Here is a 57,528-nt window from a genome sequence, read left to right on the forward strand (position 1 = left end):
AAAGCGACCGGAACCGTATACGGTTCCGGTCGCTTTCTGTTTATTCCTCGAACTCAACACTGAGAAGCGCCGCATCGGCATCCGGAGCGGAAGCTGCAGGCAAACGGGGCGGAGGGCTTTCCATGACTACGACAAAAAGACGATGACGCGGCCCGCGAAGAACAGAAAGCCCAATAACAGCACTTCGCCGCCGCGAATCCGGCCGACAAGCCTGCCAGCCGAGAAATCGGCCTGCTCCACACGCAGGTCGCAGAGCAAATCGAGCTCTTTGCGCCCGGCATATTTATAAAGGGTCTCCTTGGCGCTCCACACCACGGCAGGCCACCGCGGGTCGTCAGAGAGCGCCTGCTCCGCGGGGGTCATATAGCGGGATGCGATGCGGCCGAAATTCCGGTCCAGCGATTCGATGTCCACCGCACACGGAGCGTCGGACAGCCCCACGGCGACGCTTCCCCGGCAATGCGAAACCGCCGCATGCACCGCCGCCCCCTCGACGACGGGAGCCCCCGTCTCGTTGTAAGCGATTGCGATTTCAGCCGGACGGCACCCGAATTCGCGGCACACTTCCCGCCGCACGATTGCCCGCCACGAAAGCCACTCCGCCTGCCGTGCTGGCGGAAAAGCCGCCGCCGACGCAAGTTCGTCCGGCGTCGCCCATGGGGCGGCATCGGAAGCGGACATGGGCCGTTCGACAAAGAGGCGGAACATCGACCGAATGAAAAATGAAAAATTAAGAATTATAAATAGGGCCGCACTCCGACCGACCGCACAGAACATTGTCACCCATTGGGTTCAAGCCCGGTTTTCGTCCGACGCGGCAAGACGGAAACTATTTTTCAACACGCGCAACTATTTCAGATCCACGCGGATTTTGTCAATGCGGTGGGCATCCATCTCCTTGACCGTGAAACGGATGTCGTGCGAAGTGAAGACATCGCCCTTGCGCGGGAAGTCGCGCTTGAGTTCGAGCATCAGCCCCGCCAGCGTCTCAGCGTCGCCCCGCACGTCGGAGAAAGTCTCCTCGTCGAGCGAGAGAATGCGCTCGAAATCGCCGATATGGGTCTTGCCGTCGAACAGGTAGCTCTTGGCATTGAGCCGCGTGTAGAAGCTCTCGTCGTTGTCGCTCTCGTCGGAAATCTCGCCGACGATCTCTTCGATGATGTCTTCCAGCGACACCAGGCCGAGCGTCGAACCGTATTCGTCGACGACGATGGCCATGTGGACCTTGTTGGTCTGGAAATCGCCCAGCAGGTCGTTGATTTTCTTGTGCTCGGGCACGAAATAGGGCTTGCGTATGAGCTGCTGCCACCCGAATTCGTTGCCGTGGTTGATATAGGGCAGCAGGTCCTTGACGTAGAGCGTGCCGCGAATGTTGTCGATGTCCTCCTCGAAGACGGGAATACGCGAAAAGCCCGACGCAATAATGGTGCGCTTGACCTTTTCGTAGTCGTCGGTGAGCTCCAGCGCCGTGATGTCGACGCGCGGCTTCATGATTTCCTGCACTTCGGTATTGACGAAGTTGACGATTCCCGACAGCATGACATGTTCTTCGGGGTTGGAAGCCTGCGTCATGTCGACGGCATCGGCCAGCTCGTCGAGCGAAATTTCGCTCTTGTGGGCCGCCTTTTCGCTGATGCGGCTGCTGGTCCGCACAAGGATGAACGACAGCGGATAGAGCACCCACCGCAGGACGATAAGCGGCTGGGCGACGAACTGCGCAAAGCGCATGGGCGTGGTCTGCGCCAGCACCTTGGGCAGCACCTCGCCGAAAAGCAGCAGCAGGAACGTAACGACGACGGTCTTGAAAAGGAACTCCAGGTGGGAGAACGTGAAGGCCGCATCGACGATGCTTGCCGTAAGAATCGTAATGCAGATATTGACCAGGTTGTTGGCTACCAGAATCGTTGCCAGCAACATGTCGACATCGCCCAACAGTCTCAGCACAGCGGCGGCCGAAGCGCTCGAACGCTGCTTGAGCCGCTGCACGTCGTTGTGCGAGAGCGAGAAAAACGAGGTTTCGGCACCCGACACCAAGGCCGAAATGCACAGCAGCACCAGCGTCACCGCACAGAGCACAGCGATATGGGCCGAAAAACCGTTGAAATGAATCCAGGGGGTCTCTTCCAAACCGAGAGCGTGTTAGTTAGTCGAAAAGCGAACCGCTGTCCGGCTCCTCCTTGGGCGCCTGGTTCTCGGCCGTCTTGTCGCGCAGCACCTCTTTGCGGCCGCCGGAAACGCGCTCCACGAACTTCGAGTTGCGCGACTGGTAGGCGGGTTTGGAAAGCAGCGCGTCGATATTGCTGTAGCGGGTCGACTTGGCGCCCAGCACCACCTGTTCGCCGGGCCGCGGCTGTGCCGGCTTGGCCGGAGCCAGCGGTTTGATAGGCTCCAGCACCGGAGCCCCCGGCTCCGCAGCTCCGACAGGCTGAACGGTCCGCGCAGGCGGAATGATCTGCTTCATCGCCTCGGGCACCTCCTCGCTCCGGAATCCGGTGGCGACTACCACCAGCTCAATGGCGTTGCCCAGCTGCGGCTTTTCGCTCGTGCCCCAGATAATATTGGCGTCGTGGACCACACCGTTCTCGTCCTGCACGCTGGCATGGGCCTGGATGTATTCGAGGATGCGCGTGACTTCCTCGTACATCAGTTCGTCGGCGTTCGACACGGAAATGTTGAGCAAGATATTCTTGGCCCCGGAAATAAGGTTGTGGTCCAGCAGCGGCGAGCGCAGCGACGCTTCGGCCACCGATTCGGCGCGTCCGTTGCCCTCGGCCGTCGCAACGGCCATGTGGGCGCGGCCCGAATTGCGCATGACCTTGGAGACATCGGCGAAGTCGACGTTGACCAGGTCGCTCTCCACGGTGATGATTTCGGCAATGCCCTTGGCGGCCGACGCCAATATGTCGTCGGCCTTGCCGAACGCCTGCTTGAGCGACAGACGCCCGTAGATTTCGAGAATGTTCTCGTTGTTGATAATCAGCAGCGAATCGACGTTCTGCCGCAATTCCTCAATACCGCGGAACGCCTGCTCATAGCGGATTTTGCCCTCGACGGCCAGCGGCGAAGTGACGATAGCCACGGTCAGCAGCCCCATTTCGCGGGCCAGCTTGGCGATGACGGGCGAAGCGCCCGTACCCGTGCCGCCGCCCATTCCGGCCGTGATGAAGAGCATCCGCGTGCCCGCTTCCTCGAAGTGCTGCCGGATTTCGGGCAGGGTCTCCACGGCGGCACGGCGTCCGTTCTCGGGGTCGTTGCCCGCCCCGAGCCCTTCGGCGCCGAGACGGATTTTGGTCTCCACCGGGCTCTTGTCGAGCGCCTGCTGGTCCGTGTTGCAGACCATGAACGACACGCCGCGGATGCCGAGACTCCACATGTGGTTGACGGCATTGCCGCCCGCACCGCCGATTCCCACCACCGTGATAATCGACCGCGTGCCGCGCGGCGCTCTGATTTCCGACATCAATTCGTCTGTCATAAGTCGTTGAAAGGCAGATTATGCAATCGCTGTTCGATTCTCTGTTGCGTAATTCGTGAGCGCTCCCCCGGCGTCAGATTTCCTCGTCTTCGGCGGCCGTGAAACTTTGGTTCACCTTGTCGAACGCTTTCTGGAATATGGAGCTCCAGTCGCGTTTGCGCCGCGAATCTATCACCACGGGGCGTTCCTCCTCGGGTTCCGGCTGCGCGGCCAGCGGTTGGCGGGGTTCGATTCTCGGGGGTTCCTGCTGGGGCGCGGGCTGCCGGGCCGGAATGCGGGCGACAGGCTGAGCCGTCGGTGCCGGAGCTTCGGGCTGGGGCTGCACAGGGCGCGGCTGAGCCGCCCGGGGCTGTGCGGGCCGGGGCGCAGGAGCAGGTTGGGGAGCGGGTTGTGCCGCAGGCTGAGCGGCGGGCGGTACGAAACCGCGACGGGGCTCCGAAGCGGCCGGACGAGGTTGGGCCGGAGCCGGACGCGCAGGCGCCGCAGGCTGGGCCGCCGGTGCCGACGCAGCGGGAGCGGACGCGGCCGGAGCCACGAACTCGACCACGGCGCAGGCACCTTGTGCCGCACCCTTGAGCAGAATGCCGACCGCCGTCGCATAAGCCGGATTGGCCGCTAACTCGCCCGATTCTTCGGCAATGCCCACATCGGGCACCGCCACACGCACGTCCGTTTCGGTCACGCGGCGGAACAGCTCGTCGAGGTCTTTCAGTTGGGCCGAACCGCCCGTAAGCACGATGCCGTAGGCGAGTTTCGACGCGTAGCCCGAATCCTTGATTTCCTGTTGCACGAACTCTGCGATGTCGGTCGCGCGCGCTTCGATGACCGTTGCGAGGTTGCGCAGCAAAATATCTTTGGCTTCGCGGGCCGTGCGGCCGTTGACACGTATGAGCTTGTCCTCGGGCGCCAGCTCGGCGACCGCCGAACCATAGCGGCGCTTGAGGCTTTCGACATGTTTTTCGGGAACCCCCATCGTGCGGATGTCGCGGTTGATGGCCGAAGCGCCCATCGGGATGGAGACCGTATAGCGCACTACGTTGCGATAGTAGACCGTGACGTCGGTGACCCCTGCCCCCAAATCGACTACGGCGACACCCTCCTCCTTTTCTTCGGGCAGCAGCACCGCCTCAGGAGTGGCCAGCGCGTCGGAGAATACACCCAGCATCTTGATACTGAGCCGCTTCAGCGCCATATCGAGCCGCTGGATGGGGGTTTTGTGGCACAGGATGAAATTGAACGTCGACGAGAGTTTCTTGCCGAACGACCCGACGGGGTTCTTCACCTCCTGGCTGTCGTCGACCATGTAGTTCTGCGGGATACGCTCCATGATGGTCTCGTCGTCGGGCGCCTGCACATTGCGCATGCGGTCGAACAGCGCGTCGACATCGCGCTGGCTGACCCCCGTTTCGGGATCGAAGACATAGACATGGTCCGTATGGCGCGCGCACCGCACGAAATCGCCCGAAATGCCGGCGTAAGCCTCCGTGATGCGGATGCCCAGTTGGGCTTCGACCTCCGAAACGGCTTCCCGGATGGCCCGGCTCACCAGCTCGATGTTGTCGATCCGCCCGGCGTTGACCCCCTCCACGGGCTTCGAGACCACGGCCGCGACGTGCATCCGGCCGTCGTCGCGCGTCTCCCCGACGGCGACCACGACGGACGACGAACCCAAATCGACCGCAACGGTATAGTTTTTTGTTTCCACGGCTGAATCTTTTATTTCCTGCAAACCACCTGCTCGTTATATCTGATGTCTATGGTCCGGTAGCGGTCCCATCCGATGCGCGAAAGGCCCCCTTCGTAGAAGCGCATCAGCTTGCCGAACTTGCGGTCGGCCTGCTCCAGACGCCCGAAACGGACGACATGGCGGCCGCTGCGCGGCACCAGATCGACCTCCAAGGCTCCGCCGGGGGTCGTGCGGGCAATTATCTGCACGATTTCCGACCTCCAGAACGCATCGCTGCGGACACTTTCCACAAAGGTAAGGAGTTTCGCGAAATCTTCGTAGTTTTCGACCAATTTTTTTTGCCGTTCGCGCTCCTCCTCCTGCCGGCGGCCCAGCCGGTCGATGCGTTCCTGCACCTGGGCGGCTTCGTAGCGGAACTTGCGGCGCAGGACGGTCTTCTCCTCCCTGAGTTCGGCGACCCGGCGCTCGAAGTCGGTCGCCCGCTCGAAAAAGCCCTGCCGGATTCGGCGGCGGCGCACCTCCTTCATGCGGCGTTCGATTTCGATTTCCTGCCGGAAAAAGGGGTATTTTTCTTTTTCGAGGGCGGCAATCCGCGCTTCCGACTTGGCCAGTTCGGCCTGCATGTAGGCGTGCACGCTGCCCACATAGTCCTTGGGGAACGGCAGGCGGTAGTCGCCCGTGACAACCGGAACATAGAGCGACGAGGCCTTGGGCGCCGCGAACACGTAGCCGTCGGCCGTCACATAGCTGTTCGTCCCGTCGGTCAGCAGCCGCAGCAGCGGTTCGCGCTGGCTGATCGAAACACGCAGCGTGCCCGAATAGTCCACCGATGCAATCGCTTCCTTCACAAAACCGTTGCGGGCTATCAGCCGTTCGATGCCCCGCAGGTCCACCGCATCAACTGCCGTGCCGATCGTGGGAATTCCGCTGCGGCCTATCCATTCGCGCGCGCGCATCGTCGAGACCAGACAGCCCCGCGAGGTGCTGTCGACCACTTCGATTTCGACCCGCGAGACCGTCCGTTTCGCACGGCCGCGCACGGCCACAGCTCCCGCAAAGCACAGGTAGCCCGCCACCGCGCTCCACAGCAGCGCCAGCAAAACGTATCGCAGCGAACGGTTCATAGGCATTCGGTATCAGCTTTTCGGACGGAGTTTTTCGGCGATGGCTTCGCAGCAGGCGTCGATGTTGCCTGCGCCGAAGCTCACCACAACGTCGGTATCCATGGCGGCCACTTCGTCGGCCAGTTGTTCGCGCCCGACGATGCGGCAGGGAACGGTCACCCGCTCGGCGATGATTTCGGAGGTCACGCCCGGAATCGGTTCCTCGCGGGCCGGGTAAATCGGCAGCACCACCGCCTCGTCGGCATGCGAAAGCGCTTCGGCGAATCCGGCGTAGAAGTCCCGCGTGCGGGTGTAGAGGTGGGGTTGGAACAGCGCCGTGATGCGCCGCCCGGGGAACATCTTGCGCACCGACGTGAGCGTCGCGGCCAGTTCGCGCGGATGGTGGGCGTAGTCGTCCATGTAGACTTGCCTGGGCGTGTTCACGTAGAACTCGAAACGCCGCTTGACGCCCGAGAACGACGCCAGCGCCGCCCGGAGCCGCTCAGCATCGAACGCCGCTCCCTCGGCCTGCGCGGCGCACCATACGGCCGCCACGGCCGCCACGGCATTCTCGATGTTGACCCACCCGGGAATCCCCAGCGTGCAGTCTTCGACCGCCCCGCCCGGCGTCACAAGGTCGAACAGATAGTGCCCGCCCTCCTGTAGCCGCACGTTGCGGGCATAGAAGTCGCACGGCGTATCGTAGGCATAGCGGTAGACCCGGATTGCCGGATTGTCAAGCACGATGTCGACTCCCTGCTTGATAACGAGGAAGCCGCCCGGGCGGATTTGCCGCACGAACTGCGAAAAAGCCTCCTTCACCGCTTCGTGCGTACCGTAGATGTCCAGATGGTCGGCATCGGCCGAGGTGACCACCGCCACATCGGGGAAAAGCCGCAGGAACGAACGGTCGAATTCGTCGGCTTCGACCGCCAGCCGGGGTCCGTCGCCCAGCACCAGGTTGCCGCCGAAGTTCTTCGATATGCCGCCCAAGAAAGCCGAACCGCCGCCCGTCAGCGCCCGGTTGAGCCACGCCACGAGCGTCGACGTGGTCGTCTTGCCGTGCGTGCCCGCCACGGCCATCACGTACTTGCCCTCGGCCAGATGACCCAGCATCTGCGAGCGCTTCTCGACCGTGAATCTGTTCTCGCAGAAATAGCGGTATTCGCTGTGGTCCTGCGGCACAGCAGGCGTATAGACCACCATCGTGTCGCGCGGGTCGAGAAACGCCGCCGGAATGGCCTGCACATCGTCGTCGTAATGCACTTCGGCCCCTTCGGCCTCCAGCTCGGCGGTCAGCCGCGACGGCGTGCGGTCGTAGCCCGCCACCCGCTTGCCCTCGTGGAGGAAGTAGCGCGCCAGGGCGCTCATGCCGATGCCCCCGATTCCCAGGAAATAGACTTTCGAGAACTCCATACTATGCCAGCAATTGAATGATTTCGTCCACGATTTCTTCGGCGGCCCGCGGTCGGGCCAGCTTTTCGAGGTTTTCGCTCATGCGGCGCAGCGCCTGCCCGTCGGCAAGCAGTTCCAGCGCCCGCGGCATCGCATCGGTGCGGCATGCGGCATCGGTCACGATAGCCGCCGCCCCGTGCTGTTCCAGCGCCCGGGCGTTCTTGGTCTGGTGGTCCTCCGCCACGTTGGGCGAGGGTACGAACAGCACAGGCTTGGCCACCAGGCACAGCTCCGACACCGTCCCCGCGCCGCTGCGCGACACCACCAGGTCGGCCGCCGCATAGGCGCGGTCCATCCGCTCGATGAACGCCCCCTGCCAGATGCCCGGCGTCGGATGGGCCGCCAGGAATTCGCGCATTTCGCGTTCGTAATATTTGCCCGTCTGCCAGATGACCTGCACGGGAGCTTCAGCTCCACCGAGCGAGCAAATCCAGTGTTTCATCATTTCGTTGAGCGACCGGGTGCCGAGCGATCCCCCGACCACCAGCACCACTTGCTTGTCGGGCGTGAAGCCGTAGTGCCGCAGCGCTTCGGCCCGGTCGGCCCCCTCCTTGGAGAAGCGTCCCCGCAGCGGGTTGCCCGTGAGCCGGATTTTGCCGGCCGGGAAAAACCGTTCCATCCCCTCGTAGGCCGTGCAGATGCGCCGGGTGCCTTTCGCAAGAATCTTGTTGGTCACCCCGGCATAGGAATTCTGCTCTTGAATCAGGGTCGGCACTCCCATGCGCTGGGCCGCCCACAGCACCGGAGCGCTGGCATAGCCCCCGAAGCCCACAACGGCATCGGCGCCGAATTCACGGATGGTCTTGCGGGCCAGCCGGATGCTGCGCCACACCTTCAGCGGCACCAGCAGGTTGCGCCATTCCAGACGCCGCTGCAATCCGGCGATGGGCAGCCCCACGATGCGATAGCCCAGGGCAGGGACCTTTTCCATCTCCATCTTGCCCTCGGCGCCCACGAACAGCAGTTCCACACCGTCGCCCAAACGGCGCTGCAAGGCTTCGGCAACCGCCACGGCCGGATAGATATGGCCGCCCGTGCCGCCGCCCGAAAGAATGATATGTTTCTTCGTCTTCATCGTATCGGTCAATTTCGATCCGCCTGTTCTGTCGTTCCGAGCGAAGCGAGGAATCTTCCGCCCGCTTCGTCGCCGCCCCGAACGGCGAACCGGATAATTTTCAATTCTTAATTTTCATCGTCCCCAGCTCTCGCGGTCGAGCGAACGGTAGTTGATCGCTTCGGCCACGTCGGCCGCATCGATCCGTTCGCGTCCCGCCAGGTCGGCAATCGTGCGCGCCACTTTCAGAATCCGGTCGTAGGCCCGGGCCGAGAGCGACAGCCGTTGCATGGCCTGTTCCAGCAGCGCCGACGACGCGGTGTCCAGCCGGCAGTATTCGCGCAGCATCGCCGCGTTCATCATGGCGTTGGTATGCACCCCCGCACAATCGCGGAAGCGTTCGCGCTGCACCTCCCGCGCCCGGCACACCCGTTCGCGAATGGCGGCGCTCGGTTCGCCCGGCGCGGCGTCGGCCAGTTCGGACGCTTCGACGGGCGTCACCTCGACGTGCATGTCGATGCGGTCCATCAGCGGGCCCGACACCCGCCCCATGTATCGCTGCACCGCGCCCGAAGAGCAGCTGCACTCTTTCGAGGGGTGGTTGTAGTAGCCGCACGGACACGGGTTCATGGCAGCGACCAGCGTGAAGTTGGCCGGGTAGAGCACCCGGTAGCGCGCCCGGGCCACCGTAATCCGTTTCTCCTCCAGCGGTTGGCGCAGCACTTCCAGCGCACTGCGGCCGAACTCGGGCAGTTCGTCCAAAAACAGCACTCCGTTGTGGGCCAGCGACACTTCGCCCGGGTGGGGCGACTGCCCGCCGCCGATAAGCGCCACCTGCGACACAGTGTGGTGCGGCGAGCGGAACGGACGCCGCGACAGCAGCCCCTCGCTGCCGGCCAGTCCGGCCACGGAGTGGATTTTGGTCGTCTCCAGCGCCTCCTCGGACGAAAGCGGCGGCAGAATCGTAGGCATCCGGCGCGCCAGCATCGTCTTGCCCGAACCCGGCGAACCGATCATCAGTACGTTGTGGCCCCCGGCGGCGGCGATTTCCAACGCGCGCTTGACATGGGCCTGCCCCTTGACGTCGGCGAAATCCTCGTCGTAGCGGCCCGCTTCCGCAACCGCTGTTTTGTCCGCAGCCGCCACAGCCGGAGCAATCTCCGCTTCGCCATTGAGAAAGGCGGCCACCTCTTTCAGGCTGCCCGCCCCGAACACTTCGACGCCCTCGACGACCGCCGCTTCGGCCGCATTGGCCGCGGGTACTACCAGCCGTTTCACACCGTCGTGCCGAGCCTGGATGGCTACGGGCAGGATGCCCCGCACGGGTTTGACCGAGCCGTCGAGCGACAGTTCGCCCGCAAACAGCGTATCGGCCAGCGCACCGGTCTCTATCCGCCCCATGGCCGCCAGAATCCCCACGGCAATCGGCAGGTCGAACGCGGCGCCCTCCTTGCGCAGGTCGGCCGGGGCCAGGTTGACCACCACTTTCTTGCCCGACATGTGTTCGCCGGAGTTCTCGAACGCCGCTCGGATGCGCTGCTCGCTCTCTTTCACGGCGTTGTCGGGAAGCCCCACCAAGTAGAGCCCCAGCCCGCCGCCCGCGATGTTGACCTCGACGGTCACCGTCACGGCGTCGATACCGACGACTGCCCCTGCGAATGTCTTGACGAACACGGTGCGTAGTGCGGATTAAAACGGAGCCTCATCGCCCAGCGACGGAGGCGTTATGTCGAATTCGCCGCCGCCCGCAGCGGCTCCCAGACCGCCCATGCCGCCCGGTGCCGGACCGCCGTTCGAGCCGCTGGCATAATCATCGTAAGCCTGCTGGCTTTCATAGGCCTGCGAGGGGGGCAGCATCGAATCGTCCAGGTCGGCGAACCGCGCCTGCTCCTTGAGGAAGCGCAGATTGACATCGCACACGGCGCCGTTACGGTGCTTGGCGATGATGATTTCCGCCATTCCGGCCGTCGGCATGCCGTTCTCGTCCTGGTTGATGCCGTAGTACTCCGGGCGGTGGATGAACGCCACGATGTCGGCGTCCTGCTCGATGGCGCCCGATTCGCGCAGGTCCGAGAGCTGCGGACGCTTCGAGCCGCCGCGCATCTCGGTGGCGCGGCTCAACTGCGACAGGGCGATAATCGGCACGTTCAGTTCCTTGGCGATGGCCTTGAGCGTGCGCGAAATGAACGCCACCTCCTGCTCGCGGTTGCCCTTGGAGTCCTGGTTGCCCGTCATGAGCTGGAGGTAGTCGATGATGATGATTTTGATGTCGTTGTGAATCTTGAGCCGCCGGGCCTTGGAGCGGAACTCGAAGACCGAAAGGGCCGGGGTGTCGTCGATGAACAAAGGCGCGGCGCCCAGCGGCTTGGTGGCCGATTCGAGGTGGCGCCACTGCTCGGGCGACAGGCGGCCCGACTTGACGTCATTGCCGCTCAGCCCCGTCTCGGCGATGATAAGACGCATCATCAGCTGCACCGACGACATTTCGAGCGAGAAGAACGCCACGCCCGCTTCGTGGTCGACGGCCATGTTGCGGGCCATCGAAAGCACGAACGCCGTTTTACCCATCGACGGACGGGCCGCGATGATAATCAGGTCCGAGAGCTGCCAGCCCAGCGTCACCCGGTCGATGGCCATGAAGCCCGACGGCACGCCGTTGAAAGCGCTGGTGTTCTTCGAGGCCTCCTCGATCTGCATCAGCGCCCGGGCCAGAATATCCTTGGACGACTGCACCGAACGCTTGACATGCCCCTCCGAAACCTTGAAGATTTCGCCCTCGGCAAACCCGATCAGCTCCGTCACGTCGGTCGATTCGTCGTAGGAGCGTTTCTGGATTTCGGTCGCCGAGCGTATCAGCTCGCGCTGCACGTACTTCTGGGCAATGATTTTGGCGTGGAACTCCACGTTGGCCGCCGACCCGACTTTCTGCGTCAGCTGGGCCAGATACGACGCCCCGCCGACTTTCTTCAGCTCTTTCTTCACCTTGAGCCGTTCGGTCACGGTGTAGAGGTCGATGGGCTTCAGTTCCATCGACAGTTCTTCGATCGCCTTGTATATGAGCCGGTGTTCCTCGGTGTAGAACGATTCGGGGGTCACGAATTCCTGCACCGCGATGATGCTGTCCTTTTCGAGCATCAGCGCGCCCAGTACCGCTTCCTCCAGTTCGACCGCCTGCGGGGATACGCTGCCGAGCGTGTCGGTCAGCGCTTCGTAGGCTTCGCCGTTGCGCCGGGAAGGGATAAAATCCTTAGCCATTTCGTAGGGTTTCTTTCAGCCTTCAAAAGTAGCGATTCGGGCGGACATATCAAAAAACAGCGCAAAAAAAATGGAACGATGCGGCCGTGTCGCTGTTTTTTTGTATCTTGACAGCAAACCTCACCGCCATGAAGAAATCCATCCGAACCCTGCTTGCCGCAATGACGGCCACTGCGCTGCTTACGGGCTGCGCGACACAAAAAAACTCTTCTGCTCGGCAGTCCTCCTCCATTGTGGCAATCGCAGCCCTCGATGCAGGTTATTATGTCATTGACATCGACGAAGTGTACGCTCCTAACGGTCAACGCACAGACGTAACCAGCAGTTATTTCTCCGTAGAAGGCAATCAAGGATTGCTCAATTTATCATCAGTACTTTTCCGAAACGAACCGTTTCGACGATTGAGCGATTTACGAGCATCTTATGACGTACAGGTTGAAGCAAATTCAGTTACTGAAAAGGGAGACCGAATATTTCAATTGAAAATTGCGAATAAAAAGAACCTAAAAGCAATTTACGAAATGTACATCACGCTCTATGCGGGCAGCGACCAATGCGCCGTCCGGATGGGACACGCCCGGGGGCAGAACCACCTCTGCACCTTCCGCGGACGCATCCGCCCGGCTTAGCGCCCCGCTCGACACAACAAAAAACCGGCCCTTTGCAAGGCCGGTTTTTCATTTTGCGGGAGGAGAGGTCACTCTTTCAGCCCCAACTCGCGGCGAGAAACAGCAAGGACGGCGATACTGATGCGGCAGTCGGGAACCGCCTGCACGATAGCTTGGGCGCAGGAGGCCAAGGTGCTGCCCGTTGTCATCACGTCGTCGACCAGCAGGATATGCCTGCCCGCCAGCCGTTCGGGATGCCGCACCGCAAAGGCTCCCTCCACGTTTCCGGCCCGTTCGCGGTGCGGTTTGAGCGCCTGCGATGCCGTATAGCGGCTGCGGCGCACGCTGCGGCGGTCGACCGCCACCCCCAACGCCGCGGCGATTCCCTCGGCAAGGTATTCCGACTGGTTGTATCCGCGCCAAATCCGCTTGACGGGATGAAGCGGCAGCGGAACCACCGCATCCACACCGCCGTACAGCCCGCTTTCGGCCAAGCATTCGCCGTACCACTCGCCCATGGTCCGGGCCGCGAGCCACGCTCCGCGGTATTTGAATCCGTGAATCATCCGCCGCCACCCGCTGTCCCGGACGTAATACAGAAAAGCCGACGCCCGCACGACGGGCACCAGCCCCCAGAATTTGCGCAGCACCGGATTGTCGGCTTCGCCGCAGTAGCCCGTCAGCGGCGCCGTCAGGCGGCACAGCGTGCAGAGCCCCCGTTCGCCCGGCATCAGCCGCGTGCCGCAGACCGGGCAGACCGGAGGAAGCACAAGCGCGGCCGCATCGCGCAGCAGCTCACTGAGGGTCGACATTGGGGATGACGGCAATATGGCGGAATTCGGGGTGTTGCGCGAAAGCCTGCAATTCGGCGCCCAGCAGTTCGCGGGCGCGGGCCGACGATGCGCCGCTTTCGATTTTGAGCAGCAGCCCCAGCAGGTATTCGCCGCGGATGCGGTCGACAGGCGGGGCCATCGGGCCCAATAGTCGGCGGCCGAAGCGTCGGCGCAGCCCGGCAGCCAGATGGACGGCTCCGCGCCGCAGCAGCTGCAAATCGCGGTGACGCAGCGTGAGGGTCGTCAGCCGGGCGTAGGGCGGATAGAAAAAGGCTTCGCGGTCGGCCAGCTGCATCCGGGCCATCGCCCCGAAATCGCCCTCGACCACCTGCCGGACGACCGGATGGCCCGGTTCGGCGGTCTGGATGACCACCTCGCCCCCCTGCGCCCGGCGGCCTGCCCGGCCCGCCACCTGCATCATCAGTTGGAAGGCCCGTTCCCCGGCCCGGAAATCGGGATTGTTAAGCATGTTGTCGGCGTTGAGAATCCCCACCAGCGCGACCCCCTCGAAGTCGAACCCCTTGGTTATCATCTGCGTGCCTACCAGGATGTCGGTTTCGCGGCGCGCGAACGCCGCCACAATGGCGCTGAACGCCCTTTCGGAAGTCACCGTATCGCGGTCGAGCCGCGCCACCCGCGCCTCGGGGAAGATGCGGGCTATCTCCTCTTCGATTTTCTCGGTGCCGAATCCCATCGGCACCACATCGGTGACCTTGCACGACGGGCATTTGGCAGGCACGGGTTCGCTGTGGCCGCAGTAGTGGCAGACCAGCCTGCCGCCCGCCTTGTGATAGGTCAGTGTCACGTTGCAGTCGGGACAGCGGGCCGTCCAGCCGCACTCCGTGCATTCCACATAGGGCGAAAAACCGCGGCGGTTCTGAAACAGCATGACCTGTTCGCCCCGGCCGAGCGTCTCGCCGATTTTGTCCAGCAGCAGTTTGTTGAAATGAGCGTGCCGTTCGCCGCGCCGCGCCGCCCGCAGCGTGTCCGACACGATGATTTCGGGCATCCGGGCATCGCCGTAGCGTTCGCTCAGCGTCGCCCGGCCGTACTTCCCGCCCGAGGCGTGGAGCCACGTTTCGAGCGAGGGGGTGGCGCTCCCCAGCAGGGTCCGGCCCCCGAAAATCCGCGCCATCATCACAGCGCAGTCGCGCGCATGGTAGCGGGGCGCAGGTTCGGCCTGCTTGTAGCTGGCGTCGTGTTCCTCGTCGACAATAATGAGTTGCAGGCGCGCCAGCGGCAGGAATATCGACGACCGCACCCCCACCACGAATTCGCCCCCCTCGGAGCGGTTGAGCCGCAGGTAGGTTTCCGAGCGTTGGCGGTCCGTCAGCCGCGAATGGTAGGGGGTCACCCGGCTGCCGAAGATGCGTTCCATGCGTTCGATCAGCTGGGCCGTCAGCGCGATTTCAGGCACCAGCAGCAGCACGTCGCCGCCCCGCGCCAGCACTTCGGCAATCAGATGGATGTAGATTTCGGTCTTGCCCGACGAAGTGACCCCATGCAGCAGAGCCGTCGCCTTGCCGTCGGCAAACTGGCGCCGCAGTTCGTCGAGCGCCGCCTGCTGGTGGGGCGTCAACTGCGGCAGCCGGAAAACGGCTTCGCCGCGCTCGGCGGTGCGTTCGTGTTCGGCAGCCCGGACAAAGCCCTTGCGCTCCAGCGCATGCAGCACAGCCCGGTCGGCCTGCAACAGCCGCCGCGGCACCTCGCCCTCGGGCAGTCCGCCGCCGTCGCCGGCCGAGACCAGTTCAAGCAGCGCTTCGTATTGCTTCGGCGCCCGGCGCTCCAGCTTCTCGAACACCTCGTGGAGCCGTTCTTCGTCCCGAAGTTCCGGCGCCAGCGACAGATAGCACTCCGTGCGGGGGCGGAATTCCTCGTCGGCGAAACGCTCGCGGCTGTCGGCCGAGGGCTTCATCAGCGACGGCAGCGCCGCGCGCATCACCTCGCCCAGCGAACACATGTAATAGGAAGCGACCCACTCCCACAGCTTCATCTGCGCCGCGGTGAGCAGGGGTCGGTCGTACAGCGGACGCTGCACGGGTTTGATACGTTTGAAATCGGGCCTGCGCTCATGCACGCGCCACACGATTCCCGTATGGAATTTGCGGGGGCCGAACTGCACCTCCACAGCACAGCCCGCCGCCAGCTCCATCCCCTCCGGGACGGCAAAGGTATAGGCCGGCTGCGCCAGCGGCAGCACGACATCGGCGAAGCGCTCCATCTACATCTTGGGCAGGGACTGGAAACCCTGGCCGTAGACGCCCGCCACGGAACCTATCGACATGAAAGCCGTCGGGTCGACCGATTTGACGACCTTCAGCACGTCGGACGTCTCGCGCTTGCGGCACACGACGACCACAACCTTCATCTCCTCGCGCGTATAGCCGCCCATGCCGTCGAGCAGCGTCACACCGCGGTGGGCGACTTCCAGAATGGCCTTGGTGATTTCGTCGTACTTGCGGCTCATGATGAAAATCTGGTTCGACTGCTGGTTCCCCGACATGATCATGTCGACCGTATAGCCGAAGACCGCCGTGAGAATATAGCCGTAGACCACCGTCGTGAGGGTCTTGCCGACCAGCAGCGACGAGCCGATGATGATGAAGTCCGAGCACATGACGATGTTGCCGTAGCGCACCGTGCGGTATTTGTTGATAATCATCGCCACGATGTCCACACCACCCGTCGAACCGCCCTGCATGAAGCAGATGGCCACGCCCGAACCGGCCAGAATACCGCCCAGGATAACCTGGAGGATGTTCTCCAGGCCCGAGAAGAGGCCTTCGGGCGGCAGTACGCTCTCCCAGAAGTTCATCGCCACGGAAATCATGATGATCGAGAAGACGGTCTTGACGCCGAACTTCCACCCCACGATGAATCCCGCCACGAGCAGCAGCAGCGCATTGATCATGAAAACCATCGTGCCGATGCTCACCTGCCACCCGAAAAGGTGTTCGACGAACATGCACAGCACCAGCGACAAACCCGCCGCGCCGCCGCCCATGCCGTCGGCAGGCAGGATGCAGCCTATCCAGCCGAACGCGTAGAGGAACATGCCCACGGTCATCAGGAAATACTCCTTGATGCCTGCGAAGAACCGATTGGTCGAGAAACCGTCCATAATGGCGAAATATTAGCTTGTTGCAAAGATAATAAAAAATCGCTACGGTAGATTCTTTTCTTTCCCGGCCAATATCCGGCCCTCGGCAGCATATGGCAGCACTCGTTGCTAAAACGTTTTAGCAGCAAAAAGTTCCCCTTGCCAGGCGTCTGTCTCTTCCAGCCGTTTTTCGAGCATCGCCCACAATTGTTCGTTGCGCACCAAGCCCCAATTCGGCCCGTAGTGGTAACGCGGCGGCGCTTCGGAGGCGAAACGCTCGACCACCAGCGAGGGGCGCAGGCGGCGCAGGATTTCGGTGAAAAGAGCGATGTATTCGTCGAGCGTCCAGAAGCGGAACCGCCCGGGGTCGGCGTCGTACTGCGCCGCCATCGGCGTGTCGCGGAAAATCTGCAGCTGGTGGAATTTGACCGTCGTCAGCGGCAGGGCGTTGATAAGGGAAGTCTGCGCAACGAGCATTTCGTCGCTCTCGCCCGGCAGGCCCAAAATGAAATGGGCGCCGACATGCAGCCCCCGTTCGGCAGTCATCCGCACGGCACGGCAGGCCGTGGCGAAGTCGTGGCCGCGGTTCACGGCGCGCAGCGTCTCGTCGCAGGTCGATTCGATGCCGTATTCGATGGCTACGTAGTGCGTCCGGGCCAGCCCGGCGAAGTAATCGAGCTTCTCCTCGTCGATGCAGTCGGGACGCGTCCCCACGACAATGCCCGCCACCTCCGGATGCGCCAGCGCTTCGGCATAGAGCGTCCGCAGCCGTTCGAGCGGCGCATAGGTGTTGGAAAACGACTGGAAATAAACCAAGTAGCGCGACGCACCGCGATAACGCCGCCTATGGAATTCGATGCCCTCCTCGATTTGCCGGCGGATGCCTTTCGAGGGGATGCAATAAGAGGGGGTGAACGCTCCGTTGTTGCAGAACGTACACCCTCCCTCGGCTATCGTGCCGTCACGGTTGGGGCAGGTGAATCCGGCATCTGCCGAGAGCTTCTGCACCCGGCCGCCGAATACCCGGCGGAAATACCCGGCATAGGAGTTATACCGCCGCGAATCGCCCCAAGGATAAATCATCTATATCTTCCAGAACGACGTATTGAGCTTGCCTTTGGGCGCCTGCGGCACGTTCGGGAAGAACGTCTGTCCGGTCTGCTGTTCGATCCACTCCACCGACTTGATGAACTGCGACGGCGTCACGCCCGAATAGGACTTGTGGTCGAACCAGTATCCGGCGCATTCTATTTCATCGGCCGAAAGCTCCCACAGGGGTTTGCCCGTATTGCCCGCCTTGGAACGGATCAGCACCTTGTAGAAGTTCGTCGGCACGGTTACTTTTTTGGCGGGTTTGCTGTTGTCCTCGCAGGTCGTATTGCGATTGGCAAAATGAGCGCCCGTCACCATATAGAGCGTATCGGAGCATATCATCTTGTGGCAATTCAGTTCAAGGTCTTTCCAGATACCGCCGTTGAAGCCGTTCTGAATCTGCGGCGACATGTTGGTGAAATAGTAGGTCTGCTCGTTGATGGCCACGCTCGACTGACGGTCGTTGGAGGCCAGCATGTGGCCGCGGGAATAGCTGTTGATGGGCTTGTACGCCGATTTCAGACTGGGCTGCACGCTCGTCGGGATAATCGGCCCGTACTGCCATTTTTCATTACGGCCCACATCTCCGTTCGTGTAGTACTTGTGCATCGGGTACGCCACCCATATCGGACCGCACAGCTCTTTACTGAAGCATACCGTATAGTTGCGGACCGTCGGCGCATTGGCGCACATGTAGTAGGCATAATAATAGTCCGCATTCTCTTTCTCGCCCAGCAGTTCGGCCCAGCCCGAGTGACGGGTCGCACCGGGGTCCTGGGGGGGGGTAGGCTGGTCCGGATCGGGATCGGGATCGGGCTTAGGCTCGTCCGGCCCCGGGTTGTCCGGGTCGGGCTCTTCGGGAGCCTCCCAGGTCTGGAACACGGCGGGCTTTCCGGCCATGCGCTCGCCGTTCATATCGACGAACGGATAAACCATGTAGACCGTCTCGGGGGCCAGCGAAGTCAGCGTACATTTGAGCATGCTGTCCTCGATACGGGGGTCGGTGACCGTAATCGCCGGAGCCGTCGAAGCGCTCGAAACGGGTTGGCAGACAAATCCGCAGGGGTTCGACGCAAGCACGCCCTTGCCGAAAAGCGTCAGGCAGGTCACCTCGGCGGTCAGTCCGTCGACCGTCACTTCGGGCTGGCGGAACCACTGCTCGGGCGAATCGCCCTTGTTGTTGTCGCAGGCCGCGAACGCCAGCGCAGAAAAACAATAAACAAACGCGAAAAATCTTCTCATGAGGAGGAAACGTTAGTCCGGTTATTTTATTTTGTCGGCCGCGGCGGAATCCGGTTCCGGGCCGTAGTTTTCAATCCTTGTTCTTCGAGTCCATCCATATCGTCACCGGGCCGTCGTTCACGAGCGACACCTGCATGTCGGCCCCGAAACGCCCCGTAGGCACCGCCTGTCCGAGCAGTTCTTCCACCCGCCGCACGAACGCTTCGTAAAGCGGCCGGGAGACCGCTTCGGGCGCTGCCTTGATGTAGGAGGGCCGGTTGCCCTTGCGCGTCGAGGCCATCAGCGTGAACTGGCTCACGGCCAGCACTCCGCCCCCTGCCTGCTTCACGTCGAGATTCATGATGCCCGCTTCGTCGTCGAAAATCCGCAGCCGCACGAGTTTTCCGGCCAGATATTCGATGTCCTCCTGCGTGTCGTCCCCGCCCACGCCGACCAGCACCAGCAGCCCCGCCCCGATTTCGGAGCAGCGCTCGCCGCCGATGTCGACCGCGGCGCTCCGCACACGTTGAACAAGCAGACGCATTCGGCTACGAATTCTCGAAACAAGCCCACAAATTGTCGCCCGCCGGCACAGGAGCCGTCACCTCCACCTGCTCGTGCCGCACCGGGTGGTCGAACGCCACCTGCCGCGAATGGAGCGAAATCCCCCCGCCGGGCAGTGAACGCTTGGCGCCGTATTTCAGGTCGCCGCGAATCGGGCAGCCGATTTTCGAGAGCTGGGCGCGTATCTGATGATGCCGCCCGGTCAGCAGTTCCACCTCCAAAAGCGTGTAGCGGGTTCCGGCGCCGGCCATCCGGTATTTCAGCCGGGCCTCCTTGGCTTCGGGCCGCGGAGCGTCGAACGCCTTGGAGCGGTTGGTCCTGCCGTCGCGGAGAATATAGTGGCGCAGTTCGCCGCTCTCGGCTTCGGGCCGGTTCTCGGTCAGCGCCCAATAGACCTTGCGGATGCGCCCCTCGCGAATCATTTCGTTGAGCCGCACCAGCGCCTTGGAGGTCTTGGCGAAAAGCACCGCGCCGCTCACCGGGCGGTCGATGCGGTGCACCACGCCGAGAAACACCTCGCCGGGCTTGCCGTCGCGCTCCTTGATGAAGCGTTTTATCCGGTCCTCCAGCGCACTCTCGCCCGAGGGGTCGGGCTGCACCAAATCGCCGCAGTGCTTGTTGACTATCAGCAGGTGGTTGTCTTCATAAAGAATATCGTCGGGCGAGAACATGGGGCTACAAGATAAAGGTGAAGGGCAGCAGCTGAGCCGCCGTTTCGACTGCGCTGGCCGTGCCGCTGCCGCTCATGATGACCCGCATGGGGCAGCCCTGGCGGCGTTCGACGTCGACCATCACCTGGCGGCACTGCCCGCAGGGGTAGCACTCGCGTTCGGAGGGGTCCGAAGCGATGGCCAGCGTCTCGATGGGGTCGTCGGCAAAGTTGGCCTGCGCATAGAACAGCAGCGAGCGCTCGGCGCACAGCCCCGCGGGGAAGACCTCGCTCTCGATGTTGCTGCCGCTCAGAATCCGGCCGCTGCGCAGCCGGGCCGCGGCTCCGACGCGGAATTTCGAGTAGGGAGCATAGGCCCTCGCCGTGGCGCGTTCGGCTTCTGCCACCAACGCCCGGTCGGACTCCGGAAGCGCCGCGGGCGAATCGTAATGCTCGTAGCTGAAACGATGTTCCTTTTTCATAATCGAAACGTAAGAAAACAAAATTAGGTTAAATTTCGGAAAAACGCAAACCGCGCGGCGAATTCCACCGCCGCAGACAACAAAGAGGACGGCGGGGCCATCCTCTTCGGTTGTCGGAAACACATGCCGCGCGCTATTCCAGCACGAACTTGGTCTGCACGCTGTACTGGAGCTTGATGGTCTTGAAGTCGAGCGGCTCTTCGTCGGCAGCCCCCTCGGCCCCGGCGGCATCCATCGCCTTCATGCTGCGCATGGTCAGCGCATTGTTGTAGTACGAGGGCATGATGTCGTTGTTCGAGTCCCAGATGTAGAAGCACTTGCCCACCTTCTGACCGATGGCTTCGGCCAGCGTGCGGGCGCTCTGCTGTGCGTTGCGGATAGCTTCGACGCGCACCGCTTCCTTGAGCGAGTCGATCCGGGAGTGCGACACCTTCAGTATCGAAACGTTGGAGATGCCCAGCTTGTCGAGTGCCTGCCATACCTTGGCCACCTCGGCCGCCGAACCCAGCTGCAGCTGATACTTGGCCGTCGCCACCGAAGTGTTCTTCTTGAAGAATTCGCTCGACAGGTTGGCAACCTTGAGCTGCTTCTCGATGTTCACGCCCTGCTTTTTCAGCGCGGCAATCATGTCGCGCTGCTGGCTCTCGACCGAAATCTTGCCTTTGGAATCGCGTTCGTCGATGACCACCGAAAGGTAGAATTCGTCGGGCACGATTTCCTTTTCGGCACGTCCGTTCACCTGAATGTAGCTCGGAAAGGCTTCCTGCACCTGCGCAGAGACAGGCAGTGCGAATGCGGCCACGGCGGCCGCCAGTAAAACGATGCGTTTCATAATCTTCTGTTTTGTTGGACAAGCGTTCTGTTTGCAAATATAACGCCGGGGCGCTACTTTTTATTGCCTTTCAGTTTCTTCACCTCGCGTTTGGTCATTTCGCGCGTCAGCAGTTCGTCATTCATCACGGCCCTGTATTCGCCTTTGTCCGGAATGATTATGGCACCCTCGGTCGTGGCGAAGCGCGGAACGATGCTCTCACCGGCAACTTTCGGGAACCGTTCGATCGACGCATTTTCGTCGGTGAACATCCAACGATAGCACAAGAACTGAAGCACGTAGTAGCGGCCGTCGCTCTCCTCCGTCAATCCGCCGACCAGACCCAGCGGCTGACCCGGCAACACCTCGTCGCCCTCGCTGACGAACGGCTCCAGCCACTCGGCGAAACCGCTGTAACACACCATCGAACCGTCGGAATGCTCGACCGTCAGACGCGTGCGCTCGGAGGTCGATTTCAGCGTAGAGAGGTCGATGTCGCGTTCACGAGGTTTCGTGAGCCGGATGACTATGCCGCGACGGGCCGCATAGACCGTGTCGCCCGCTTCGCAACGGAACGCATAGCGCACATTTCCGGTCCGGGGCATCTTCTCGCTGCCGGTCAGGCGGCGGACCCTCACCGGGTGCATGGTCGTGCAGGGCATCCGGTAGACGAACGCCGTATCGACCTCGGAGGAGATGTACCCCTCGTAGACGGCGTAGACGCCCGCACCGTATCCAACCGGCTTCGATTTGTCGATGGGCCGGAGCGACAGAAAACGGGTCATGTTATTGGCCACCTCGAACCGATAGATATCGCCCGACTGCGTGGAAAGGTAGCGGTTTTCCGACGGGGCATACGTATTCCGCAGGTCGCGGAGCTTCACCAGCACAGTCACCATGCCCGGACGCGTTTTGTTCTCAAGCATGTACGACACACCAAGCGTCGGGCTGCGGTCAATGCGGACTTTGGGTTGCGCCGCCGCAAGAACCGGCAGCAGCGACAGTGCGAAAAAGACGATTCGCTTCATTTTCTATCGTCTCACGAGTTTCACCACGTTCTCGACGTGGTGCGTGTGGGGGAACATGTCGACGGGCTGCACGGCCACGACCCGGTAGTCGGCGTCCAGCAGAGCCAGGTCGCGGGCCTGCGTAGCGGGGTTGCAGCTCACGTAGACGATGCGTTCGGGCGCGGCCCGCAGAATGACGTCGACGACAGGCTCGTCGACCCCGGCGCGCGGCGGGTCGAGAATCACCACGTCGGGCCGACCGTTGGCTTCGACGAACGCATCGTCGAGCACCGCTTTCATGTCGCCCGCATAGAACGCCGTATTGCCGATGCCGTTGAGCTCGGAATTGAGCTTCGCATCCTCGATGGCTTCGGGCACATACTCGATGCCCACCACCCGGCGGCAATGGCGGGCGCAAAAGTTGGCGATAGTGCCCGTGCCCGTATAGAGGTCGTAAAGAACGTCGTCGGATTTCAAGTCGGCAAACTCCCGCGCCACCTTGTAAAGCTCGTAGGCCTGCGCCGAATTGGTCTGATAAAACGATTTAGCACCCACCTTGAACCGCAGCCCCTCCATCTCTTCGACGATATGGTCCTTGCCGCGGTAGCACACCGCGTCGAGATCGCCCGTCGAATCGTTGAATTTCGTATTGACGACATAGCACAGCGATGTGATTTGCGGGAACTTCGCCGCCAGGTGGTCCAGCAGCGCCTCGATTTTCGGCCGGTCGTCGGCCCCGAAGACCACGATGACCATCACCTCGCCCGTCGATGCGGTCCGCACCACCATGTTGCGCATCAGCCCCTCGTGCGTCCGCGCGTTGTGGAACGTGTAGCCGTGCTCGATGCTAAAACGTTTTACCTCGTCGCGCAGGGCGTTCGAGGGCTCGGGCTGAAGCCAGCACCTGCGAATGTCCAGCACCTTGTCGAACATGCCCGGGATATGGAACCCGGCGGCAGGCTCCGCGGCGATGTCGCCCCCGGCCGCCACCTCCTCGCGGGTGAGCCAACGGCGGTCGGCAAAGGTGAATTCCAGCTTGTTGCGGTAGAACTGCGTATGCTCCGAACCCAGGCAAGGCGCGATTTCGGGCAGTTCGACCTTGCCGATGCGTGTCAGCTGGTCGCGCACCTGCCCGCGCTTGAACCGCAGCTGCTCCTCGTAAGGCAGATTCTGCCACTTGCAGCCGCCGCAGGTACCGAAATGCTCGCAGAACGGCTCGGCCCGCAAGGGCGACTTCTTCACGTAACGGACCGCATAACCCTCCATGAAGCGACGGCGCTTGACGCGAATCTGCACGTCGACCACATCGCCCGGCACGGTCATCGGAACGAAGACCACCTGCTCGTTCCAGCGGCCCATCGCCTTGCCTTCGGCCGCCAGGGTCGTTATCTCCAACCCTTCGATCAAAGGGTAATTCGCTTTCTTTCTTGCCATAAGATTCGATTTGCCGACACAAAAATAGCAATAAAAGCCGAAAGTCGAAAAGTATTTCGAGGCTGCCGCCTGCGACGCGTCTTCAGCGCGCAGTCCGGCGGAACCGCAAAACAAAACCGCGTCAAACAATCGTTTGACGCGGTTTCCAGTGCCCAGGACAAGACTCGAACTTGCACGAACTAAACGTTCACTACCCCCTCAAAGTAGCGTGTCTACCAATTTCACCACCTGGGCGACACATACCGAAACTTGCGATTCGGGAGCACAAATATAGGACATAATTTTCAAACCGCCAAATTTTTCGATACGCGCGACGAATTTTTATCCGAAAGCCCCGCCCGCCGGGCCGACGAACACTCCGCCGGCCCGGCTGCGGGACGACAGCTTAACGGAGGGTCATTTCGTCGAGCAGGCACCCTGCGCCGCCGATGCGGTCGATGACCATCAGCACGTAGCGGATGTCGACGGCAATGTTGCGGCAGATAGCGGGGTCGAACTCGATGTCGCTCATCGTCGAACGCCACGTGCGGTCGAAGTTGATGCCCACCAATTCGCCGCGGGCGTTGAGAATCGGCGAACCCGAATTACCGCCCGTGGTGTGGTTGGTCGCCAGAAAGCAGACCGGCACCGTGCGGCGGCCGCCGATTTCGACGCCCCAGCGGCCGTAGGCTTTCGAGGCATGGAGGTCGCGCAGCGACTGCGGAATGTCGTAGTCGTAAATCGCCGGATTGTCCTTGGCGATGATGCCGTCGAGGGTGGTCAGCGGCTTGTGGTACTCGCCGTCGGCATATTCGTAGCCCGCCACCGTACCGTAGGCCACACGCAGGGTGAGGTTGGCATCGGGGAACATGGCGCCCTCGCGCTTCTCGGCGGCGGCCCAGCGGCGCAGCCCCACGACATAACGCGCATAGAGCTCGTTCATGCGTGCGCTGTTGAAGTTGCGCAGCGACCGGGTACCGAGCCGGCCGACGATTTCGGCATGGAGCTTTCCGACGGCGGTTTTCAGCGCCGCGATTTCGCCGTTCGCGGGGTCGTTCACGGCCAACCCGAAAATATGGTCGGCATAGGCCTCCGGAGAACCGTACTGCCCTATCCCGGCTTCGATTTCGGGAATCGCGGGCAAAAGATTGTTGCGGGCGGCATACTCCCCGAACGCCTGGCGGTAGAGCGCCCGTTCGGTCGGCTCGCGCTTGGCGAAAAGCGGGTCGGCCTTCTCCTCCTCGGCATAACCGTAAGCGAGGGTCAGCAGCGTCTCGGCCAGCAGCTCGCGCGTATAATAATAAGGCAGCGCCCGGGCGAATTCCTTGCGCAGCTCCTCCAGCACTTCGGCGTCGCCCGTGGCTTCGACGAACCGTGCTTCGGTCCGCAGCTTCTTGTCATAGGTGCCCAGCCGGTTGATGCCCAGCACCTCGCCCTGCCACTTTTTCCATGCGTTGGCAATCGTGGCGTGCTTGGCCGCGTAGTAGATGCGCAGGGCCGGGTCGCTCTCCTGGGCCTCGGCGATAATATCGAGCCGCCCCGTGCGGATGGCAATCTTCATCGGGTCGGAAGTTTCGGCGATGTACTTCACCACGTCCGAGAGGATATACTGCTGCGTGTTGCCGGGAAAACCGTAAATCATCGTGAAGTCGCCCTCGCCGACCCCGCGCGTGGAGACCGTGAAATGGCGGCGCGGACGATAAGGCACATTGTCCGGCGAATAGGCGGCAGGCTTGTTGTCGGGCCCGGCGTAGACGCGGAACACCGAGAAATCGCCCGTATGGCGGGGCCATATCCAGTTGTCGGTGTCGCCGCCGAACTTGCCGATGGACGAGGGCGGCGCGGCGACCAGCCGCACGTCGTCGAACTGCTCGTAGAGGAAGAGAAACTGCTGGTTGCCGTAGTACATCTGCTCGACAGCGGCCTTGTAGCCTTTGCCCTCGGCTTCGGCCTTGCGGACGATTTCGTCGGCCGTCTCGCCTGCGGCCATGCGGTCGGTCACCTCCTCCATGCGGACGAGGAAGCGGACGTTAAGGTTTTTGTTGGGCAGCTCCTCGTCGCGCGAGCGGGCCCAGAAACCGCGGGTCAGATAATCGTGTTCGAGCGTCGAATGGCTCTGGATGGCGTCGTAACCGCAGTGGTGGTTGGTCAGCAGAAGCCCCTCGGCGGAAACCAGCTCGCCCGTACAGCCGCCGTCGAAAAGCACCACGGCGTCTTTCATCGAAGCCTTGTTGACCGAATAGATGTCGTCGGCCGTAAGGCGGAATCCTTTGGCGCGCATGTCGCCGATGCGGTGCGAAATCAGGCTCGGAAGCCACATCCCCTCGTCGGCCGTGGCGGGCGCGAGCAGCAGGAGCGAAAAAAGGGTCAGCAGAATACGTTTCATGGTTTCAATGTTGGTCGATGAATTTTTCGAGTTCGGTATAGACGCGCTGAATCGGCAGCCCCATGACGTTGAAGAACGAACCGTCGATGCGCTCGATGGCGGCGTAGCCGATCCACTCCTGGATACCGTAGGAACCGGCCTTGTCGTAGGGACGGTAGCTGTCTATGTAAAAAACGATCTCTTCGTCGGAGAGGATGCGGAACCACACCTCCGTGCGGGCGGAGAAAGTACGGCGCCGGGCGGCGGTGCGCAGTGTCACGCCCGAGACGACCGTATGGCTGTGGCCCGAAAGGCGGCGCAGCATGGCGAAAGCATCGTCGCGGTCGCGGGGCTTGCCCAACACGCGGCCGTCGAGGATGACCACGGTGTCGGCGGTCATGAGGATTTCATCGGGCGCGAGGGGCCGGGGAAAAGCATCGCTTTTGAGCTGCGAAAGGTAGGCCGGAACCTCCTCGGCGGCGAGCTTATCGGGATAGACCTCCTCGCACTCGTATGGGGGAGCGGGCGCGTAAGGCAGGCCGCAGCCGTTCATCAGCTCGCGGCGGCGCGGCGACTGCGAAGCCAGCAGCAGGCGGTAAGGGCGGAGTTTTTCGGGAAGCAACATTATATAAAGTGAAAAGTTAAAGGTGAAAGATGTTCGCCCGGGCCGGCTGCGGGGGTCGCGCTTTGCGCGAGCCGGCCCCGGGCGGCAAGGCCGGAAGCCTTGCAGAATTCTTGTTTTTCAGCGTGAATTATGTTCGTTCTATTTGATGTCGAAATTCAACAATTCGCGGCCTTCGAGCGTGGCGCGCAGGCAATCGCCGGGAACGACGGGCCCCACGCCTGCGGGAGTTCCGGTGTAGATGAGGTCGCCCATGCGCAGGGTGGTATACTCCGAAACCGCCGCGACGATACGGTCGACGCTGAAAAGCATGTCGCCCGTAAAACCCTGCTGGCGCACTTCGCCGTTGACGGAGAGCTCGAACCGCAGGTTCTGCACGTCGCCGCCCAACTCTGCCAACGGCAGAAACTCGGGCGAGAGCGCCGCCGAACGGTCGAACGCCTTGGCCGGCTCCCAGGGCAACCCTTTGGCGATGGCTTCGCGCTGGAGGTCGCGGGCCGTGAAGTCGATGCCGAGCCCCACCTCGCGGTAATAACGGTGGGCGAACTTCTCGGCAATCGAACGGCCGACGCGGTCGATGCGCACCACCAACTCGCACTCGTAATGCACCTCGTGCGAGAACGCCGGGATGTAGAACGGGTCGTTGTTGCGCAGCAGCGCCGTGTCGGGCTTCAGAAACCAAATCGGTTCGGCCGCATCCGCCGCCAGCCCCATGTCCCGGTGCAGCTCCTCGGCATGCGCCCGATAATTGCGACCTATGCAGATGATTTTCATTGGCTATCTGTTATGGTTGAACTTTTCTACACGTGCAACAATGGCGATAACTCCGACAAAGAGCACAAGGATTTGCAGAACACTGCGTGCGGTTTCCGGAACACCCGCGACCACAAACACCCAACCTCCGGCGCCTGTCAATAAAGCCAGCAGGAGCAACCCACCGCCGACCGTCCGCCGCACCCGCTTCAACTCGATGTTCCGGCGCTCCGCATCGGAATAATGGCGGATTGTCGAAAGCCACTGCGGACGGATGCAGGCGATGCCTGCGCAGACCAGCAGGACGATGGATGCAAGCAAAGAACTATTCATGCCCGGTGGGGTTACAGACAAAGCGGGTTCAACGTTTCAACTCCTCCACCATCCGGCGGGCGAAACGCTCGCTGGCGCCGGGACCGCCGATGACGGCCCGCAGCTCGTCGAAGTCGGCGAGCATCCGCCCGCGCTTCGCCCCGCCGGCCACGATGGCCCGCAGCTCGCGTTCGGCCCGGTCGACGGAGAGGTCCGACTGAATGATTTCGGTAACGGCCTCGCGCCCGAGATTGAGGTTGACGAGCGACACCCACGGAACCTTGAGTACGTAGGGCTGCAACTTGACCTGGAACCACAGCGTGCGGTAGACCACCACTTCGGGAATCCCCAGCAAGGCCGTTTCGAGGGTCGCCGTACCCGAAGTCACGACGGCCGCTTCGGCAACGTGGAGTGTCTCGTAGGTCTCGTCGCAGACGTAGCGGAGACCGCTCCCGGCCATATATTGCTCGTAGAGCGAACGTTCGAGCCACGGCACGGCCGTCACGACGAACTGATGCCCGGGAAAACGCTCCGAAAGCCGGGCCATCAGCGGCAGGTTGTCGCGGATTTCGCCCCGGCGGCTTCCGGCCACCAACGCGACGATGGGCCGCCCGTCCAATCCATGCCTGCGGCGGAATTCTTCGGCCGTGGGCAGCGTCTCCCGCCGGGCTTCGAGCGCATCGACCAGCGGATTGCCCTCGAAAATCGGCTCGATGCCCTTGCGGCGGAAATATTCGCACTCGAACGGGAAGATGATGAACAGGCGGTCGACATACCTGCGAATGGCCTTGACCCGCCACTCGCGCCACGCCCACACCTTGGGGGCAATGTAATAGAAAGTGCGGATGCCGTGTTCCTTGGCCCAACGGGCCATTTTCATATTGAACCCGGGGTAATCGACGAGAATCAACACATCGGGTGCGAACGCCGCGACATCGGCCTGACACTCGCGCATCTGCCGCTTGATGGTCCGCAAATTACGAAGCACCTGCACGATACCGAAGAACGAAGTCTCGCGGTAATGCTTCCGCAGGTTCACGCGTCCGCCCGCCTCGGCCATGCGGTCGCCGCCCCAAAAACGGAATTCGGCCGCCGGGTCGGCGTTCCGAAGCCCTCCGATGAGGTTGGCGCCATGCAGATCGCCCGACGGCTCGCCTGCTATCAGATAATATTTCATCTTAATTAAAAATTAAGAATTAAAAATGAAAAATTGCGTTGCCGTTCCAGGCAGAACTTTTCAGCTGCGGCCCGGAATCACGGCAGGAACTCTTTCGGGAACCCGACCCGATTTTTAATTTTTCATTCTTCATTTTTCATTTTCCAAAAGGTCCGGCCGCAGTTTCAATGTCCGTTCGTAGGCCTGCTCGTCCTGCCACCTGGCGATTTCGGCGAAATTGCCCGAAAGCAGCACGTCGGGGACCCGCCACCCGCGGAACTCGGCCGGGCGCGTATAGACCGGAGGAGCCAGCAGGTTGTCCTGGAAAGAATCGGTCAGCGCCGACGCCTCGTCGCCGATGGCCCCGGGGATGATGCGCACCACCGAATCGGCGATGATGCAGGCGGCGAGCTCGCCCCCCGTGAGCACATAGTCGCCTATCGAAATTTCGCGCGTGACGAGGTGCTCGCGGATACGGTGGTCGATACCCTTGTAATGACCGCAGAGGATGATGATGTTGCCGAGCGTCGACAAACGGTTGGCTTCGTGCTGGTTGTAGGGAACGCCGTCGGGCGAGGTGTAGATGATTTCGTCGTAGGGGCGTTCGCCCTGGAGTTTCTCGACCAGCTCGAAGACGGGTTCGCACTTCATGACCATCCCCGCCTCGCCGCCGAACGGGTAGTCGTCGGTGGTCTTGCGGCGGTCGTGGGCGTAGTCGTGGAGGTTGTGGACCACGATTTCGACCAGCCCTTTCTCCTGCGCGCGCTTCAAGATGGATTCGTTGAGCGGCGAGACGAGCAGTTCGGGTACTACGGTAAGGATGTCGATGCGCATTTTCGATAAGGTAAAGGTGAATGATTCACGGCCGTGGTCTGAAAACGATGTCTTTCCCGTTATCACGGTCGGGGTCGAGGGGCACCTCGCGGCCGCGGTCGAGGGTGAATCCGTCGTATCCCATCGCGCGGAACAGCCCGATGATTGCAGGACGGTTTTCGCCTCCGGTTTCAATCAGCACGGTGGGACGGAACCGCTCCAGCAGGGGCCGCATCTCGCGCATGACGATGAGTTCGTAGCCCTCGATGTCGCACTTGACGAAATCCAGCCGCGGCAAATGGGCGAACAACTCGCTGCCGCGCCGCATTTCGGCTGTGAATTCCACGTCTGTCTTGCCGCCCGTGTCGTTCACGAAATTCTGCCCGGTACCCAAGTAACCGCTCGTGCGCGCCGAATCGTTGCCCATGCGGACGGGTTTGTTCTCCGTGCCGAGGGCGAACGGGTAGATTTCCACGTTGCCGCAGCGGCGCAGGTTGCGGCTCAGCACCTTGCGGACCGGGGCCACGGGCTCGACCGCGTGGACGCATCCCGCAGGACCCGCCAGCCGCGAAAGCGTGCGGGTGTAATAACCGAGGTTGGCGCCGAGGTCCATGCAGACATCGCCTTTGCGGACCAACTGCGGCAGGTGGTAGACGTACTCCGTAGCCGGAGCGAAACGCCCGATTCCGAGCCGCTGGAAGACGAAGAACATCCGGCTGACCGCCCGAAGATAACCTTCGAGCGGAAGCAGGCGGTAGAGTATCCGATGCAGCAGACGGGTCATTGCCGGCAATCGACTTCGTTGTTGAGCACTTCGGTCACGAAAGGATTGTAGAGCGTTTCGTGGCCGATGGTCGTTTCCTCGCCGTGACCGGGCAGCACCCGGGTGCCGTCGCCCAGCGGGAGCAGCTTGTCAAGTATCGAACGCATGATCCACGAATAATCGCCGCCCGGCAGGTCGGTGCGCCCGATGCTCTCGCGGAAAAGAGTGTCGCCCGTGAAGACGACCCCGGACTGCGGTTCGTAAAGCGCCACATGGCCCGGCGTATGGCCCGGGGTGGGAATTACCTGCAAGACGGTCGTACCGAAACGGATTTCGGGCGTGCGGTCCAGGTCGATGTCGACAGTCGGCATGGCGCCCACTTTCACACCGAAAATCGAGACGCTCGTCTGCGCATGTTCCAGCAGAAAACCGTCTTTGGCCGACAGGGCGAACGGAATGCCGTAGCGCTCCTTGAGGTGGCAGACGCCCAGCGTGTGGTCGAAATGGCCATGGGTGTTGACGGCCATCACCGGGCGCAGTCCGTGCTCGGCGATGAAGTGCTCCAGCGCCGCGTTTTCGCGGTCGTTGCTGTTGCCCGCATCGACGATGACCGCTTCGTGGGTCTCGTCCCACACTACATAGGTGTTCTCTTGAATCGGATTGAACGTAAGGGTCGCTGTTTTCATGGCGGTTCGTGCTTTTTGCATCGACAAAGATAATCGAGCCGAGGGCACAGCCGAACTCGTTCGGGCTTTGCCGCGGCGAAATTTATCTTCTGCAAAGATAGCGCAAGTCGAATGCAGTACCAAATTTATTCGATACCGTTGAGACGCAGCCTATTTTCTATAAAGGTAATATTTTTGGCGGACCGGACCCGTTTTTCGTCCGCGAACCTGCAAGGACGCTTTACCGCTGCGGACAAAAAAACGGCCGCTTCGTTAGGAGCGGCCGTCGATGCGCTGCGGCTATCTATCGGGGAACATATCGGGATGCTGCGCGCGATACTCGTCGTAGGATTCGCAGGCCCGGTATTTTTCGACCGTCTCCTTGTCCGTAGCGATATGGCCAACGATGGTGCAGTAGTCCCAATAAATGCCTTGCGAGGTCATCCCGCCGCCATAGGCGAACGGCTGCATGCCTTTCATGATGAATATGCCGTCCTGGAAGTAGAGCAATTCGAGCGTAGTTCTCGCGTCATACTGGTCGTAATGGGTCGTCTCAGCGCTCCGCTCGATTTCTTCGCTGTAGAGTTCGAGCGTGTTGGCCCGCTGTTCGCTGACGCTCCACTCGACTTTTTGGTAAAGCATCGGAATCAAGGGATTGAACATCAAATCCAGAAAAATACGGCATTCTCCACCTGGCAGGAGCATCATATAGTCAATAGGAGTTCCTCCGAGCCACCCTCCAGCGTAAGTTTCGCCGTTCGTATAATGGAGACAAAGATCGTCGTAGAGCCAAACTCCGGTTTGCGCCGTTTCGAGAAAAGCGGCCAAATCGGGCTCGGACGTCCGATTGTTCAGTATCTCCTCGACTTTCGACAAAATCGGGTTCTCGAACTCATTGTCCGTATTGTTGCAAGCCGACAACGAGATAGTGCAGAATAATACTGCAAAAATGGATAGCTTTTTCATAATCGTTGATTTTAACGGTAAAGACGGGGAACGAGCATTTTCAGGTTGATGTATGTTTCGTCCCAGACATCGACCGAGCTGTTTGTAGCAAAATAACCATTGTACAAACCATCCCATCCCCAATTATAATGTACAAGGTCGGTGGTTACTACATTGGAAGATACCTTTACGTAATCCCGATACGGCTTGTTGAATCCGTCGTCGATGATTCTGAGTTCGTAGTATTCGGTACCTTTTCGCGTATAGATATATCCGTCGGCGACCCAGGAATGTCCCTTTTTAGTGTTTATAGACTTGCGGCCATCCAAGAAAATAGGATGATGCTTATCCAATTCGGACCTGCTTTGGCCAATATTGAAAGCAGAATATTTTTCGCATTGGAATCCGAATGCCTTGAATCCTGCCGGAACGTTGGATGCAGAGGCTTCGCTCTCATTAATCTTGCTATAATTCATACCGACTTTCTGCCCTATTTCGCGCATCAGAGCTGAAATTTCATAACCGAAAGGATACGCAATCATTCTTTCCCAATCCAATACGATGGTTTCACCACAGTGCTGCGTGAAGCCGTTGTTGGGATAGGTAGTCGTTATGGACTTCGGATGCCGATAATATGCCAGAATCTGCCCCATGGCGACAGCAGTACAACCTGCTAAGCCATTGTCTGCATATTCTCCGAAAAAGCCGTCTTGTTTCCATTTGACGGGAACAAGCGGGTTGCAATGTCTGTCTTCGTCGACTTCGACCGTCTTGAAACTCGGGATAGTAATCAATGTATCGAAAATCGGCGGTTTGACCCTCTCTCCCAATCCCAGGACCATGGCATCCATGTAAAAGTCGAAATTATCCACGCCCGTTTTTTCGCCGTAGGTATAGTTGCCGTTTTCGGCTACGGCCAGCACCGGGTCGACAGCCCGGTTGGCTGCGATGACGGCAAACCCGTTGTCATCATCGAAATTGAAGACGTACATCAGCGTGTCGGCCTGCGATTCGCCGTTACGGGTCGCAGGGACGGTGACGCATTGGCCCCGGGTGCTGCGGATTGTACGCGCACGCAGAGCGCGGGTCGCCGGTTTGTCGACGATGGCGATGCTCTGCTGCGCGAGGGTCAGTGCTTCTTCATAGGTGCGCGTGGGAGTAAGTACGATGCGCTGCTGTTGAGGATCCGATCCGACGACCGGCAACTCCGCCACTTCCGTTTTGCTGCACGAGAGGGTCCCGAACAACAAGGCCGCAACCAGCAAAACAGAGCGATTCTGTTTTGTGTACGGCTGTTTCATAGGCTTTCGGTTTTAAGGTTGGACAATATGCAGAACGGAAATTTCCAAGCCTCCGCGTCAAATATAATAAAAATATTACGAACCACGAATAAAATCTGTGATTTCTTTCGAATTAACGTTGTAAACAAAAACAGCAGGGAATCTCACGATTGCCTGCTGCCCCCGGAGGTTGCCCTCCTAAAACTACTAACCCAAACTTAAATAAATGAAGAAACCTCACTGCGGTTGCTGACCCGCAGTTGACCTACAAAAGACAAATCCCGTGCCAAACCGGAGAATGACGCACTCCGAAAGGCCGGGAATTGCCGGGCAGTGCATTCATGCGCCCGAAAAGAGGATAGGACAGCGGCTAAAGCGGCGGAAGCACCTCGTAGACGTTCTTGGAGCGCACGCCGCCTCAAAAAAAATCCGAAACAGCCGGAAACAAAAAGCCGCCTTTTTCAAAGGCGGCTTATCAACGGGAGGTATCGCCCCGGCTATTTGCGGTCGTAACGCTCACCGACGGTTTTCCAGTCGATGCGGTCCCACAACGCCGTGACGGCATCGGCGCGGCGGTTGCGGTAATCGACATAATAGGCATGCTCCCACACGTCGATGCACAACAGCGGCTTGAGCCCCTCGCGCATGGGATTCCCGGCATTGGGCGAGCTGACGACGACCAATTCGCCCGACGGCTTGGCGGCGAGCCACACCCAACCCGAACCGAAAAGCCCGGCGGCGGCCGTGTTCATCCGGGTCTTCATCCGGTCGAACGACCCGAAACTACGGTCGATAGCCTCCAGCAACGCACCCTGCGGCTGGCTCTGCGGCTTGGGCGAAAGCTGGTCGAAATAGAATTCGTGGTTCCAAGCCTGCGCGGCATTGTTGTAAACGGCGCCGTCGGCCGTCATGATGATGTCTTCGAGCGGCTGCCCGGCGTAGGGCGTGTCGATGACCAGCTCGTTGAGCTTGTTGACATAACCGACATAATGCTTGTCGTGGTGATAATGGAGCGTCTCCTCGGAGAGCTGCGGAGCCAGCGCATCGTAGGCGTAGGGAAGTTCCCGCGGCGTGAAACGGGCGGCCGTGGCGGTATCGTTCTGCATAAAAGAGAATATTAAAAAGGGTAAAATCAACGGAATCATCCTATGAAGCGAAAGATTTGCTAAAACGTTTCAACAACGCAAGAGAGCCTTTCGGACCGCATTCAGTCGATCGGCTCGAAGACCTCCTTGGGCTCTCCGCAGACGGGGCAAATCCACCCGTCGGGCAGCTCCTCGAACGGGGTGCCGGGAGCGATGCCGTTATCGGGGTCGCCGAGCGCAGGGTCGTAAATGTATTCGCAGACGGTGCAACGATATTTTTTCATGTCGATAAAAGATTGGTTCTCCCCGACCTCAACAAATAGGGTGCCCGAATCGTTTTTCCGGAAAATTTTTCGCCGATTCCGAAAACCGGCCCGCAACCGCAAACAAAAAAGGACCGGAAATTCCGGTCCTTTCAATATCAGCGTAAGACAACTGCTACAACAGCGTCTCCAGAATCTGCACGGCGTTGAGCGCGGCCCCCTTGCGAATCTGGTCGCTGACGCACCAGAACGCGAGCCCGTTGTCGCACGCGAGGTCCTTGCGGATACGCCCCACGTACACAGGGTCCTGCCCGGCGACGAACAACGGCATGGGATAGACCTTATCGGCGGGCTCGTCCATGAGCACCACCCCGGGCGCGGCGGCGAAAGCGGCCCGTGCCTCCTCGGGCGAGAGGGGCCGTTCGGTTTCGACCCACACGCTTTCGGAATGGGCGCGCATGACGGGCACGCGCACGCAGGTAGCCGAAACCCGGATGTCGGAGTGCATGATTTTGCGCGTCTCGTGGAACATCTTCATCTCCTCCTTGGTGTAGTCGTTGTCGGTGAAGACGTCGATATGGGGAATGACGTTGTAGGCGAGCTGAAAAGCGAATTTCTCGACCGTCGGCGCCTGCCCGGCCCCCAACTCGGCATGCTGGGCTTCGAGCTCGGCCATGGCCGCGGCACCCGCCCCGCTGGCCGACTGGTAGGTAGACACATGCACGCGCCGGATATGCGACAGCCGCTCGATGGCCTGCAAAGCTACTACCATCTGGATAGTGGTGCAGTTGGGGTTGGCGATGATGCGCCGCGGTGCCTGCCGGGCATCGCCGGGATTGACCTCGGGCACGACCAGCGGCACGTCGGCGTCCATGCGGAAAGCACTCGAATTGTCGATCATGACCGCACCGTGCTTGGTGATGATATCCGCGAACTCGCGCGAAGTCGACGCCCCGGCCGAAACGAGGGCGAAGTCGATGCCGCGGAAATCGTCGTTATGCTGCAACAATTTGACCGTAAGCTCCTTGCCGCGGAACATGTATTTGCGGCCCGCGCTGCGCTCCGACCCGAACAGCACCAGTTCGTCGACGGGCAGCGGACGCTCTTCGAGAATCCTCAGAAACTCCTGACCAACGGCGCCGCTGGCCCCTACGATTGCGATTTTCATCTTCTATAACGTTATTTATGATTACACCGGAAAGCGGGCCCGGACAGATTCTTCGCCCGGCTCTGCATAGCGGAACCGTTCCGGCGCGAAAAATCCGTGGCGGGAACAGGCTCAGTCGAAGAACAGCTCGTCTTCGGTAGGCTCCTGCTCCTGCGGGAAAAGAACCTCGCCCTCCGCTTCGAGCGCCTCCCGCAGCTTCTGCTCTTCCTCGGCCTCCTTGACCCAGCCGCAGTCGTAGCGCGGCATCGAAGCCGGACGCACGAACTTGTCGATGCGCGACACGCCTAACGTACCGTTGTCGTAGACCGACTTGAGGAACTCGCCCACGATAGGAAGCGCCACGACACTACCCTCGCCGCGCGCAACCAGGTGCACGGCCTGGTCCTCGCCGCCGACCCATGCCCCGGCCACAAGGCGCGGAGCGACGCCGACGAACCACGCGTCGCGGTTCTTGTTGGAAGTACCCGTCTTGCCGCCGATTTCGACGTCGTCGAACCCGAACTGCCATTTCAGACGCCCGGCCGTACCGCCCTTGACAACGCCCTGCAACATGGAGAGCATCGTGTAGGCCGTGCGCTCGCTCACTGCGTCCTGCGACGGCGGGATGAACGAAGCGATGACATTGCCCTGCCTGTCCTCGATACGCGTGACGAAAATGGCGTCGGTATGGACCCCCTGGTTGGCAAAGGTCGAGAAAGCGCTCACCACCTCGAAGACGTTGGACTCGGAAGTACCGAGACACAACGCCGGAACAGGGTCGATATAACTGCGGATACCCATGTTGTGGATGAAGTCGGCCACGGCAGCGGGCTCCTTGGCCTGCTTCATGATCCACGCCGAATAATTGTTGCGGCTGAGGGCCAGGCCCCACGACAAGGGGTGCAGCTCGCCCTCCTGCGGCACCTTGCCCGCTTCCTTGGGCGACCACGCCGTACCGTTGGCCGTCTCGATGGTCACGGGCAGGTTGGGCACGGGAGTGCAGGGCGAGAGCCCCAGATGGTCGATGGCGAAGGTATAGATGAAAGGCTTGATGGTCGAACCTATCTGCCGCTTGCCCTGCTTGGCCATGTCGTACTTGAAATAACGGAAGTTGGGGCCGCCGACATAAGCCTTGACGAAGCCCGTGCGCGGGTCGAGCGCGAGGAATGCGGCGCGCATGATACGCTTGTGGTGACGAATCGAATCGCGCGGGGTCATGAGCGTGTCGCGCTCGCCCTTGTAGGTGAAGACCTTCATCGAACAGGGCTTGTCGAAGGCCGCTTCGATGTCGCGCTCGCTGAATCCGGCGTGGCGCATCTCGCGGTAACGGTCCGAATAACGCACGGCCCGGGCCATGATTTGCTCGCGCTCGGCACGCGTGGTCTCGAAGAAGAGCTGCTTGGTCCGCCGGTACTGGTCGTCCATCTGCGGCTGGATGACCTCGGCCAACTGCTTCTGCACGGCCTGCTCGGCGTAGCGCTGCATGGTGGAGTTGATGGTGGTGTAGATTTTCAGCCCGTCGCGGTAGATGTTGTAGGGCGTGCCGTCGGCCTTGCGGTTCTTGTGGCACCAGCCGTAGAGCGGATTTTCGTCGTACTCCTTGATAGCCTGCTCGTAATCCCAGGCGTTGTAGAACTGGTTGCGGCGGGGCCGCTGGGCGGTCATGACCAACCGCAGCATTTCGCGGAAATAAGTGGCCGTACCCTCGTTGTGCGAAATGGGCTTGAAGTTGAGCACGATGGGCAGGGCGGCAATCGAATCGTACTGCCGGCGGCTGAGCGCACCGGCGGCCTTCATGCGCGAAAGCACGAGGTTGCGGCGGGCGAGCGACCGCTGGGGATTGCGCACGGGCGAATAGAACGTCGGAGCGTTGACCACGCCGACGAGCACAGCGGCCTCCTGCACATTGAGCTCGTGGGGCTCCTTGTTGAAAAAGGTGTGGGCCGCCGACTTGATGCCGAACGCGTTGGAACCGTACTCGACGGTATTGAGATACATGGCGGCGATCTCCTCCTTGGTGTAGTTGTATTCGAGCTTGAGGGCCGTAATCCACTCCTTGAACTTGGACGAAACGAGCTTGGCCGTGCGGACGATCTTGCCGCGGTTGCGCACCGTGTCGCGCGGAAAGAGGTTCTTGGCCAACTGCTGGGTGATGGTCGAACCGCCGCCCTGCGAGGTGTTGAGCATACCCACGGTCTTCACCGCCACGCGGGCCAGCGACGGGATGTCGATGCCCGAATGGCTGCGGAAACGGACGTCCTCGGTGGCGATGAGCGCCGCGACGATGGGCGGCACCTCGTGGCCGTCGAGACGGATGTTCTGCGCGGGGTCGAGCGGAAAGAGGTCGGCATACTGCACGTAGGAACGGTTCTGAACGAAAAACGAACCGATGATTTTACCGTCCTCCGAATAGATTTCGGTGGCGAGGTTGCTGCGCGGGTTCTCCAGCTCCTCGAACGACGGCATCCGCCCGAAGATACCGCAGGCGGTGAGAATCAGCAAGGTGAAAACCAAGGCGAACGGAGCGAACGCCACGACCCATATCCATCTTATAATCTTGGGGTCGACCCCCTTTTTCCTGCGCTGTGCCATAACAACGGAATTTGGTGCGAAGATAATCAAGAATTCACAATTCAGAATTCACAATTCGGAATTTTTCGTCTTCCGACCCAAAAATCGGCCGGACGTTGCAGACGTTCCGATTCTGCCCGAAACACGCCCGAACGGCATATCGAATCTCTCCTATAACGGCAATTCTGAATTTTGAATTGTGAATTCCTCCAAATTAAAAAGGCAGTCCCATGGCGGCGGTGAACCAAAGGCCGCCGCTGGAGGGACGGTAGAACGAGAGCTTGACGGTCGAAGTGGCCGACGCGGGCTGCCGGAAGACGTTGACGTCGAAGACGATGTCGCCGCCCACGGACCAGATGCGGCGCGGGACCATGCGACCATCCGAGGCATGCGGCCCCGGCAGATAGTCGCGGAACCGGGCGTAGTCGCCGCCGATATTGAGCCGGATGCGCTTGAAATAGAGCACCGCCCCGATACCGCCCTCGGGATACCACACGGGCAGCTGGTAATCAAGCGATGCGGCCAAGTAATTATTCGACAGAATATCGCCCGACGAGAATCCGCGGGGGATAAGCCGCGTCGAAAGATAGCTCAGCGGCGCGTAGCCCGAGGGGAACTTATAACCGCCTATCGAAGTCTGATAGTTGACCGCGACCTTAACCGAATGGTGGCGCGCGAAACCGGGCAGATAAACCTGGGCATAAGTGGAAACCAGATTGCTGAAATGACGGTCCGAGGGATTGAAACTATAATTCGCACTCACCGTATATCCCCAGCGGGGTGCAAAATCGCGGTGCGCTCGTTGTACTTGGTCCGAGAATGCCGCTCCGAACGATAATTTATGCAGCCCCTCATAAAATCCGATATACTCTAAATTAGTAATATTATGGTTCTTCCACTCGATACGGTCAAGTTTGGCAACCATACCGTTGGAATAGTTCCAATGAGCCGAAACTGTGAATTGCCGAGTATGATAGCCGCATTGGAAATAGAGAGGCAGAGAAGCAGATAGCCCCACAGAATAGTACTTGTCGGGAGAAAAGCGTTCCGGAAGTTTGAGAAATCCGGTGTTCGTATCCACCTCCAACAAGGATTTCGGCTGTCCTGTCATCTTAAACGGCGAATAGAGGACCTGATTGCCGCCGTAGGCCGCATCGAGCGCGAAACGCACCCCCAGGCCCGAATAGCGCGCCCCGAGCCGGAAGACCGATCCCTCGCGGCGGTTCCAGCCGTAGGAAGCGAACGCCTCGGTATTCGAGAGCAGGTTCTGCGACATGAGCGTGACGCCTATGTTCGCGTCGATGACATGCTCCTCGACCGCCGAGAAGGGGTCGAACGCCACGGGCATCCAGCTATGGACGTTGACCAGATTGGGCGCCTTGCGGTAACGTTTGGTGCGGAATTCGCCCGCCTGCCGGAGCGAATCGGCCGCCGTGAAACGCACCGTATCGAGGTTCACCACGGGCCAGCGCTCGCGCGGCGGATTGACCAGGTCGACGGGCAGCCGCGCCGGAACGACGGGAATCAAAGCGCTGTCGGCAAGAGCCTGCACGGCAGGCCGGTAACCGAGCCTGTCGTAAGTCGTGACCAAGACCTTGTTTTCCGCCGGGGCCGGGTCGAACGAACCGTATTGCGAAGCCGTCACGCGATACTCGCGCCGCGCCAGCAGGTCGTAGCAATGGACTTCGTCCTTGCCCGAAGCGATGGAACCGTAGTAGAGCTTTCCGCCGCCGGCCCGCAGGTTGGAGAGGGTGATGTAGGCCCCCTCGGTAATCGGGTGCACCCCCTCGCTGTCGATGCGCCCGAGCCACATGCCGCTGTCGTCCGTGACGATGACATACCACGCCACCGTCGTGTCGTCCCAGGCAAGGCCGTGGATTTCGGCCCGGTCGGGAGCGGCGAAACGCTGCCGCGTGCCGTCGGCCTGCCGCACGACGACCGCATAGCTGCCGTCGTAGTTGTATTCCACCCAGCCCAGCCCGTCGCCTGCCGAAGCGGGATAGAGCGCCCGCCGCTCGCCCGCAACGCTCCGGGGCCGCCCCTCGGCGAGGTCCATGTAGCAGAGCTGCGAATTGACGCGCTGCTCGAAGAGCTTCGAGCGCCGGTACTCGGTCCACCACACGCGGCCGCCGTCGAGCGCCGGACGGGTCGAAACGCTGCCGACGCGGGCAATCGTCCGCTCCCGGCCCGTCGAGGGGTCGAGCTCGACCAAACGCGCCGGGCGGTCGAAATCCTCCTTGAGCGCCAGCACCCGCCCGCCGGGAAGCGCCTGCGGCCAACGATAGGTCGTGTAATTCTTTTCGGGCAGTTCGCACAGCGGCGCGGCGGTGTCCTCCACCTTGGGAAACGCGGCCCAAAAGTCGTGCAGCTCGTTGAACGTGCCGCGGAAAAGGTCCGAAACGCTTGTGCGGTAATACTTTTTCAAGGCCACGCTGGTGGTGAAGAAGACATAGGGGTTGCGCGCGCTGTACCACGCGACCTTGTCCCAGATGTTCTCGCCGAAACGGGCGTAGGAATAGGAACAAATCTGATAGCCCAGCTCGTACTGGTCGGGCACATGGCTGCGGTAGGAACCGCAGAACCAGCGGTCGAGGTTGCGACGGTCGCGGCCGATGTTGTCCATCGCCCGGTAGGCGAGCGAAAACGAAGGCTGCAGTCCGCGGCCGAACGACGACATGGCGGTCTCGGACATGACGGCGTCGCCCTCCATGGCCCAGATGGGCATGCACAGCAAACCGATGGTCGACCCCTGCTGCCCGAGCACATAACTCAGCGCACGGATGAAGCCGCGGTTGAGGTTGTTGTACTGCACGGCATGGCGGTACTCGTGGGCCACGAGCTGCTTGCACCACGGCATCGAATAACCCTCGATGGCGGGCGCCGTGAGGAACTCGACGCGCTTGGGCAGGAACATGACCAACCCGTTCGAGCGGAAATTCTCGGGGTGCATGACGAACGGGATGCGCATGGGCCCGTGGCGGAACCCGTAGCCGATGTCGGGCCGGACGGTGCGGATGTAGAAAAGCGTGCGGGCCGCGAGGTCGGAAACCGTGTCGGGATAGATGATCCGCACGTCGGGCGTGCGGACGGTGGACCACCGGAGGTTGGCCGGGTCGGAACCCCACGTATAATATTGGGCCCGGACGCTCTGCAACCCAGCCAGCAGGGCGAGCGCGAAGAGAAGATGAAGCCGCCTTTTCAAAATCAGCTGCCGGCTTTCTTGCAGCGGTAACCGCTGCGGGTGAGCAGTTCGACCACGCGGTCGCGATGGTCGCCCTGGATGATGATTTCGCCCTCCTTGGCCGCGCCGCCTACGCCGCATTTGGTTTTGAGCATCCGCGCCAGCTCCTGCAAATCGGCGTCGCGGCCGACGAATCCCCGCACGAGCGTAACGACCTTGCCGCCCCGCTGCTTGCGGTCGAGCCACACGCGCAAATCCTGCGCCTGCGGGGCAAGCGTCGCGGGCTCCTCGTCGCGGACGGTCTGGTATTTGAAGCCGGGGTCGGTCGAATAGACCATCCCGAGCCGTGCTTTCCAATCGTTGTCGGCCATCTCGATTCAAGTGAAAGGTAAAAATCAAACGCCGAAAAGGCGCCGATATTTTGCGCAAAAATACGAAAATATTTAACTTTACGGAAAATAGCTGCTCCCGCACGCTGCCGCCGATGACCAAACTGCGCAAAAAGAACTTCGCCCGCCGGGCGCCCGATCCTGCGACGCTGCCGCAGCCACTGCCTGCCGACCCCTCGCATCGGCTGGTGCGCGTATTCGTCGAGGGCTACGAGGACGTGGCTTTCTGGCGCGGCATCTTCGACCACTTCCGCAACCCCTACCTGCGGTTCGAGATTTCGGTGCCCAACCGCGAGGACCTGCCCAAAGGCAAGAAAGTCCTGCTCAACATGATCCCCGAAGCGGGCGACGACGTGCTGCTGTGCGTCGACTCGGACTTCGACTACCTGTTCGCCGACCGCACCGATCAGTCGCGGGCGGTCAACGCGGCGCGCTGCATGTTCCACACCTACGCCTACGCCACCGAAAACTACCTGTGCTACGCCCCCTCGCTGCACAACGTATGCGTCAAGGCGACCAAGAACGACACGCGGATTTTCGACTTCGTGGCCTTCATGCGCGACTACTCGGTGACGATTTACCCGCTGTTCGTGTGGTACGCCTACTCGGCGCAGTCGGCCACGGAACACATCTTCACGCTGGCCGACTTCAAGTCGTCGGTGAGGCTGGGCTATCTGGACATCGCCGACAACGGCGCGCGGACGCTCGAATGGCTGGCCCGCAACGTGGAGAAACGCGAAAAACTGCTGCGGCAGCGCAACCCGAAGATGCTGGAACCGATGCAGCTTTTCGAGCAGCAGCTCTGCGCCCGGGGGCTGACGCCCGAGACGACCTACCTGTTCATGCACGGCCACACGCTGATGGACAACGTGGTGATGGTGCTGCTGAACTCCGTGTGCGAGAAGCTGCGGCAACTCTCCATCGCCAAAATCAATTCCTCGAAGAAGCAGGGGGTGGCCCTGCGCAACGAACTCTCGAACTACACCAACTCGCTGCGCTCGATACGCGACGTGCTCTTGGACAACGAAAACTACACGCGCTGCCCGCTCTACAAACGGCTCCAGCGCGACATCCAACGCTACATAGCCCGCACCATCGTGGCCATGAAACGCAGCGGCGAAATCCACGACGACAGTTTCTGGGCCATCCTCTCGAAAATGAAAAACTTAGAATAGAAACGGCGGCCGCTCTTATTTCGCTTCGGCTTTCCGCACGATTCGCACCGTCGACTGGGTAGCCTGCCGGATGAAGACCTGCGGCCCGCAGGCGTAACGCTGCCACAGCCCGTCGGTATATCCGCGCACGGTCAGCAACTCCATCCGGCCGATTTTCAGCACGTCGAAACCCTCCTTGCGCAAGGCGTCGACCGCCTGGTCGATATGCCACGAATCGTCGACGCAAAGGCTCAGGTTGACGGCCGAATTGTGGACGAGGTTGGCCTTGATGCGGTAACGCTCCAAGAGCGAGAAGATCGCCGCGAACTTCTCCTCCAGCACGAACGAGAAGTCACGCGAACGGATGGTCAGCAGCACCTGGTCCTTTTTCAGTATCAGAATCGGCACCTCGACGGGCGCCGAGACGCCGCGGATGACCGTGCCGGGCTTGCGCTTGTCGCCGAACGGCCGGACGTAAAGCGGGATGTTCTTGTTTTGCAGGGGCTTGATGGTCCGCGGGTGGATAATCTGCGCCCCGCTGTAAGCCAGCTCGATGGTATCCAGGTAGTTGAGTTCGGCAATCTGCACGGCGTCGGGGAAAATCTTGGGGTCGGCGTTCAGCACGCCGTCCACATCTTTCCACACGGCCATCGACTCGGCGTCGAGGATATGGGCCGCCACGGCCGCCGAGTAGTCGGAGCCCTCGCGCCCGAGGGTCGTCGTCGTGCCGTCGGGCGCACCGCCTATGAAGCCTTGCCCCACGAATATCCGTTCCGGGCGCCCCTCGACCTCGGCCCGCAGGCGCGGCGCCGAAGCGGCCAGATCGACCTCGGCGTCCTTGTGGCGCTGCTCGGTGACCAGCGCCCGGCGCATGTCGACCCAACGGTTCGGAACCCCGGCATAGGCGAGGTATTCCGAAATGATGGTTGTCGAAATCAGCTCGCCGAACGCCACGATGCGGTCGTACCACAACTCGGCGTCCTCGGGGTTGTAGTCGCTGCGGGACGTCACCTCCTCCAGCTCGGCGAAGAACGCTTCGACGCGCTCCAGCCGCACGGGACCGTGCCACAGCTCCTCGATGATGGTCGCATGGCAGTCGCGCAGCGCAGCGATTTCGGCCGCCACGGCCTGCCGGTCGGCCTGCTGCACCCCGGCGAAAACCCGTTCCAACGCATTGGTCGTCTTGCCCATGGCCGAGACGATGACGAACAGGTCGCGCTCGTCGCCTATGATTTTCAGCAGGTTGCGCACCCCGTCGGCATTGCGGACCGACGCTCCTCCGAACTTGTAGACCTTCATCGGGCGCTTATTTTTTGACCGGGCGATAGGGCACGCCGATATTCTGGAACAAGAAAGCATACATGTCCGTAGCCTCGTCGATGCGCTTCGAGGTGGGTTTGCCCGCGCCGTGGCCCGCGTTGGATTCGATACGAATCAGCACAGGAGCTTCGCCCGCCTGGCAATGTTGGAGCTCGGCGGCGAACTTGAACGAGTGGGCCGGCACGACCCGGTCGTCGTGGTCGGCCGTCATGACCAGCGTAGCGGGATAGGCCACGCCCTCCTTTATATTATGGAGAGGGGAATATTTGTAAATGTACGAAAACTGCTCCTCGTTGTCCGACGTGCCGTATTCGACGGCCCAGCCCCAGCCGATGGTGAACTTGTGGTAGCGGAGCATGTCCATCACCCCCACGGCAGGCAGGCAGACGGCGAAAAGGTCGGGGCGCTGCACCTCGCAGGCGCCGACCAGCAGACCGCCGTTCGAGCCGCCGTTGATGGCCAGCCGGTCGGACGAAGTGTACTTGGCGGCAATCAGATACTCGGCCGCGGCGATGAAGTCGTCGAAAACGTTCTGCTTGTTTTCGAGCATGCCCGCCTTGTGCCAGGCCTCGCCGTACTCCGAACCGCCGCGCAGGTTGGCGACGCAGTAGATGCCGCCCTGCTCGACGAACATCAGCGCCGAGGGGTTGAAGCCGGGCGTGAGGTTGATCTGGAAACCGCCGTAGGCATAGAGCAGACACGGGTTCGTGCCGTCGAGTTCCATGTCGCGGCGATGGGTGATGAACATCGGCACGCGCGTCCCGTCCTTGGAGGGGTAGAAAACCTGCTCGGTGACGAACAATTCGGGGTCGAAACGCACCTCGGGCGCCTTGAAAAGCGCCGATTCGCCCGAAGCGATGTCGTAGCGGTAAATCGTGGCGGGCGAGGTGTAGTTCGACAGCGAGTAGTAGAACTGCGCGTCCTCCTTTTCGCCGCCGAAACCGCCGAGGGTGCCGATGGCGGGCAGGGCGACTTCGCGGACGGGCTTGCCGTCGAACCCGTACTGAACGACCTTATGCTGTGCATCCTGCAAGTAGATGGCGAACAGGCAGTCGCCGCCCGTCGAAACGCTCTCCAGCAACTGCTCCTTTTCGGGGATGACCACCTCCGGCTTGCCGGGACGGTTCAGATCGAGCTTCAGCAGACGCCGGTTCGACGCTCCGTCGTTGGAAGTATAGAAAAACTCGTCGTTGCGGCACTCCACGAACTCATAGTCGGCGTCGAAACCGGGCAGCAGCGTGCGGAACTTCTTCTCGCCGATTTTCCTGTAGAGGATTTCGGTGCCCGAGGTACCCTCCGACGCGACCACGAAGAGCCACTTGCCGTCGTCGCTGGGCCAAGCCGAGAAGTAGCGGAGCGGATGGGCCGCGTCGCGGTACACCAGCACGTCGGCCGACTGCGGGGTGCCGAGGAGGTGATAGTAGACCTTCTGAAACTGGTTCTGCGACGAATAGACCCCCTTTTCGGGAGCATCGTAGGCGCTGTAATAGAAACCTTTGGAATCGGGCGACCACGTGGCGCCCGAGAACTTCACCCACTCGATGCAGTCGTCGGTCAGCTTGCCCGAAGCCACGTCGAGCACCCGGATCTGGACCCAGTCGGAACCCGAAGCGGCCACGGCGTAGGCGCAATATTTGCCGTCCTCGGAGAACGAGACGTCCGAAAGCGCCACCGTACCGTCGTCGGACAAGGCATTGGGGTCGAGGAAGACCTGGGCCTCGCCGTCGGGCGCGGCGGCCCGATAGAGCACCGACTGATTCTGCAACCCGTTGTTATGGAACCAGTACCACGCATCGCCATGCTTGGCGGGGATGCCCTGCTTGGGATAGTTCCACAGCTCGGTGAGCCGCTCGCGGATGGCCCCGCGAAACGGGATCTGCGCCAGATAATCGTCCGTTACGGCGTTCTCGGCAGCGACCCAGGCGGCCGTGGCCTCGGAATTGTCGTCTTCGAGCCAACGGTAGGGGTCGGCCACCTTCGTGCCGAAGTAGTCGTCGACCACCTCGCCGCGCGCGGTGTCGGGATAGGGCTGATGCTTGATCTGTTTCATCTGCGAACAACTTGCTGCAATCATCGCCGCGCCGCCCGCAAGGAGCACGGCCATACGTACCGATTTGAACATGGTGGGGGATATTAACGTAGTTTTATCAAGGCAAAGTTAGAAAAATTTGCCTAACTTTGTCTCTCTGCGAACGAAAACAACGGAACCGTTATGTACGAAGAACTCAAAACGATAATCGAACGCACGTGGGAAGACCGCACGCTGCTCGGCAGCACGGAATCGCAGGAAGCGATACGCCGTGCTGTGGAAATGGTGGACAAAGGCCTGCTGCGCTGCGCCGAACCGCTCGACAGCGCACAGGCCGGGTGGCAGGTGAACGAATGGGTCAAGAAAGCCGTCATCCTCTACTTCCCGATTCAGCCCATGCGCAAGATGGAGGCGGGCGAACTGGAGTGGTTCGACAAGATGGAGCTCAAACACGGCTACGAAGAATTAGGCGTGCGGGTCGTGCCCCACGCCGTGGCGCGCTACGGCGCCTACATCGCCCCGGGGGCGATTCTGATGCCGTCGTATGTGAACATCGGAGCCTACGTCGACACGGGGACGATGGTCGACACGTGGGCGACGGTAGGTTCGTGCGCCCAAATCGGCAAGCACGTGCATCTGTCGGGCGGCGTGGGCATCGGCGGCGTGCTGGAACCCGTGCAGGCGGCGCCTGTCATCATCGAGGACAACTGCTTCGTCGGTTCGCGCTCGATTGTGGTGGAAGGCGCCCGCATCGGCCGCGAAGCGGTCTTGGGCTCCAACACGGTCATCACGGGCTCGACGCACATCATCGACGTGACGGGCCCCGAACCAGTGACCTACAAGGGCTATGTACCGCCCCGCTCGGTGGTTGTGCCGGGCAGCTACCGCAAGCAATTCCCGGCCGGCGAATACAGCGTCAGCTGCGCCCTTATCATCGGACAGCGCAAGGAATCGACCGACAAGAAAACCTCGCTCAACGACGCACTGCGCGACTTCGGAGTATCGGTATAAAAATAAATAATGAATAGTGAATAATTGCCCGGCAGCAAAAACCGATTATTCATTATTCATTGATTCCAACGCCAGCAGCTTTTCCTTAACCTCCAGCCCGGCGGCATAACCGACCAAGGCGCCGGAAGCCCCGACGACGCGGTGGCACGGCACGACGATGGCAATCGGATTGCGGTTGTTGGCCATGCCGACGGCACGGCACGCCTTGGGACGTCCGATGCGCCCGGCAATCCGCCCATAGGAACAAGTCGCGCCATAAGGGATTTCCCGCAGGGCGGCCCACACCTGCTGCTGAAAAGGCGTTCCGGCGGGCGCCAGCGGCAAGGTGAATTCGCGCCGCTCGCCTGCGAAGTATTCGCGCAGCTCCTCCACCGCCTGCCGAAGCACGGGCGGCAAATCTCCTGCCTGCCCGACAGCGGGCCCCGCCGCCCCGAAACGCACGGCCGTCACCGCCCGCTCCGTCGCCGTGACGGTCACGGGCCCCACGGGCGTATCCAACCGGACCGAACGCTCCATCCTACAAGTGTTCGAGCGTGTAGTCGATCATCTTCTGCCGCACGTTGGCCGTATCGTCGGGCATCATCGAGTGGTTCTGATCGGGATAGACCATCATGTCGTAGCGCTTGCCCGCGCGGTTGAGCGCCCGCGCCATTTCGGCCGTGTGCTGGAAATGCACGTTGTCGTCGGCCGTGCCATGGATAAGCAGCAGCCGCGTGCGCTTGTCGTCGAGCAGCCGCGCCAGCCGCAGGGGCGAATGGTCGTCGTAGCCCGCCGCATTGTATTGCGGCAGGTTGTTGTAGATTTCGGTGTAAATCGTATCGTAGTAGCGCCACGAAGTCACGGGCGCCACGGCAATGGCCATCTTGAACAGCCCGTGACCCTTGAGCGCGCAGCTCAGCGCCATGAACCCGCCGTAGGACCAGCCGTAAATGCCTATCCGCCCGGCATCGACCCACGGCTGAGCCGCCATGTGGCGGGCCAGCGAAAGCTGGTCTTCGGTCTCCATCGCGCCCAAGCGTCCGTAGGTCTGTTTCTTGAACCGCTCGCCGCGGAACCCCGTGCCGCGCCCGTCGGCCGAAACGACGATATAGCCCTTGTCGGCCAACGCATCTTCCCAATCGAGCGACCAGCGGTCGGCGACGGTCTGCGACCCGGGACCCGAATACTGCGTCAGCAGCACCGGATAACGCCGCGAGGGGTCGAAACCGCGCGGCCGGACGATGCAGGCGTTGAGCGTGTCGCCGCGCTCGGTGACGAAGGTGAAGAATTCCTTCGCCGGGCGCTGCGTGGCGGCCAGTTCGGCCCGCAAGGCGTCGTTGGTCTCCAGCGTGCGCACGGCCGTTCCGTCGCCCTTGCAGATTTCGACCCGGTTGGGGGTCGCGGCCGACGAATAGGTCGAAATGTAATACTTCATCCCCGAGCTCGGAGCGATGGTATAATACCCGTCGTCCGGGGTCAGGCGGCGCTTGTCCTTGCCGTTGAGCGCCACGCTGTAAAGGTTGCGGCGCAGGGGCGAAGTCTCGGTCGAGAGGAACCACACCCGTTTGGGCGTTGCGGCGACCACCTCGGTCACCTCCCACGGCCCTTTGGTCACCTGGGCGAGGAACCCGCCGCGGATGCCGTAGAGGTAGAGGTGCATGAATCCCGTGTGGCTCTCCTGGCGCACCAGAAAACGCTCCTTGTCGATGAACGTGACCGTCCGGTCGTCGACCCGCTCGACGTACTGCTGGGCCCGCTCCTCGTAGATGGTCCGCTGGGCGCCGTTGGGTTCGCACAGCTGCACCTCGAACGTATTCTGCCGCCGGTTGATGCGGTGGTACCACAGCCGCCCGTCGGGCGTGAAGCCGATGCGGGGAAGGTACTGGTCGCTGTCGGGCCCGGTGTCGATGCGCTCGCGCTCCCCGGTGGCCAGGTCGACGACGAAAAGCTGCACCTTGGAATTGGGGTCCCCGGCCTTGGGATACTTGAACGAAAAGGCCTCGTTGTGCAGCTTGCCGTCGAAACGCATCATCTGCATCGTGGGCACCTCGCGCTCGTCGAAACGCAGGTAAGCTACCCGGCGCCCGTCGGGCGAAAAGGCGTAGGCCCGTGTCAGCCCGAACTCCTCCTCGTAGACCCAGTCCGTGGTGCCGTTGATGACGGCGTTCCACTCGCCGTCGGAGGTCAGCCGCCGCGTCTTGCGGGAAGCCATGTCGTAGAGATAGAGGTCGTTGCGGTCGGAGTAGAGAATCGCCGAGCCGTCGGGCGAGAACGACGCATCGCGCGGCGCCTGGGCGTCGGGCAGGACAGGCTCCAGCGTCTGCCCGTCGGAAAGATAGTATTTCGTGGTGTACGAATGGCGGTAGATAGGCGTGCGGCCCGAAGCGACGAGCAGGCAGCGCTCGTCGGGCGAAAAGGCATAGTCGGCAATCCCCGTCGAGAGAGACCGGGGCAGCAGTTTCTCGCCGTCGCCCGCCTCGGCATAGCCGTAGCGGACCACGTTGTTCTCCTCGATGACCGTATAGTGTTCGCCGTCGTTCATCGACCGGATGCCGCCGACGCGCCGGTTCATGGCCCGCAGGCGGGCGATTTCGTCGTACTCGCCGCCGGCCTGCGCCGCACCCAGCGCAAAGAGCCCCAGCAGCAGGAAGATAACTTTCAACTCACACGTCTTTAGTATCGAATTCGTAGCCCAGGCGTTTGCCCGTCACGAATTTCGAGTTGTCCATCTTGGTGTTGAACTGGTCGACGGTCACCCGCGCCAGCGTCTCGTAGGGGGTGGTCAGCAGGTCGAAGCCGAGCGCGAAGTCAATAGCCTCCTCGAGCACCGTCACCAGGGCGTCGCGGTCGATTTCCGCCCGCCCGAAGTCGGCGGCCCGCAGCGAAGTCTGCCCCTTGCCTTCCACGAAATAACGGCGTTCGCGGTTGATGAAGAGCCGCCCGATCAGATAGCCCTCGTCGGCGTTGCGGTTGAACTTGAACGAATCCGACAGAAAGTTGTAGATGTTGACCACGCCGCAATAGGCGTTCTCGGCGTCGGCCTGCACATAGGGCGTCTGCCGCACGGGGTGCTGCGCATCGAAGTCGAAAACGTCGGTGTGCATCTGGAAAATCAGCACGTCGTTGGCCACCTGCAGCTGCACCTCGAACTTGCCGCGGTCGCGGTATTCGATGCGCACACGGCGGTCCAGACGGCCGTCGAGCTGGTCGTCGAGCTCCGAAGCCATCTCCAGCAAAGTCTCCTTCAAGAGGTTGAAGACCGCGAACGTGTGGTCGAAGACCTTTTGCTTGAGGGTCGACTTGCGGACCAGCGTGTCGAGAATCCGCGCTCTGAGCGGGGTTGTATCCATAAAATCGTCGGTTTGCCGTTCCGGGCCCCTGCGGCAGAACCGCAGCCGCGGCGGAACTATTTGATTCTTATTTCCTGTCCCTCACCCAGGCGGAAGCCTTTCTTCAGCCCGTTGAGTTTTTCGAGCGAACGCGTGCGGATGCCGTAGGACTGCGCCACGGCCCACGTGGTTTCGCCCTCGTGGCAGATGTGGTGCCGGGCATTGCCCCGCCATGCCGTCTGCTTGCGCTCGATGAAGACCACTTCGCCCCATGCGGGCTGCGAGCGGCGGCCCTTCACGTCGTTGAACTTGCGCAGGTTGCCCGCCGACAGGCGGAATTTGCGGCCGATGTTCTCGAACGTGTCGTTCTCCTTGGCAAGAACGTAATGCACGCCGTTGGTAGTATATACGTTATAGCCTTCGTGGGCGTTGATGGTCACACGGTAGTTGTCCGGGTCGATCAGGTAGCCGCCCACCGCCAGCCGTTCGGCGTCGCTGTACGACGTCTTGGTGATCTCCTCCAGCGACTTGCCGCTCTTGTGGGCCGCATAGACCCGCTCGCCCTGCGGCTGGTCGAGCAGGTAGAGCTTCATGCTCTCGATGAGCCGCACGAGCCGCTGCGCATAGTCGGGAGCCGTGGCGTAACCCGCGGCCTTGAGCCCGCGCGCCCAGCTCTTGTAGTCGGTCGACGGATAGGCGAAAAGCGAATCGTAGCGGGGCTGCGTGTCGAGGAACACCGCGTGGTCGTGGTACGAGGCTTCGACCGATTCGTAGGCCCGGAAACATTCGTCCGGGGCGTCGTCGTCGTGGAAGACGCGCGGACCCGTCCAGCCGCGCTTGCACTTGATGCCGAAATGGTTGTTCGATTCGACCGACAGCCGGCTGTTGCCGCTGTCCGATTCGAGGATGCCCTGCGCCATGGTGATGCTGGCCGGGATGCCGTAGCGCTCCATGTGGGCCACGGCGATGGACTTGTAGCGCTCGACGTACTCTTCGCGCGTGAGGCGGCTCTGGGCCGCGGCCGGAGCCGATGCGAAAAGCACGATTCCGCCCAAGAGTATTGCGGTTCTGGAAAAAATCATTATCTTTGTTTTGGGTTTGCCTGACAAAGGTATTACTTTTCGCCGAAACTGCAATAACGGAACCGCAACAATAAACCTTGCTGAAGCTATGTTCACCCCAAACGCCCTCGCGATTTTCAGCCGCGCCATCGACGACTACCACCGCTTCGACGACGTGGACCGTCCCGTCGAGAATCCCTACGAAGCAGGCTCGCTCGACCACCTGCTCTACCTCAAGAACTGGATCGACACGGTCCAGTGGCACCTCGAAGACATCATCCGCAACCCCGAAATCGACCCGGCCGAAGCGCTTCTGATCAAGCGCCGCATCGACCGCTCGAACCAGGAGCGCACCGACATGGTGGAGTATATCGACTCCTACCTGCTGGACAAGTACAAGGACATCGTTCCGGCACCCGACGCACGGCTCAACACCGAGACCCCGGCCTGGGCCGTCGACCGGCTGTCGATTCTGGCGCTCAAAATCTACCACATGGAGCAGGAGACGCGCCGCACCGACGTGGCCGACGCTCACCGCGACGCCTGCCGCCGCAAGCTCGACGTGCTGCTGGCCCAGCGTACCGACCTCTCGCAGGCCATCGAGGAGCTGCTGGCCGACATCGAGGCGGGCCGCAAGTACATGAAGACCTACAAACAGATGAAGATGTACAACGACCCGGCGCTCAACCCGGTACTCTATGGCAAAAAATAACCCGCATCCGCCGCGGCATCTGCTGGTGATCCGCACTTCGGCGATGGGCGACGTGGCCATGCTGCCGCACGCCCTGCGCGCCCTGCGTGCGGCCTACCCCGAGCTGCGGATCACGGTTGCCACGCCGCGCCTGTTCCGTCCTTTCTTCGACGGGCTGGGCGTCGATTTCCTGGAAGTCGACACCAAGGGGCGGCATCATTCGCTGGTGGGCATGTGGAAAGCCGCCCACGAGGCGTGCAAGCTGGGCATCGACGGGCTCGCCGACGTCCACGGCGTCATGCGTTCCGAAGCGTTCCGCCATATCATGTGGCTCCACGGCGTTCCGGTGGCCCATATCGACAAGGAGCATTCCCAGAAGCGGCAGTTCATTCGGCAGGGAGGAGCCAAGGCTGCGCCCCTGCGCCACACCGTGTTGCGTTATTGCGACGTCTTCCGACAGCTGGGGTTCGAGTTCGACGACCCGACGCCCGCCGTGCCGCACGAGCGGCCCAACCCCATGGGCGACAAGCACGGCCGCTGGCTCGGCTTCGCCCCGTTCTCGGCCCAGCAGGGCAAGACCTACCCCGACGACTTGGCCCGCGAAACGGTCCGGCTGCTCGCCGCCCGGTGCGAACGGCTCTTCATTCATAGCGGCGGAGGGTCGGAAGCGGAGTTCGCCCACGAAATGGAGCGCGCCTACCCCAACGTGACGGCGCTCTACGGCAAAATCGGGCTGAGCGACGAAATGAACCTCATCGCCCACTTGGACTGCGTGGTGTCGATGGATTCGCTGGTCATGCACCTCGCATCGCTGGTCGCCACGCCCGTGGTATCGGTGTGGGGCGCCACCCATCCCGGCCTGGGATTCCTCGGCTGGGGCTGCGACCCGCGCCACGTACTCCAAGCCGACATGCCCTGCCGCCCCTGCTCGGTCTACGGCGCCAAACCCTGCCGGTTCGGCGACTACCGATGCCTGCGCTCCGTCACGCCGCAGATGATTGCCGACAAGGTCGACGAAACGATTCAAAATTCAGAATTGAGAATTCAGAATTCATAATTATCCGTTTTCTCAGAAAAGACCGGGGCATTTTCGCAAGAAGACCCGGCATTTTCGCAAAGACCGGACATTGCACTCGAAAGCAATGCCCGGTCTTCTTTTCCGCAAGAGAACTTTCAACCGCGAATTTTCCCTCGGATATATTCGTCTATCGCCTTGGCGGCCGTGCGGCCTGCACCCATGGCAAGGATGACCGTAGCGGCTCCCGTCACGGCATCGCCGCCCGCAAAGACCCCTGCGCGCGTCGTCGCACCCCCGGCATCGGCCGTGATGCAGCCGCGGCGGTCGGTCTCCAGCCCCGCCGTCGTCGCGGCCAGCAGCGGATTGGGCGAGGTGCCCAGCGCCATAATCGCCACGTCGCACTCGATGTCGAATTCCGAACCCGGTTTCACCACGGGCGAACGGCGGCCGCTCGCATCGGGTTCGCCGAGCTCCATCTCCACGCAGCGCATGCCGCGCACCCAGCCGTCGTCGGTACCCAGCACCTCCACCGGATTGGTCAGCATCCGGAAACGGATGCCCTCCTCCTTGGCGTGGTGGACCTCCTCGGCACGCGCCGGAAGTTCGTTTTCGCTCCGGCGGTAGACGATCGTCGCTTCGGCGCCCAGACGGCGGGCCGTCCGCACGGCATCCATCGCCACGTTGCCGCCGCCGACCACCACGACCCGCTTGCCTACATAAATCGGCGTGTCGTACTCCTCGTCGTAAGCACGCATCAGGTTGGCGCGCGTCAGAAATTCGTTGGCCGAGACCACGCCGTTCAGGTTCTCGCCCGGAATGCCCATGAAGCGCGGCAGTCCGGCACCCGAGCCGATGAACACGGCATCGTAGCCTTCCTCGTCGAGCAGGGAATCGACCGTGACGGTCCGGCCCACGATGACGTCGGTTTCGATTTCCACGCCCAGCCGGCGCACCTCGTCGATTTCGCGGGCCACAATCTTCTCCTTGGGCAGGCGGAACTCCGGAATGCCGTAAACCAGCACCCCGCCCACCTTGTGCAGCGCCTCGAAAATCTTCACCCCGTAGCCCATCTTGGCCAGGTCGCTCGCGCACGCCAGCCCGGCCGGACCGCTGCCTACCACAGCCACCCGACGGCCGTTGCGGGGCGGCAGTTCCGCGGCGGCAGGTTCCTGCGCCAGCTTCCAGTCGCCGACGAACCGTTCCAGCTTGCCGATGGCCACCGGCTCGCCCTTGATGCCCAAGATGCAGGCACCCTCGCATTGGGTCTCCTGCGGGCAGACCCGGCCGCAAATCGAGGGCAGCGAGCTGTCGCGGGCTATGACGGCCGACGCCCGGGCCATATCGCCCTGCCGCAGGGCGTCGATGAATTCGGGAATCCGCACCCCCACGGGGCAGGCAGCCACACAGCGGGGGTTCTTGCAGTTCAGGCAGCGCGACGCTTCGAGGGTCGCTTCTTCCGGGTTGTAGCCGTAGCAGACTTCCTCGAAGTTGGTCGCACGGCGTGCCGGGTCTTGTTCGCGCACAGCTACGCGCGGTATCTTCGTTGACATGGCGTTGTAAGGGTTAATAGCGGACTATTTATCCAATCCGATTTTACACTGGTGTCCCGCTTCGCGTTCGGCCGCAATCGCTGCCGCGCGCTGTTCCTGCGTGCGGTACATCCCCTGGCGGCGCATCGCTTCGTCGAAATCGACTTCGTGGGCGTCGAACTCGGGTCCGTCGACACAGGTGAAACGGGTCCGCCCGCCCACGCTCACGCGGCAGGCTCCGCACATCCCCGTGCCGTCGACCATCAGAGCGTTGAGCGACACGGTGGTTTTCAGCGCGTATTTCTTGGTCGTCAGCGCCACGAACTTCATCATGATCATCGGACCGATGGCCACGCATTCGTCGTAACGGCCGCCGTCGGCAATCAGTTTCTCAAGCAGCTGCGTCACAAGCCCCTTGAACCCTTCGGAACCGTCGTCCGTAGCGATGTGCAGGTTCTTGGCCACGGCGCGCATTTCGTCGGCATAAATCAGCATCTCCTTGTTCTTGGCCCCGATGATGACGTCGGCTTCGACACCGTGTTCGTGCAGCCACTTCACCTGCGGATAGACCGGCGCCGTGCCGACCCCGCCGCCGATGAAGACATAGCGCCGCGAACGCAGCTCCTCGGGCGACAGCCGCACGAATTCCGACGGATGGCCGAGCGGCCCCGCGAAATCGGCCAGCGCATCGCCGGTCTCCAATGCGCAGATTTTGCGCGTCGAAACGCCGATGGTCTGGGTGACGATGGTCACCGTGCCGGCTTCCTTGTCGAAATCGGCGATGGTGAGCGGAATCCGCTCGCCGCGTTCGTCGGCGCGGACGATGACGAACTGCCCCGGCAGCGCCGAAGCCGCCACACGCGGCGCGAGGATTTTCATGAGCCAGATGCCTTGGGCAAGGCACCGCTTTTCGAGAATGGGATACATCTGTCTGTGTTTGGGTTTCAGTCTTCGATGATGGCCGTCAGGCGCACCCGCCGCATGGGGCGCACGGGGTCGTTGGTCACCAGCAGCAAATGGTCGGTCAGCAGTCCGTATTCCTGCACCGAGGGGTCGAGCACAAGTTCCACGCGGCAGCTGCCGCCGGGGGCGATTTTGCGGCCCGCCGTCAGCCCCACGCCGATTCGGCCACTATGTTCCACCGCGCGGACAATCAGCACGCCGCGCCCCTCATTGGAGAGGACGAAACTTTTGCGCACCGCGGACGCCGAATGTTTCACCGGGCCGAACTTGACAATCATGTCGCTCAGTTTCGCCTGCGGCGCGTTCTTGGAGGTCACCGCCGCCGGGTCGTCGGCCCCTATCGCATGCGCCGTCAGCGAAACGTCGCTCCTGCGCCCGTCGACCCACACTTCCAGCGCATCGCGTATCGTCCCATAATGGGGTTTCCCGGCAGGAAGCGTATAGCGCAGGTTGATTTCGCCCCGCTCGCCGGGAGCCACCGAACGCGGATAATCGGCTGTGAGCAGCCCGCTCGAAATCCGGGGCCGAAGCTCCAGCCGCACCGGATGGCCGGAGGTATTCGCATAGCCGACAGCCATCTGCTTCTGCCCGCCCTGATATATATAGGTAAAGGCACAGAGCGTTCCGTCCAGCCGGAGCCCGGAGTCTGCCTCGAACGGATATTGTTCCCCGATCGTCTTCTCCCGCGGCACGACCGTGCCGGAGACCGTCAGCGTCGCGATTTTCTTCCGCTCCGACGAATAGACGCCCAGCGATTTGGAAAAGACGCCCGGCCGGTTCATCGGGTCGTAAGTGACCGTCACACGGGTCGAATCGCCGGGCAGCACGGGCCTGCGCGAAAACTCCGGGACGGTACACCCGCACGAAGTCACCACATCGAGCACCACCACGGGCTCCGCGCCCCGGTTGACGCCCGTAAAGGTATGGCTCACCCGCCCGCCGCTCTCCTCGATAGTGCCGAAGTCCCACGCGGCAGGCGCGAACACCAGCTGGGCGCAGGTCTCACCCGCGCAGCCCAGCGCCATGAAAATGAGCAATATTCGCGTTATCGAATTCATCGTCATCGGTCGGTTCTGCCATGCAAAGGTACATTTTTTGCGAAAATTTCGCACAATAATTTTGCGGGAATGAAATTTTGCTATATATTTGCACTCCGAAACGATGACACCGAGTGTCGTTCCGAAGCCTGAATAGCTCAGTTGGTTAGAGCACATGACTGTTAATCATGGGGTCCTAGGTTCAAGTCCTTGTTCAGGCGCAGATGTGCGAGGGTTGCACGAGGTTCTTTCAATAGCAAGGTGGTTCTGAAGAGCCGCAGCCGGGAT

Annotated in this window: 50 protein-coding genes and 2 tRNA genes; 6 read left to right on the plus strand and 46 right to left on the minus strand. The window is 61.6% G+C overall.

The annotated features are described in order from the left end of the window. Positions 1-126 precede the first annotated feature (126 nt). The 9 genes from NFR47_RS01435 to dnaB form a co-directional block, all read right to left on the minus strand. Entirely contained in the window at positions 127-708 is a 582-nt protein-coding gene (locus tag NFR47_RS01435) for a 4'-phosphopantetheinyl transferase family protein (protein WP_251213804.1), read from the minus strand. A gap of 141 nt (positions 709-849) precedes the next feature. After that, a complete protein-coding gene (gldE, locus tag NFR47_RS01440) occupies positions 850-2,127 on the minus strand; it encodes a gliding motility-associated protein GldE (RefSeq protein ID WP_251213805.1) in 1,278 nt (425 codons plus the stop codon). A 16-nt stretch (positions 2,128-2,143) separates the two neighbouring features. Continuing rightward, the gene (gene ftsZ, locus NFR47_RS01445) at positions 2,144-3,475 is read right to left on the minus strand and encodes a cell division protein FtsZ (protein WP_251213806.1); all 1,332 of its coding nucleotides are present in this window, start codon (positions 3,473-3,475) and stop codon (positions 2,144-2,146) included. Positions 3,476-3,548: 73 nt separating this feature from the next. Continuing rightward, positions 3,549-5,180: a cell division protein FtsA gene (gene ftsA, locus NFR47_RS01450; protein ID WP_251213807.1), complete on the minus strand. Its 1,632-nt coding sequence runs from the start codon at positions 5,178-5,180 to the stop codon at positions 3,549-3,551. 11 nt (positions 5,181-5,191) lie between these two features. After that, a complete protein-coding gene (locus tag NFR47_RS01455; RefSeq protein ID WP_251213808.1) occupies positions 5,192-6,286 on the minus strand; it encodes a cell division protein FtsQ/DivIB in 1,095 nt (364 codons plus the stop codon). Between the two features lie 12 nt (positions 6,287-6,298). After that, on the minus strand, positions 6,299-7,681 hold the full coding sequence (gene murC / locus NFR47_RS01460; protein WP_251213809.1) for a UDP-N-acetylmuramate--L-alanine ligase: 1,383 nt from the start codon (positions 7,679-7,681) through the stop codon (positions 6,299-6,301). Between the two features lies 1 nt (position 7,682). Then, complete coding sequence (gene murG / locus NFR47_RS01465; protein WP_251213810.1) at positions 7,683-8,795, minus strand: undecaprenyldiphospho-muramoylpentapeptide beta-N-acetylglucosaminyltransferase; 1,113 nt, start codon at positions 8,793-8,795, stop codon at positions 7,683-7,685. Positions 8,796-8,909: 114 nt separating this feature from the next. Next, positions 8,910-10,448 (minus strand): YifB family Mg chelatase-like AAA ATPase, encoded by a 1,539-nt coding sequence (locus NFR47_RS01470; protein WP_251213811.1) that lies wholly within the window; start codon positions 10,446-10,448, stop codon positions 8,910-8,912. 15 nt (positions 10,449-10,463) lie between these two features. Continuing rightward, positions 10,464-12,029, minus strand: coding sequence for a replicative DNA helicase (gene dnaB, locus NFR47_RS01475; RefSeq protein ID WP_251213812.1), 1,566 nt, complete (start codon positions 12,027-12,029; stop codon positions 10,464-10,466). A 128-nt stretch (positions 12,030-12,157) separates the two neighbouring features. On the opposite strand from dnaB, the gene NFR47_RS01480 reads away from it, so the two are divergent. Continuing rightward, positions 12,158-12,658 carry a DUF4251 domain-containing protein gene (locus NFR47_RS01480; RefSeq protein ID WP_251213813.1) on the plus strand — a complete coding sequence of 167 codons (501 nt, stop codon included), beginning with the start codon at positions 12,158-12,160 and terminating at the stop codon, positions 12,656-12,658. Positions 12,659-12,726: 68 nt separating this feature from the next. Here the strand turns inward: NFR47_RS01480 and NFR47_RS01485 are convergent, their stop codons facing one another. The 28 genes from NFR47_RS01485 to NFR47_RS01620 form a co-directional block, all read right to left on the minus strand. Continuing rightward, a complete protein-coding gene (locus NFR47_RS01485; RefSeq protein ID WP_251213814.1) occupies positions 12,727-13,449 on the minus strand; it encodes a ComF family protein in 723 nt (240 codons plus the stop codon). After that, entirely contained in the window at positions 13,433-15,691 is a 2,259-nt protein-coding gene (gene priA / locus NFR47_RS01490) for a replication restart helicase PriA (protein WP_251213815.1), read from the minus strand. The genes NFR47_RS01485 and priA overlap by 17 nt, the downstream gene beginning before the upstream one ends. Further along, entirely contained in the window at positions 15,692-16,591 is a 900-nt protein-coding gene (locus NFR47_RS01495; protein WP_251213816.1) for a YitT family protein, read from the minus strand. 108 nt (positions 16,592-16,699) lie between these two features. Next, positions 16,700-17,653 carry a tRNA modification radical SAM protein MnmL/YtqA gene (mnmL, locus tag NFR47_RS01500; protein WP_251213817.1) on the minus strand — a complete coding sequence of 318 codons (954 nt, stop codon included), beginning with the start codon at positions 17,651-17,653 and terminating at the stop codon, positions 16,700-16,702. Continuing rightward, entirely contained in the window at positions 17,654-18,904 is a 1,251-nt protein-coding gene (locus NFR47_RS01505) for a DNA/RNA non-specific endonuclease (protein WP_251213818.1), read from the minus strand. A 70-nt stretch (positions 18,905-18,974) separates the two neighbouring features. Then, positions 18,975-19,427, minus strand: coding sequence for a D-aminoacyl-tRNA deacylase (gene dtd, locus NFR47_RS01510; protein ID WP_251213819.1), 453 nt, complete (start codon positions 19,425-19,427; stop codon positions 18,975-18,977). A 4-nt stretch (positions 19,428-19,431) separates the two neighbouring features. Continuing rightward, positions 19,432-20,118 (minus strand): RluA family pseudouridine synthase, encoded by a 687-nt coding sequence (locus NFR47_RS01515; protein WP_251213820.1) that lies wholly within the window; start codon positions 20,116-20,118, stop codon positions 19,432-19,434. Between the two features lie 4 nt (positions 20,119-20,122). Further along, a complete protein-coding gene (locus NFR47_RS01520; RefSeq protein WP_251213821.1) occupies positions 20,123-20,578 on the minus strand; it encodes a cytidine deaminase in 456 nt (151 codons plus the stop codon). A 133-nt stretch (positions 20,579-20,711) separates the two neighbouring features. Continuing rightward, positions 20,712-21,410 carry an SIMPL domain-containing protein gene (locus NFR47_RS01525; protein ID WP_251213822.1) on the minus strand — a complete coding sequence of 233 codons (699 nt, stop codon included), beginning with the start codon at positions 21,408-21,410 and terminating at the stop codon, positions 20,712-20,714. 53 nt (positions 21,411-21,463) lie between these two features. After that, positions 21,464-22,417, minus strand: a complete 954-nt coding sequence (locus NFR47_RS01530; protein ID WP_251213823.1) for a M23 family metallopeptidase — start codon at positions 22,415-22,417, stop codon at positions 21,464-21,466. Positions 22,418-22,420: 3 nt separating this feature from the next. After that, entirely contained in the window at positions 22,421-23,830 is a 1,410-nt protein-coding gene (gene rlmD / locus NFR47_RS01535; protein WP_251213824.1) for a 23S rRNA (uracil(1939)-C(5))-methyltransferase RlmD, read from the minus strand. Positions 23,831-23,979: 149 nt separating this feature from the next. Then, positions 23,980-24,064 (minus strand) — tRNA-Leu (locus NFR47_RS01540). Positions 24,065-24,215: 151 nt separating this feature from the next. After that, positions 24,216-26,195: a S46 family peptidase gene (locus NFR47_RS01545; RefSeq protein WP_251213825.1), complete on the minus strand. Its 1,980-nt coding sequence runs from the start codon at positions 26,193-26,195 to the stop codon at positions 24,216-24,218. A gap of 4 nt (positions 26,196-26,199) precedes the next feature. Continuing rightward, on the minus strand, positions 26,200-26,799 hold the full coding sequence (locus NFR47_RS01550) for a Maf family nucleotide pyrophosphatase (protein ID WP_251213826.1): 600 nt from the start codon (positions 26,797-26,799) through the stop codon (positions 26,200-26,202). Between the two features lie 138 nt (positions 26,800-26,937). Beyond that, positions 26,938-27,570: a fumarylacetoacetate hydrolase family protein gene (locus NFR47_RS01555; protein ID WP_251213827.1), complete on the minus strand. Its 633-nt coding sequence runs from the start codon at positions 27,568-27,570 to the stop codon at positions 26,938-26,940. A gap of 3 nt (positions 27,571-27,573) precedes the next feature. Next, the gene (locus NFR47_RS01560; RefSeq protein WP_251213828.1) at positions 27,574-27,882 is read right to left on the minus strand and encodes a hypothetical protein; all 309 of its coding nucleotides are present in this window, start codon (positions 27,880-27,882) and stop codon (positions 27,574-27,576) included. Positions 27,883-27,910: 28 nt separating this feature from the next. Further along, positions 27,911-29,038 (minus strand): lipid-A-disaccharide synthase, encoded by a 1,128-nt coding sequence (lpxB, locus tag NFR47_RS01565; protein WP_251213829.1) that lies wholly within the window; start codon positions 29,036-29,038, stop codon positions 27,911-27,913. Between the two features lie 129 nt (positions 29,039-29,167). After that, positions 29,168-29,851, minus strand: a complete 684-nt coding sequence (gene trmD, locus NFR47_RS01570; RefSeq protein ID WP_251213830.1) for a tRNA (guanosine(37)-N1)-methyltransferase TrmD — start codon at positions 29,849-29,851, stop codon at positions 29,168-29,170. 25 nt (positions 29,852-29,876) lie between these two features. Beyond that, on the minus strand, positions 29,877-30,614 hold the full coding sequence (locus NFR47_RS01575) for an FkbM family methyltransferase (protein ID WP_251213831.1): 738 nt from the start codon (positions 30,612-30,614) through the stop codon (positions 29,877-29,879). Continuing rightward, positions 30,611-31,279: an MBL fold metallo-hydrolase gene (locus NFR47_RS01580; protein WP_251213832.1), complete on the minus strand. Its 669-nt coding sequence runs from the start codon at positions 31,277-31,279 to the stop codon at positions 30,611-30,613. Before NFR47_RS01580 ends, NFR47_RS01575 begins: the two co-directional genes overlap by 4 nt. Positions 31,280-31,558: 279 nt before the next feature. Then, the gene (locus tag NFR47_RS01585) at positions 31,559-32,224 is read right to left on the minus strand and encodes a hypothetical protein (protein ID WP_251213833.1); all 666 of its coding nucleotides are present in this window, start codon (positions 32,222-32,224) and stop codon (positions 31,559-31,561) included. 11 nt (positions 32,225-32,235) lie between these two features. After that, entirely contained in the window at positions 32,236-33,504 is a 1,269-nt protein-coding gene (locus tag NFR47_RS01590) for a C10 family peptidase (protein ID WP_251213834.1), read from the minus strand. A gap of 476 nt (positions 33,505-33,980) precedes the next feature. Continuing rightward, on the minus strand, positions 33,981-34,589 hold the full coding sequence (locus NFR47_RS01595) for a superoxide dismutase (protein WP_251213835.1): 609 nt from the start codon (positions 34,587-34,589) through the stop codon (positions 33,981-33,983). Between the two features lie 101 nt (positions 34,590-34,690). Then, positions 34,691-34,852 (minus strand): rubredoxin, encoded by a 162-nt coding sequence (gene rd, locus NFR47_RS01600; RefSeq protein WP_251213836.1) that lies wholly within the window; start codon positions 34,850-34,852, stop codon positions 34,691-34,693. A gap of 154 nt (positions 34,853-35,006) precedes the next feature. Next, a complete protein-coding gene (locus NFR47_RS01605; RefSeq protein WP_251213837.1) occupies positions 35,007-35,999 on the minus strand; it encodes an aspartate-semialdehyde dehydrogenase in 993 nt (330 codons plus the stop codon). A gap of 111 nt (positions 36,000-36,110) precedes the next feature. Then, complete coding sequence (locus NFR47_RS01610; protein ID WP_251213838.1) at positions 36,111-38,570, minus strand: transglycosylase domain-containing protein; 2,460 nt, start codon at positions 38,568-38,570, stop codon at positions 36,111-36,113. Between the two features lie 193 nt (positions 38,571-38,763). Then, on the minus strand, positions 38,764-41,751 hold the full coding sequence (locus tag NFR47_RS01615; protein WP_251213839.1) for a hypothetical protein: 2,988 nt from the start codon (positions 41,749-41,751) through the stop codon (positions 38,764-38,766). A 2-nt stretch (positions 41,752-41,753) separates the two neighbouring features. Beyond that, positions 41,754-42,101, minus strand: coding sequence for a translation initiation factor (locus NFR47_RS01620; RefSeq protein WP_251213840.1), 348 nt, complete (start codon positions 42,099-42,101; stop codon positions 41,754-41,756). A gap of 113 nt (positions 42,102-42,214) precedes the next feature. Here NFR47_RS01620 and NFR47_RS01625 point away from each other — a divergent pair, with 113 nt between their 5' ends. Beyond that, complete coding sequence (locus NFR47_RS01625; RefSeq protein WP_251213841.1) at positions 42,215-43,294, plus strand: DUF4435 domain-containing protein; 1,080 nt, start codon at positions 42,215-42,217, stop codon at positions 43,292-43,294. Between the two features lie 15 nt (positions 43,295-43,309). Here NFR47_RS01625 and NFR47_RS01630 read toward each other — a convergent pair whose 3' ends face one another. Then, positions 43,310-44,572 carry an aspartate kinase gene (locus NFR47_RS01630; RefSeq protein WP_251213842.1) on the minus strand — a complete coding sequence of 421 codons (1,263 nt, stop codon included), beginning with the start codon at positions 44,570-44,572 and terminating at the stop codon, positions 43,310-43,312. 7 nt (positions 44,573-44,579) lie between these two features. Further along, positions 44,580-46,715 (minus strand): prolyl oligopeptidase family serine peptidase, encoded by a 2,136-nt coding sequence (locus NFR47_RS01635; RefSeq protein ID WP_251213843.1) that lies wholly within the window; start codon positions 46,713-46,715, stop codon positions 44,580-44,582. Between the two features lie 90 nt (positions 46,716-46,805). Here NFR47_RS01635 and NFR47_RS01640 point away from each other — a divergent pair, with 90 nt between their 5' ends. Next, on the plus strand, positions 46,806-47,633 hold the full coding sequence (locus NFR47_RS01640) for a 2,3,4,5-tetrahydropyridine-2,6-dicarboxylate N-succinyltransferase (RefSeq protein WP_251213844.1): 828 nt from the start codon (positions 46,806-46,808) through the stop codon (positions 47,631-47,633). Positions 47,634-47,678: 45 nt separating this feature from the next. Here the strand turns inward: NFR47_RS01640 and NFR47_RS01645 are convergent, their stop codons facing one another. The 4 genes from NFR47_RS01645 to NFR47_RS01660 all read right to left on the minus strand — a co-directional run bounded on the left by NFR47_RS01645 (position 47,679) and on the right by NFR47_RS01660 (position 52,023). Then, positions 47,679-48,149, minus strand: coding sequence for a methylated-DNA--[protein]-cysteine S-methyltransferase (locus tag NFR47_RS01645; RefSeq protein WP_251213845.1), 471 nt, complete (start codon positions 48,147-48,149; stop codon positions 47,679-47,681). A 1-nt stretch (position 48,150) separates the two neighbouring features. Next, positions 48,151-50,184 carry a S9 family peptidase gene (locus NFR47_RS01650; protein ID WP_420838546.1) on the minus strand — a complete coding sequence of 678 codons (2,034 nt, stop codon included), beginning with the start codon at positions 50,182-50,184 and terminating at the stop codon, positions 48,151-48,153. A gap of 91 nt (positions 50,185-50,275) precedes the next feature. Next, complete coding sequence (locus NFR47_RS01655) at positions 50,276-50,962, minus strand: hypothetical protein (protein WP_251213847.1); 687 nt, start codon at positions 50,960-50,962, stop codon at positions 50,276-50,278. 56 nt (positions 50,963-51,018) lie between these two features. Continuing rightward, positions 51,019-52,023, minus strand: coding sequence for a glucosaminidase domain-containing protein (locus tag NFR47_RS01660; RefSeq protein ID WP_251213848.1), 1,005 nt, complete (start codon positions 52,021-52,023; stop codon positions 51,019-51,021). Between the two features lie 88 nt (positions 52,024-52,111). On the opposite strand from NFR47_RS01660, the gene NFR47_RS01665 reads away from it, so the two are divergent. Both NFR47_RS01665 and NFR47_RS01670 read left to right on the plus strand, forming a co-directional pair. Beyond that, positions 52,112-52,714 carry a DUF4254 domain-containing protein gene (locus NFR47_RS01665; protein WP_251213849.1) on the plus strand — a complete coding sequence of 201 codons (603 nt, stop codon included), beginning with the start codon at positions 52,112-52,114 and terminating at the stop codon, positions 52,712-52,714. Continuing rightward, positions 52,701-53,750, plus strand: a complete 1,050-nt coding sequence (locus NFR47_RS01670) for a glycosyltransferase family 9 protein (protein WP_251213850.1) — start codon at positions 52,701-52,703, stop codon at positions 53,748-53,750. The genes NFR47_RS01665 and NFR47_RS01670 overlap by 14 nt, the downstream gene beginning before the upstream one ends. A 116-nt stretch (positions 53,751-53,866) precedes the next feature. On the opposite strand, the gene gltA is transcribed toward NFR47_RS01670, so the two are convergent. Genes gltA through NFR47_RS01685 form a run of 3 tightly spaced genes read right to left on the minus strand, consistent with a single transcriptional unit; the run spans position 53,867 to position 57,261 of the window. Next, positions 53,867-55,261, minus strand: a complete 1,395-nt coding sequence (gltA, locus tag NFR47_RS01675) for an NADPH-dependent glutamate synthase (RefSeq protein ID WP_251213851.1) — start codon at positions 55,259-55,261, stop codon at positions 53,867-53,869. 24 nt (positions 55,262-55,285) lie between these two features. After that, on the minus strand, positions 55,286-56,167 hold the full coding sequence (locus NFR47_RS01680; protein ID WP_251213852.1) for a sulfide/dihydroorotate dehydrogenase-like FAD/NAD-binding protein: 882 nt from the start codon (positions 56,165-56,167) through the stop codon (positions 55,286-55,288). A gap of 17 nt (positions 56,168-56,184) precedes the next feature. Beyond that, positions 56,185-57,261: a DUF1573 domain-containing protein gene (locus tag NFR47_RS01685; protein WP_251213853.1), complete on the minus strand. Its 1,077-nt coding sequence runs from the start codon at positions 57,259-57,261 to the stop codon at positions 56,185-56,187. Positions 57,262-57,387: 126 nt separating this feature from the next. Here NFR47_RS01685 and NFR47_RS01690 point away from each other — a divergent pair. Beyond that, positions 57,388-57,461, plus strand: a tRNA-Asn gene (locus NFR47_RS01690). Positions 57,462-57,528: the final 67 nt, after the last annotated feature.

The organism is Alistipes muris (genome assembly GCF_943193205.1).
Lineage (GTDB): Bacteria > Bacteroidota > Bacteroidia > Bacteroidales > Rikenellaceae > Alistipes > Alistipes muris.

Coding starts and splice junctions, on each gene's coding strand:
- NFR47_RS01435 (WP_251213804.1), bottom strand. CDS start 708: ATGTTCCGCCTCTTTGTCGAACGGCCCATGTCCGCTTCCGATGCCGCC.
- ftsZ (WP_251213806.1), bottom strand. CDS start 3,475: ATGACAGACGAATTGATGTCGGAAATCAGAGCGCCGCGCGGCACGCGG.
- NFR47_RS01455 (WP_251213808.1), bottom strand. CDS start 6,286: ATGAACCGTTCGCTGCGATACGTTTTGCTGGCGCTGCTGTGGAGCGCG.
- murC (WP_251213809.1), bottom strand. CDS start 7,681: ATGGAGTTCTCGAAAGTCTATTTCCTGGGAATCGGGGGCATCGGCATG.
- murG (WP_251213810.1), bottom strand. CDS start 8,795: ATGAAGACGAAGAAACATATCATTCTTTCGGGCGGCGGCACGGGCGGC.
- dnaB (WP_251213812.1), bottom strand. CDS start 12,029: ATGGCTAAGGATTTTATCCCTTCCCGGCGCAACGGCGAAGCCTACGAA.
- NFR47_RS01480 (WP_251213813.1), top strand. CDS start 12,158: ATGAAGAAATCCATCCGAACCCTGCTTGCCGCAATGACGGCCACTGCG.
- NFR47_RS01485 (WP_251213814.1), bottom strand. CDS start 13,449: ATGTCGACCCTCAGTGAGCTGCTGCGCGATGCGGCCGCGCTTGTGCTT.
- priA (WP_251213815.1), bottom strand. CDS start 15,691: ATGGAGCGCTTCGCCGATGTCGTGCTGCCGCTGGCGCAGCCGGCCTAT.
- NFR47_RS01495 (WP_251213816.1), bottom strand. CDS start 16,591: ATGGACGGTTTCTCGACCAATCGGTTCTTCGCAGGCATCAAGGAGTAT.
- mnmL (WP_251213817.1), bottom strand. CDS start 17,653: ATGATTTATCCTTGGGGCGATTCGCGGCGGTATAACTCCTATGCCGGG.
- NFR47_RS01505 (WP_251213818.1), bottom strand. CDS start 18,904: ATGAGAAGATTTTTCGCGTTTGTTTATTGTTTTTCTGCGCTGGCGTTC.
- dtd (WP_251213819.1), bottom strand. CDS start 19,427: ATGCGTCTGCTTGTTCAACGTGTGCGGAGCGCCGCGGTCGACATCGGC.
- NFR47_RS01515 (WP_251213820.1), bottom strand. CDS start 20,118: ATGTTCTCGCCCGACGATATTCTTTATGAAGACAACCACCTGCTGATA.
- NFR47_RS01520 (WP_251213821.1), bottom strand. CDS start 20,578: ATGAAAAAGGAACATCGTTTCAGCTACGAGCATTACGATTCGCCCGCG.
- NFR47_RS01525 (WP_251213822.1), bottom strand. CDS start 21,410: ATGAAACGCATCGTTTTACTGGCGGCCGCCGTGGCCGCATTCGCACTG.
- NFR47_RS01530 (WP_251213823.1), bottom strand. CDS start 22,417: ATGAAGCGAATCGTCTTTTTCGCACTGTCGCTGCTGCCGGTTCTTGCG.
- rlmD (WP_251213824.1), bottom strand. CDS start 23,830: ATGGCAAGAAAGAAAGCGAATTACCCTTTGATCGAAGGGTTGGAGATA.
- NFR47_RS01545 (WP_251213825.1), bottom strand. CDS start 26,195: ATGAAACGTATTCTGCTGACCCTTTTTTCGCTCCTGCTGCTCGCGCCC.
- NFR47_RS01550 (WP_251213826.1), bottom strand. CDS start 26,799: ATGTTGCTTCCCGAAAAACTCCGCCCTTACCGCCTGCTGCTGGCTTCG.
- NFR47_RS01555 (WP_251213827.1), bottom strand. CDS start 27,570: ATGAAAATCATCTGCATAGGTCGCAATTATCGGGCGCATGCCGAGGAG.
- NFR47_RS01560 (WP_251213828.1), bottom strand. CDS start 27,882: ATGAATAGTTCTTTGCTTGCATCCATCGTCCTGCTGGTCTGCGCAGGC.
- lpxB (WP_251213829.1), bottom strand. CDS start 29,038: ATGAAATATTATCTGATAGCAGGCGAGCCGTCGGGCGATCTGCATGGC.
- trmD (WP_251213830.1), bottom strand. CDS start 29,851: ATGCGCATCGACATCCTTACCGTAGTACCCGAACTGCTCGTCTCGCCG.
- NFR47_RS01575 (WP_251213831.1), bottom strand. CDS start 30,614: ATGACCCGTCTGCTGCATCGGATACTCTACCGCCTGCTTCCGCTCGAA.
- NFR47_RS01580 (WP_251213832.1), bottom strand. CDS start 31,279: ATGAAAACAGCGACCCTTACGTTCAATCCGATTCAAGAGAACACCTAT.
- NFR47_RS01585 (WP_251213833.1), bottom strand. CDS start 32,224: ATGAAAAAGCTATCCATTTTTGCAGTATTATTCTGCACTATCTCGTTG.
- NFR47_RS01590 (WP_251213834.1), bottom strand. CDS start 33,504: ATGAAACAGCCGTACACAAAACAGAATCGCTCTGTTTTGCTGGTTGCG.
- NFR47_RS01595 (WP_251213835.1), bottom strand. CDS start 34,589: ATGCAGAACGATACCGCCACGGCCGCCCGTTTCACGCCGCGGGAACTT.
- rd (WP_251213836.1), bottom strand. CDS start 34,852: ATGAAAAAATATCGTTGCACCGTCTGCGAATACATTTACGACCCTGCG.
- NFR47_RS01605 (WP_251213837.1), bottom strand. CDS start 35,999: ATGAAAATCGCAATCGTAGGGGCCAGCGGCGCCGTTGGTCAGGAGTTT.
- NFR47_RS01610 (WP_251213838.1), bottom strand. CDS start 38,570: ATGGCACAGCGCAGGAAAAAGGGGGTCGACCCCAAGATTATAAGATGG.
- NFR47_RS01620 (WP_251213840.1), bottom strand. CDS start 42,101: ATGGCCGACAACGATTGGAAAGCACGGCTCGGGATGGTCTATTCGACC.
- NFR47_RS01625 (WP_251213841.1), top strand. CDS start 42,215: ATGACCAAACTGCGCAAAAAGAACTTCGCCCGCCGGGCGCCCGATCCT.
- NFR47_RS01630 (WP_251213842.1), bottom strand. CDS start 44,572: ATGAAGGTCTACAAGTTCGGAGGAGCGTCGGTCCGCAATGCCGACGGG.
- NFR47_RS01635 (WP_251213843.1), bottom strand. CDS start 46,715: ATGTTCAAATCGGTACGTATGGCCGTGCTCCTTGCGGGCGGCGCGGCG.
- NFR47_RS01640 (WP_251213844.1), top strand. CDS start 46,806: ATGTACGAAGAACTCAAAACGATAATCGAACGCACGTGGGAAGACCGC.
- NFR47_RS01645 (WP_251213845.1), bottom strand. CDS start 48,149: ATGGAGCGTTCGGTCCGGTTGGATACGCCCGTGGGGCCCGTGACCGTC.
- NFR47_RS01650 (WP_420838546.1), bottom strand. CDS start 50,184: ATGAACCGGCGCGTCGGCGGCATCCGGTCGATGAACGACGGCGAACAC.
- NFR47_RS01655 (WP_251213847.1), bottom strand. CDS start 50,962: ATGGATACAACCCCGCTCAGAGCGCGGATTCTCGACACGCTGGTCCGC.
- NFR47_RS01660 (WP_251213848.1), bottom strand. CDS start 52,023: ATGATTTTTTCCAGAACCGCAATACTCTTGGGCGGAATCGTGCTTTTC.
- NFR47_RS01665 (WP_251213849.1), top strand. CDS start 52,112: ATGTTCACCCCAAACGCCCTCGCGATTTTCAGCCGCGCCATCGACGAC.
- NFR47_RS01670 (WP_251213850.1), top strand. CDS start 52,701: ATGGCAAAAAATAACCCGCATCCGCCGCGGCATCTGCTGGTGATCCGC.
- gltA (WP_251213851.1), bottom strand. CDS start 55,261: ATGTCAACGAAGATACCGCGCGTAGCTGTGCGCGAACAAGACCCGGCA.
- NFR47_RS01680 (WP_251213852.1), bottom strand. CDS start 56,167: ATGTATCCCATTCTCGAAAAGCGGTGCCTTGCCCAAGGCATCTGGCTC.
- NFR47_RS01685 (WP_251213853.1), bottom strand. CDS start 57,261: ATGAATTCGATAACGCGAATATTGCTCATTTTCATGGCGCTGGGCTGC.